This window comes from Photobacterium kishitanii (genome assembly GCF_000613045.3).
GTDB lineage: Bacteria > Pseudomonadota > Gammaproteobacteria > Enterobacterales > Vibrionaceae > Photobacterium > Photobacterium kishitanii.
Genome location: NZ_LN794352.1, coordinates 3198299 through 3255969, shown reverse-complemented (window position 1 = coordinate 3255969; position 57671 = coordinate 3198299). Strand labels below are relative to the sequence as shown.

At 41.7% G+C, this 57671-nt stretch carries 52 protein-coding genes and 1 riboswitch (1 of these 53 cut by a window edge); of the genes, 35 read left to right on the top strand and 17 right to left on the bottom strand.

What is annotated here, in order from left to right:
* Window positions 1–1712: the 3' portion of a DNA helicase II gene (uvrD, locus tag PPBDW_RS15045; protein ID WP_036788434.1), read on the top strand. It extends 460 nt beyond the left edge of the window; only the last 1712 of its 2172 coding nucleotides appear in the window; the start codon falls outside the window, past its left edge; the stop codon is at window positions 1710–1712.
* An 83-nt stretch (window positions 1713–1795) separates the two neighbouring features.
* Here uvrD and ggt read toward each other — a convergent pair whose 3' ends face one another.
* On the bottom strand, window positions 1796–3520 hold the full coding sequence (ggt, locus tag PPBDW_RS15040; RefSeq protein WP_054262116.1) for a gamma-glutamyltransferase: 1725 nt from the start codon (window positions 3518–3520) through the stop codon (window positions 1796–1798).
* Window positions 3521–4150: 630 nt separating this feature from the next.
* Here ggt and recQ point away from each other — a divergent pair.
* The 4 genes from recQ (at window position 4151) to PPBDW_RS15020 (ending at window position 7649) form a co-directional block, all read left to right on the top strand.
* A complete protein-coding gene (recQ, locus tag PPBDW_RS15035; protein ID WP_036788511.1) occupies window positions 4151–5995 on the top strand; it encodes an ATP-dependent DNA helicase RecQ in 1845 nt (614 codons plus the stop codon).
* Window positions 5996–6004: 9 nt separating this feature from the next.
* Window positions 6005–6307, top strand: a complete 303-nt coding sequence (locus PPBDW_RS15030) for a DUF3630 family protein (protein ID WP_036788430.1) — start codon at window positions 6005–6007, stop codon at window positions 6305–6307.
* A 109-nt stretch (window positions 6308–6416) separates the two neighbouring features.
* Window positions 6417–7133, top strand: coding sequence for a 7-cyano-7-deazaguanine/7-aminomethyl-7-deazaguanine transporter (locus tag PPBDW_RS15025; protein WP_054262084.1), 717 nt, complete (start codon window positions 6417–6419; stop codon window positions 7131–7133).
* 75 nt (window positions 7134–7208) lie between these two features.
* Window positions 7209–7649, top strand: coding sequence for a GNAT family N-acetyltransferase (locus PPBDW_RS15020; protein ID WP_336596014.1), 441 nt, complete (start codon window positions 7209–7211; stop codon window positions 7647–7649).
* Window positions 7650–7915: 266 nt separating this feature from the next.
* On the opposite strand, the gene elbB is transcribed toward PPBDW_RS15020, so the two are convergent.
* Window positions 7916–8566, bottom strand: coding sequence for an isoprenoid biosynthesis glyoxalase ElbB (gene elbB / locus PPBDW_RS15015; RefSeq protein ID WP_036788429.1), 651 nt, complete (start codon window positions 8564–8566; stop codon window positions 7916–7918).
* Between the two features lie 376 nt (window positions 8567–8942).
* On the opposite strand from elbB, the gene polA reads away from it, so the two are divergent.
* Window positions 8943–11714: a DNA polymerase I gene (polA, locus tag PPBDW_RS15010; RefSeq protein WP_036788428.1), complete on the top strand. Its 2772-nt coding sequence runs from the start codon at window positions 8943–8945 to the stop codon at window positions 11712–11714.
* A 178-nt stretch (window positions 11715–11892) separates the two neighbouring features.
* Window positions 11893–11940, top strand: a complete 48-nt coding sequence (gene spfP, locus PPBDW_RS22965; protein WP_438616993.1) for a small protein SpfP — start codon at window positions 11893–11895, stop codon at window positions 11938–11940.
* 704 nt (window positions 11941–12644) lie between these two features.
* On the opposite strand, the gene yihA is transcribed toward spfP, so the two are convergent.
* Window positions 12645–13313, bottom strand: a complete 669-nt coding sequence (gene yihA / locus PPBDW_RS15005) for a ribosome biogenesis GTP-binding protein YihA/YsxC (protein WP_036788427.1) — start codon at window positions 13311–13313, stop codon at window positions 12645–12647.
* A 155-nt stretch (window positions 13314–13468) separates the two neighbouring features.
* Between yihA and PPBDW_RS15000 the strand changes: the two genes are divergently transcribed.
* The 5 genes from PPBDW_RS15000 (at window position 13469) to hemN (ending at window position 18180) form a co-directional block, all read left to right on the top strand.
* A complete protein-coding gene (locus PPBDW_RS15000) occupies window positions 13469–14086 on the top strand; it encodes a c-type cytochrome (protein WP_036788426.1) in 618 nt (205 codons plus the stop codon).
* Between the two features lie 900 nt (window positions 14087–14986).
* Window positions 14987–15628, top strand: a complete 642-nt coding sequence (locus tag PPBDW_RS14995) for a methyltransferase domain-containing protein (RefSeq protein ID WP_036788425.1) — start codon at window positions 14987–14989, stop codon at window positions 15626–15628.
* A complete protein-coding gene (yihI, locus tag PPBDW_RS14990; protein WP_036788424.1) occupies window positions 15628–16176 on the top strand; it encodes a Der GTPase-activating protein YihI in 549 nt (182 codons plus the stop codon). Before PPBDW_RS14995 ends, yihI begins: the two co-directional genes overlap by 1 nt.
* A gap of 3 nt (window positions 16177–16179) precedes the next feature.
* Entirely contained in the window at window positions 16180–16659 is a 480-nt protein-coding gene (locus tag PPBDW_RS14985; RefSeq protein WP_036788422.1) for a DUF2489 domain-containing protein, read from the top strand.
* 147 nt (window positions 16660–16806) lie between these two features.
* Window positions 16807–18180 (top strand): oxygen-independent coproporphyrinogen III oxidase, encoded by a 1374-nt coding sequence (gene hemN / locus PPBDW_RS14980; protein ID WP_036788417.1) that lies wholly within the window; start codon window positions 16807–16809, stop codon window positions 18178–18180.
* Window positions 18181–18273: 93 nt separating this feature from the next.
* On the opposite strand, the gene add is transcribed toward hemN, so the two are convergent.
* The 5 genes from add to glnA form a co-directional block, all read right to left on the bottom strand.
* Window positions 18274–19278: an adenosine deaminase gene (gene add, locus PPBDW_RS14975; RefSeq protein ID WP_036788415.1), complete on the bottom strand. Its 1005-nt coding sequence runs from the start codon at window positions 19276–19278 to the stop codon at window positions 18274–18276.
* A 118-nt stretch (window positions 19279–19396) separates the two neighbouring features.
* Window positions 19397–20809 (bottom strand): nitrogen regulation protein NR(I), encoded by a 1413-nt coding sequence (gene glnG, locus PPBDW_RS14970; protein WP_036788413.1) that lies wholly within the window; start codon window positions 20807–20809, stop codon window positions 19397–19399.
* A 24-nt stretch (window positions 20810–20833) separates the two neighbouring features.
* Window positions 20834–21886 carry a nitrogen regulation protein NR(II) gene (glnL, locus tag PPBDW_RS14965; RefSeq protein ID WP_413771902.1) on the bottom strand — a complete coding sequence of 351 codons (1053 nt, stop codon included), beginning with the start codon at window positions 21884–21886 and terminating at the stop codon, window positions 20834–20836.
* A gap of 141 nt (window positions 21887–22027) precedes the next feature.
* On the bottom strand, window positions 22028–22597 hold the full coding sequence (locus PPBDW_RS14960) for a DUF4124 domain-containing protein (RefSeq protein WP_036788410.1): 570 nt from the start codon (window positions 22595–22597) through the stop codon (window positions 22028–22030).
* Between the two features lie 133 nt (window positions 22598–22730).
* Window positions 22731–24140, bottom strand: coding sequence for a glutamate--ammonia ligase (gene glnA, locus PPBDW_RS14955; RefSeq protein WP_036788408.1), 1410 nt, complete (start codon window positions 24138–24140; stop codon window positions 22731–22733).
* Between the two features lie 601 nt (window positions 24141–24741).
* Here glnA and typA point away from each other — a divergent pair.
* Window positions 24742–26568: a translational GTPase TypA gene (gene typA, locus PPBDW_RS14950; protein ID WP_036788406.1), complete on the top strand. Its 1827-nt coding sequence runs from the start codon at window positions 24742–24744 to the stop codon at window positions 26566–26568.
* A gap of 105 nt (window positions 26569–26673) precedes the next feature.
* Here the strand turns inward: typA and PPBDW_RS14945 are convergent, their stop codons facing one another.
* A complete protein-coding gene (locus PPBDW_RS14945) occupies window positions 26674–27312 on the bottom strand; it encodes a DUF2959 domain-containing protein (RefSeq protein ID WP_036788404.1) in 639 nt (212 codons plus the stop codon).
* A gap of 148 nt (window positions 27313–27460) precedes the next feature.
* Here PPBDW_RS14945 and PPBDW_RS14940 point away from each other — a divergent pair, with 148 nt between their 5' ends.
* From PPBDW_RS14940 to PPBDW_RS14930, 3 genes are read left to right on the top strand one after another with little or no spacing between them, the layout of a single operon-like run.
* Entirely contained in the window at window positions 27461–28393 is a 933-nt protein-coding gene (locus tag PPBDW_RS14940) for a virulence factor BrkB family protein (RefSeq protein WP_045043609.1), read from the top strand.
* A complete protein-coding gene (dtd, locus tag PPBDW_RS14935; protein ID WP_036788402.1) occupies window positions 28390–28827 on the top strand; it encodes a D-aminoacyl-tRNA deacylase in 438 nt (145 codons plus the stop codon). The genes PPBDW_RS14940 and dtd overlap by 4 nt, the downstream gene beginning before the upstream one ends.
* 60 nt (window positions 28828–28887) lie before the next feature.
* The gene (locus PPBDW_RS14930; protein WP_036788400.1) at window positions 28888–29817 is read left to right on the top strand and encodes a bifunctional GNAT family N-acetyltransferase/hotdog fold thioesterase; all 930 of its coding nucleotides are present in this window, start codon (window positions 28888–28890) and stop codon (window positions 29815–29817) included.
* On the opposite strand, the gene PPBDW_RS14925 is transcribed toward PPBDW_RS14930, so the two are convergent.
* From PPBDW_RS14925 to hslR, 4 genes are all read right to left on the bottom strand, one after another.
* Entirely contained in the window at window positions 29724–31739 is a 2016-nt protein-coding gene (locus tag PPBDW_RS14925) for an AsmA family protein (RefSeq protein WP_054262083.1), read from the bottom strand. The genes PPBDW_RS14930 and PPBDW_RS14925 overlap by 94 nt on opposite strands.
* A gap of 164 nt (window positions 31740–31903) precedes the next feature.
* A complete protein-coding gene (gene pckA, locus PPBDW_RS14920) occupies window positions 31904–33535 on the bottom strand; it encodes a phosphoenolpyruvate carboxykinase (ATP) (RefSeq protein WP_036788398.1) in 1632 nt (543 codons plus the stop codon).
* A 332-nt stretch (window positions 33536–33867) separates the two neighbouring features.
* Window positions 33868–34746 carry an Hsp33 family molecular chaperone HslO gene (gene hslO, locus PPBDW_RS14915; protein WP_036788396.1) on the bottom strand — a complete coding sequence of 293 codons (879 nt, stop codon included), beginning with the start codon at window positions 34744–34746 and terminating at the stop codon, window positions 33868–33870.
* Between the two features lie 152 nt (window positions 34747–34898).
* Window positions 34899–35309: a ribosome-associated heat shock protein Hsp15 gene (hslR, locus tag PPBDW_RS14910; RefSeq protein WP_036788393.1), complete on the bottom strand. Its 411-nt coding sequence runs from the start codon at window positions 35307–35309 to the stop codon at window positions 34899–34901.
* Between the two features lie 284 nt (window positions 35310–35593).
* Between hslR and gspC the strand changes: the two genes are divergently transcribed.
* From gspC to cysQ, 14 genes are all read left to right on the top strand, one after another.
* Window positions 35594–36478 (top strand): type II secretion system protein GspC, encoded by an 885-nt coding sequence (gene gspC / locus PPBDW_RS14905; RefSeq protein WP_036788391.1) that lies wholly within the window; start codon window positions 35594–35596, stop codon window positions 36476–36478.
* Window positions 36479–36527: 49 nt separating this feature from the next.
* Window positions 36528–38546, top strand: coding sequence for a type II secretion system secretin GspD (gene gspD, locus PPBDW_RS14900; RefSeq protein WP_036788389.1), 2019 nt, complete (start codon window positions 36528–36530; stop codon window positions 38544–38546).
* Window positions 38546–40048 (top strand): type II secretion system ATPase GspE, encoded by a 1503-nt coding sequence (gene gspE / locus PPBDW_RS14895; protein WP_036788388.1) that lies wholly within the window; start codon window positions 38546–38548, stop codon window positions 40046–40048. Before gspD ends, gspE begins: the two co-directional genes overlap by 1 nt.
* On the top strand, window positions 40048–41274 hold the full coding sequence (gene gspF, locus PPBDW_RS14890) for a type II secretion system inner membrane protein GspF (RefSeq protein WP_036788387.1): 1227 nt from the start codon (window positions 40048–40050) through the stop codon (window positions 41272–41274). The genes gspE and gspF overlap by 1 nt, the downstream gene beginning before the upstream one ends.
* A 22-nt stretch (window positions 41275–41296) precedes the next feature.
* Window positions 41297–41737, top strand: a complete 441-nt coding sequence (gene gspG / locus PPBDW_RS14885) for a type II secretion system major pseudopilin GspG (RefSeq protein ID WP_036788385.1) — start codon at window positions 41297–41299, stop codon at window positions 41735–41737.
* A 12-nt stretch (window positions 41738–41749) separates the two neighbouring features.
* Window positions 41750–42361, top strand: a complete 612-nt coding sequence (gene gspH / locus PPBDW_RS14880; protein WP_054262115.1) for a type II secretion system minor pseudopilin GspH — start codon at window positions 41750–41752, stop codon at window positions 42359–42361.
* Window positions 42358–42717, top strand: a complete 360-nt coding sequence (gspI, locus tag PPBDW_RS14875; RefSeq protein ID WP_036788383.1) for a type II secretion system minor pseudopilin GspI — start codon at window positions 42358–42360, stop codon at window positions 42715–42717. Before gspH ends, gspI begins: the two co-directional genes overlap by 4 nt.
* Window positions 42704–43351, top strand: a complete 648-nt coding sequence (gspJ, locus tag PPBDW_RS14870; RefSeq protein ID WP_036788381.1) for a type II secretion system minor pseudopilin GspJ — start codon at window positions 42704–42706, stop codon at window positions 43349–43351. The genes gspI and gspJ overlap by 14 nt, the downstream gene beginning before the upstream one ends.
* Window positions 43348–44382, top strand: coding sequence for a type II secretion system minor pseudopilin GspK (gspK, locus tag PPBDW_RS14865; RefSeq protein ID WP_036788379.1), 1035 nt, complete (start codon window positions 43348–43350; stop codon window positions 44380–44382). The genes gspJ and gspK overlap by 4 nt, the downstream gene beginning before the upstream one ends.
* Window positions 44351–45670, top strand: a complete 1320-nt coding sequence (gspL, locus tag PPBDW_RS14860; RefSeq protein WP_240002697.1) for a type II secretion system protein GspL — start codon at window positions 44351–44353, stop codon at window positions 45668–45670. Before gspK ends, gspL begins: the two co-directional genes overlap by 32 nt.
* Complete coding sequence (locus tag PPBDW_RS14855; protein ID WP_036788375.1) at window positions 45670–46152, top strand: type II secretion system protein M; 483 nt, start codon at window positions 45670–45672, stop codon at window positions 46150–46152. Before gspL ends, PPBDW_RS14855 begins: the two co-directional genes overlap by 1 nt.
* Window positions 46153–46154: 2 nt before the next feature.
* Window positions 46155–46913: a type II secretion system protein N gene (locus PPBDW_RS14850; protein ID WP_036788372.1), complete on the top strand. Its 759-nt coding sequence runs from the start codon at window positions 46155–46157 to the stop codon at window positions 46911–46913.
* 141 nt (window positions 46914–47054) lie between these two features.
* Window positions 47055–47612 carry an ADP compounds hydrolase NudE gene (gene nudE / locus PPBDW_RS14845; RefSeq protein WP_036788370.1) on the top strand — a complete coding sequence of 186 codons (558 nt, stop codon included), beginning with the start codon at window positions 47055–47057 and terminating at the stop codon, window positions 47610–47612.
* Window positions 47613–47615: 3 nt separating this feature from the next.
* Window positions 47616–48455, top strand: a complete 840-nt coding sequence (gene cysQ / locus PPBDW_RS14840; protein ID WP_036788367.1) for a 3'(2'),5'-bisphosphate nucleotidase CysQ — start codon at window positions 47616–47618, stop codon at window positions 48453–48455.
* A 72-nt stretch (window positions 48456–48527) separates the two neighbouring features.
* Here cysQ and sthA read toward each other — a convergent pair whose 3' ends face one another.
* On the bottom strand, window positions 48528–49943 hold the full coding sequence (gene sthA / locus PPBDW_RS14835) for a Si-specific NAD(P)(+) transhydrogenase (protein WP_036788364.1): 1416 nt from the start codon (window positions 49941–49943) through the stop codon (window positions 48528–48530).
* A gap of 319 nt (window positions 49944–50262) precedes the next feature.
* Here sthA and fabR point away from each other — a divergent pair, with 319 nt between their 5' ends.
* Together fabR and PPBDW_RS14825 are read left to right on the top strand one after the other, a co-directional pair.
* Complete coding sequence (gene fabR, locus PPBDW_RS14830; protein ID WP_036788361.1) at window positions 50263–50895, top strand: HTH-type transcriptional repressor FabR; 633 nt, start codon at window positions 50263–50265, stop codon at window positions 50893–50895.
* A 27-nt stretch (window positions 50896–50922) separates the two neighbouring features.
* Complete coding sequence (locus tag PPBDW_RS14825; protein WP_036788358.1) at window positions 50923–51294, top strand: YijD family membrane protein; 372 nt, start codon at window positions 50923–50925, stop codon at window positions 51292–51294.
* A gap of 76 nt (window positions 51295–51370) precedes the next feature.
* On the opposite strand, the gene trmA is transcribed toward PPBDW_RS14825, so the two are convergent.
* Window positions 51371–52477, bottom strand: a complete 1107-nt coding sequence (gene trmA / locus PPBDW_RS14820) for a tRNA (uridine(54)-C5)-methyltransferase TrmA (protein ID WP_036788355.1) — start codon at window positions 52475–52477, stop codon at window positions 51371–51373.
* 147 nt (window positions 52478–52624) lie between these two features.
* A riboswitch (cobalamin riboswitch) is annotated at window positions 52625–52860 on the top strand.
* Window positions 52861–52891: 31 nt separating this feature from the next.
* Here trmA and btuB point away from each other — a divergent pair.
* From btuB to murI, 3 genes are read left to right on the top strand one after another with little or no spacing between them, the layout of a single operon-like run.
* Entirely contained in the window at window positions 52892–54721 is a 1830-nt protein-coding gene (gene btuB, locus PPBDW_RS14815; protein WP_036788353.1) for a TonB-dependent vitamin B12 receptor, read from the top strand.
* A gap of 58 nt (window positions 54722–54779) precedes the next feature.
* On the top strand, window positions 54780–55478 hold the full coding sequence (locus PPBDW_RS14810) for a Dph6-related ATP pyrophosphatase (protein ID WP_054262082.1): 699 nt from the start codon (window positions 54780–54782) through the stop codon (window positions 55476–55478).
* Window positions 55479–55509: 31 nt separating this feature from the next.
* Window positions 55510–56307 carry a glutamate racemase gene (gene murI, locus PPBDW_RS14805; RefSeq protein ID WP_036788350.1) on the top strand — a complete coding sequence of 266 codons (798 nt, stop codon included), beginning with the start codon at window positions 55510–55512 and terminating at the stop codon, window positions 56305–56307.
* Here murI and PPBDW_RS14800 read toward each other — a convergent pair.
* Window positions 56276–56737, bottom strand: coding sequence for an RNA recognition motif domain-containing protein (locus PPBDW_RS14800; RefSeq protein ID WP_036788342.1), 462 nt, complete (start codon window positions 56735–56737; stop codon window positions 56276–56278). The genes murI and PPBDW_RS14800 overlap by 32 nt on opposite strands.
* 610 nt (window positions 56738–57347) lie before the next feature.
* Window positions 57348–57671: hypothetical protein (locus PPBDW_RS14795; protein WP_207860793.1), on the bottom strand; the 324-nt coding region annotated here is incomplete at its 5' end.

The following is a 57671-nucleotide window of genomic DNA, read 5'->3' as shown; positions in this document are numbered from 1 at the left end:
TACGCCCACAGCATGTTGAAACCTATAATGATCCGGTTGAGCAAACTTGGTTGCGAATTTATACCGCTTACCAAGAAGCTTGTGATCGTGCTGGCATGGTCGATTTTGCCGAGCTATTACTGCGTTCGTTTGAATTATTGCGTGATAACAAGCATATTCGCGAGCATTATCAAGCACGCTTTAAACACATTTTGGTGGATGAGTTCCAAGATACCAACAATATTCAATTTGCGTGGCTACGATTAATGGCTGGACCTGATTGCCATGTGATGATTGTCGGTGATGACGACCAATCTATTTACGGTTGGCGTGGCGCTCAAGTTGAAAATATTCAACGTTTTCTTAATGATTTCAGTAACGCATCGTCAATCTTTTTGGAGCAAAACTATCGCTCTACTGCCAATATTCTTAATGCTGCCAATGAGCTTATTGCTAATAATACTGCTCGTATGGGTAAGAATTTATGGACAGAAGATGGCGATGGCGAGCCGATCTCACTGTATTCGGCGTTTAATGAACTTGATGAAGCGCGGTTTGCGGTCGGTAAAATTAAAGAGTGGCGTGAGCAAGGTGGTAGCCTTAGTGATACCGCATTTTTATACCGTAGTAATGCTCAGTCGCGAGTATTAGAAGAAGCATTAATTCAAGCTGGCATGCCATATCGTATTTATGGCGGCATGCGTTTCTTTGAGCGTCAAGAAATTAAAGATGCGTTGTCTTACCTGCGTTTGATTAGCAATCGTAATGATGATGCCTCGTTTGAGCGAGTGGTAAATACTCCGACTCGTGGTTTGGGCGATCGTACCCTCGAAACCATTCGTATAACCGCTCGTGATCGCGGTTTAACGATGTGGCAATCAAGCTTGGCGTTATTAGACGAAAAAGTGCTGGCTGGACGAGCTGCCAATGCTCTACAACGCTTTATTGAGTTGATTAATGCACTTGAAGATGACACCGCTGAACTTGCGATGTATCAACAAACCGATGATGTTATTCGTCATTCAGGTTTGCGGGCAATGTATGAGCAGGAAAAAGGCGAAAAAGCGCAAGCGCGGATTGAAAACTTAGAAGAATTGGTGACAGCAACGCGTCAGTTTGAAATTCCTGAAGAAGCGGCTGAAATGAGCCAATTGTCAGCATTTTTAGCTCATGCCGCATTAGAAGCGGGTGATGGTCAAGCTGACGCCTTTGAAGATGCGGTGCAGTTGATGACAATGCACAGTGCCAAAGGCTTAGAATTTCCGATTGTGTTTATGGTTGGTGTCGAAGAAGGGATGTTCCCAAGCTCGCGTACCATAGAAGAAGCCGATCGGTTAGAAGAAGAGCGTCGGTTATGTTATGTCGGCATGACGCGGGCAATGAAGAAGCTGTATATCACTTATGCTGAAATGCGACGTTTATACGGCAAGGATAATTTCCATAAACCATCACGTTTCATTCGTGAAATTCCTGAGCAATATGTTGAAGAAGTACGCATGAAGGCACAGGTTTCACGTCCTGTGAGTAGTGGTCGTTTTAGCCAAACCCAAGTTAATAATAACTTTAACGAGACCGGTTTTAGTTTGGGGCAGCGAGTGCAACACCCTAAATTTGGTGAAGGAACAATTATCAACTTTGAAGGCAGCGGCGCCCAAAGTCGAGTCCAAGTGGCCTTTAATGGTGAAGGTATTAAGTGGTTAGTAACCCAATACGCTAAGTTAACCGCACTATAATCACCATTGCAGTAATAAGCCCAGTGATTGTTGATTTTTTATAATTAATGCTCGCTGGGCTTTTTTATGGTTTTTAGAGGCTGCTATTGGGCGATCACTTTACCTTCGCGGCGGGGATCAGCAGCACCGGTTAATTGCTTGGGGGCAATCGTGATCGCTTGAATGCCAGAGTTAAGATCTTTTACTGCAGTTTTATAGCCTAATTGTTCAAACTTAGGTGCCCATGCTGTCGCAGCAGTGTGTTGTTCTAACTCAAAGGTACCAAAACGGTTATTAATGTTAGGCAGATTAATTGCTTGCTGTAAATCCATTCCCCAATCAATGTAAGCGACTAAGGTTTTTGCAATATAGCCGATAATTTGACTGCCACCGGGGGAGCCAATGGCTAATACCGGGTGGTTATTGTGCATTACAATTGTCGGTGCCATTGATGAACGGGGACGTTTACCCGGCTCAATACGATTGGCGATGGGTACACCATCAATTTGGCTACGGAATGAAAAATCGGTTAATTCGTTATTCAGTAAGAACCCACCAACCATTAATCGTGAACCAAAACTGTTTTCAATGGTAGAGGTCATAGAGACCACGTTACCTTGGCGATCAACAATCGCAAAATGGGTGGTTGATGGCAATTCGATAGCTTCATCGGTGGTTTGAATACTGGCATGATCCCATGGCGGCAATCCTGGCTCGACGGTGGTTAATCTTTTATTGGTAGCTAATAATTGCGCCCGTTGTTGAATGTAGTCAGGATCGAGTAAACCTTTGGTTGGCATCGGCACATAGTCACTGTCAGCCATATAACGGCCACGATCAGCAAATGCTAAGCGTGAGGCATCGCCAATCAAGCGCCAGCTATTAACATCATTAGCACCCATTTTCGCTAACGGATAATGGTTGAGCATTCCCATAATTTGCCCAAGAGTTAATGCACCAGAGCTTGGTGGTCCCATACCACAAATTTGATATTGGCGATAAGGCGCACATATCGGCTCGCGCTGTTTTACTTTATAACTGGCCAAATCAATATTACTGAGCACACCCGGATTACCAACTGCGTTTTGAACGGTATTAACAATCTCTCGTGCAATATCTCCTTGATAAAATGCCTTTTGACCATAATCAGCAATTTTTCGTAAAGTATCAGCATAAGCTTGATTGATTAATCGTTGCCCGGCCTGAATTGGTTGACCCTGAGCGTTAAAAAAATAGTCTTTGGTTAGTGGCCATCGTTGTAAATGCGTGGCATCTTTAGCGACTAATGCCGCTAAGCGAGGGCTAACAATAAACCCTGCTTTGGCTAATTTTATGGCAGGTTGAAATAGTTGCTTCCACTCTAATTGACCATATTGCTGGTGGCTATTCCACAATAATTTAATCGTGCCAGGGGTACCAACCGAGCGCCCGCCGACAACAGCATCATAAAATGCTAATGGTTGGCCATTTTTATTTTGAAAGAGACGTGGAGTGACCGCAAAAGGTGCCGTTTCTCGACCATCAAAGGTGGTCATTCGCTGATTATCATTATCCCAATAGACTAAAAATCCTCCGCCACCAATGCCTGATGATTGCGGTTCAACTAAGCCTAATACTAATTGGGTTGCCACCATAGCGTCGATTGCGTTACCACCTTGACGCAACATTGCTGCGCCAGCTTCACTGGCATAATGATTGGCAGTGGCAATCATCCATTGTTTGCCGTCCACTAATTGCGATTGCTGTGGCGTGACACTGGCTTCAGGAATGATAGTGTCACTAATTTGTTGGGCTGTAACGGTGAAAATAGGGGCTGCACAACTACACATTGCTAGTAAACGTAATAGTGATGGCGCGATTTTAAGCATAACAGATCCTTGTAATCAGCAACGCAACAGTAGAGAGGCGCTAGGTGGTATTTTAATGTGATTAATGATGGCAGAAAAATCCCCGTATATCTCATTATTTTTAAATATTGTTGACTGTAATATTTGTTGGATATTTGATTTTTAATCCGTTTGAGTCATTTCAAGCTGGTAAGTTGTTAAATGTTATTAATAACTTCAAAATTTAGTCGCGAAAAAGCGGCTTTAAATTATATAGTGTTGAATAATTAACCATCTGATAACAGTGGTGATAGTTGGTGTTTTTTGTTTTATTCCCTTATTAATTATTTGGTTATTATTACTTGAGGGTTGTTGTGATAATCGTAACCATAAACACCAGTCATTAATTTTAGATAAATCAGGCTGTAGCGAAAGATTGATGCTGAAGTTGTTATTGGTGGCGATTAGTTTTAAGAAAATATGCCGCCACTATCATTGTAACTGAGGCAATGACTTGGTTTTATTTGATAATTATTAATGCCATCACTTAATCGCTTTGTTATTGGGGGCTTGCTCGCATCTACCCTAGATTTAGGTATAGAATGGCAGCTCTGTTTAGCGAAGAGTCTTACTATGTCAACCGTTGCCCCTCAGCCTGTGTCGTCATTATTATTATCCAGCCAAGAAATATTGCAGGATGTATTTGGCTATCAACAATTTAGGCAAGGCCAACAAGCAGTGATTGATGCGATCACTGCCGGTAATGACTGTTTGGTTATCATGCCAACCGGTGGCGGTAAATCTTTGTGTTATCAAATTCCTGCTTTAATGCTGCCGGGATTAACCGTGGTGATTTCACCACTGATTTCGCTAATGAAAGATCAAGTAGACCAGCTTAATGCCAACGGTGTCAGTGCCGGATGTATTCATTCAGCGATGGCACGTGAAGAAATCCAAGCCACTTTTGATGCGATGCAAAATGGAGAATTACAGTTAGTTTATGCCTCACCTGAACGGGTGTTAATGCGCGATTTTATTGAACGTTTGCAGCAACTTGATGTAGCGATGGTGGCTGTTGATGAAGCGCATTGTGTTTCACAGTGGGGGCATGACTTTCGACCTGAATATGCGGCATTAGGCCTGCTTAAACAACAATTTTCACCTCTGCCTGTGATGGCATTAACCGCCACAGCCGATGATGCCACACGGCATGACATTATTAGTCGATTGGGATTAACCGATCCTCATTGTTATTTGGGCAGCTTTGATCGGCCGAATATTCGTTACACGTTATGGGAAAAACATAAACCGTTAACGCAATTAAACCGTTACTTGGCGACGATGCGGGGTCAGTGCGGGATCATTTATTGTAATAGCCGTAAGAAAGTTGAGCAGATCAGCGAAAAACTGTGTGAAAGTGGTATTCGTGCCGCGGCATATCATGCTGGAATGGAACACCAACAGCGAGTGGCGGTTCAAGATGCTTTTCAACGTGATGATATTCATGTGGTTGTTGCAACGGTAGCATTTGGAATGGGGATCAATAAGCCTAATGTGCGGTTTGTGGTCCATTTTGATATTCCGCGTAATATTGAATCCTATTATCAAGAAACAGGACGGGCAGGACGGGATAGCTTACCAGCAGAAGCATTATTACTTTATGATCCGGCAGATTTAGCCTGGTTACGCCGTTGTGTCGATGAAAAACCGCATGATGCGCAACGTGATGTTGAGCTACATAAATTAAATGCGATGGGGGCATTTGCTCAAGCACAAAGTTGTCGCCGCCAAGTACTGCTACATTATTTTGGTGAAGATCAATGTCAAGCATGTGGAAATTGCGATGTATGTCTTGATCCGCCGCAGCAGTTTGATGCGGTGGAAGCGGCTCAAAAAGCATTGTCATGTGTATATCGCGTTAACCAGAATTTTGGCATTACCTATGTGGTTGATGTCTTGCGCGGCATGCAAAATCAACGTATTCGTGAATATGGACATGATAAATTAACCACTTATGGTATTGGGCGTGAATACAGCCATGAATATTGGGTAAGTATTTTACGGCAATTGATCCATCGTGGATTTTTAACCCAAAATATTAGCCGTAACTCAGTATTACAACTAACAGAGCAAGCGCGGCCGTTATTAAGGGCTCAAATGCCGTTATCATTGGCTGTACCTCGACTTGATACGGCGGCTCGTAGCAGTAAAGTTGATCGAATGGCCAATCGTCAATATGACAAAAAATTATTTGCCAAGTTACGCAAATTACGCAAAGCGATTGCTGATGAAGAAGATTTGCCACCCTATGTGGTATTCAATGATGCTAGCCTGATGGAAATGGCGGAACGGTTACCAAGCTCAAAAGGGGACTTTTTAGCGATAAATGGTGTCGGTCAGCGTAAGTTAGAAAAGTTTGGGGTGGTATTTTTGCAATTGATTGGCGATCACTTAATGGCAATTGATGAACATAACTAACGGAAGTTAATGATGGATTATGATTTTAGCCACACGGAAATAAACCTTGAGCAAGGCACTTTAGTGGTTACGCCGGCCCAGTTTGAGTTTGATAATTTTACTACGATCGCAATGGCACTGTTACAGCGTTTAGATGCGACCTTGATTGATAAAGAGCCAAGTGCTGATCTCCACCAATGGTTAATCGACTTTGATGGTTGTCAGCTATTACTCAAAGCTGAACATTACAGTACATCGATGTGGTTTGAATTGTTGGTATTGAGTGAGATTGATGATCTGATTTTTATACAGCAGTTATTGTCACGCCACTAGGCAAATTAATCCGGTGCTGTATAATCGCCGCCCTGGTGTTGCAGGCGGTAGCTACCATCTGCAATGGAAATGTTTGGGTTCCCTCCCCCCAATGACAAAAAGGTCTTACATGACTGCTTTATCTAACGCAACAATATCTAATACAACAACGACTGCTTTTACCTCTGCTCAACAACACAAGGCTTTATCGTATTTGGTGGCTTTTCATTTATTAGTGATCGCTTCAAGTAATTATTTAGTCCAACTGCCGTTTACTATTTTTGGTTATCACACCACTTGGGGCGCATTTACCTTTCCGTTTATTTTCCTTGCGACTGATTTAACTGTCCGTATTTTTGGTGCCGGCATGGCACGAAAAATTATTTGGCGGGTAATGGCGCCGGCATTAATTGTGTCTTATGTGTTGTCAGTGCTGTTTTTTAAAGGACAATATCAAGGTTTCGCTCATATTACTGAGTTCAATTTGTTTGTCGCTCGGATTGCGATTGCCAGTTTTATGGCATACCTGTTGGGACAAATATTGGATGTGTCGGTATTTAATCGTCTCCGTCAAATGAAACAGTGGTGGATCGCGCCCACAGCATCGACCATTATTGGTAATGCGCTTGATACGACCGCATTTTTTAGTATTGCGTTTTATCACAGCCCTGATGCATTTATGGCACAAAATTGGACTGAAATTGCGTTAGTGGATTACAGTTTTAAATTAATTATTAGTTTAGGTTTGTTTGTGCCTTTATATGGGGTACTACTTAATTACTTAATTAATAAGCTAACCACGTTAAAGCCGCAGCCGTTTAGCGATACTGTGACTGTAAGTAAATAAACCATTATGGTTTTAGGATTGAAAAAAAATCGGCTGCGGCCGATTTTTTTTAAGTTAATCAAAGGACGCTGAATAATGACTGCAATAGTGGTACGTATTGGAACGATAGCTGAAGCTGTTACTGTATTAGCTAGCATCAGTGAGTTAGATAGTGGCATTAATGCCAAGATGATTCGATTACGATTAGCGCATCAGCCGGCGTTGATTTTGGTGGCTGAATATCAACAGCAATTAGTTGGAGTTAAGGTTGGTTATGCATTATCTGAACAGGTATTTTATAGCTGGCTTGGTGGAGTGCTAGCTTGCGGTCGTGGATTGGGCATTGCGCAAAAATTATTAGAAGCACAAGAAGCATGGGTGATGGCACAATCTTCATATACGACGATTAACGTCAAGTCGCGTAACTGTTTTCCTGCCATGGTGAGATTATTGTTTAGAAATGGCTATGCTATTGAAAATATAGAAAAGAAAGGCCAGTTGCGTGATTATAGGTTGGGTTTTACCAAGCAGATTTAATTGAATTTAATAACTAAATGCAACTTATTCTCAATTAGGTGTTGCAACTTAGTTGAGAATGGTTATTATTAACATGCTTTTAAGCGCTAGAGAAACCGCTTTTTCTGGTACTTGATAGCACGACATTGCTCACATTGCTTCCAGTGTACTTCAGCTTGGTAATGGCGATTAGTGTAGGGCTAAAAACCAATTACTACTTTTGCTACGCGGCGCATAACACAGTGCGCCGCTTTTTCTTTTTAAGCGTTTAATAATCATTATTATGCTTATGCCAATTTTATTAATTCTCGTACCAGTTTATTGATTCCCATTGCAGCTTCACTGATGTTAGTTGCTAGCATGTAAGCTGGTGTAGTTAATAGACGTCGCTTTTGATCGAGAACAAAATCATCGACAGGGCATTGTACATGCTCGCCCCCCATGGCATTAAATGCGGCAGCAGTATCAGGATCATCACCGATCGTTGCTTTAGCGCCAGGGCCATAGATCTGTGGGATCAAGGTTGGGGCTATACATAAATAGGCTGCAGGTTTATTTGCTTGAGCAAATGCTTGGCAGGCTTGTTTAACATCTTCATTGAGCTGGCATGCACTGCCGTGAAGAGCAAAATCAGATAAATTATTGGTGACGCCAAACCCTCCTGGTACCAACAGCGCATCATAATCATTAATATTTAAAGAGACGACATCGGTAATATTACCGCGGGCAATTCGAGCCGATTCAACTAAAACGTTACGAACTTCATGAGTTACCTCACCATTGAGATGGTTAATCACCAGATGTTGATCAATATTGGGTGCAAAGCAATGCCAACTTGCTCCTTGTTGTTCAATGGCTAATAAGGCTAATACCGCTTCATGAATTTCGGTTCCATCAAACACTCCTGAACCGCTTAAAATTACTGCAATTTTCTTCATAATGGCATCCTAACTAATCAAATATAGTTATATTGTTGTTATTATCAGCTTGGTTACGATTATCTAGCTAAGGTTGTCCACAATCAATGATCAATATGGGATCAAGGATCTAAATCAAGCTGTCTTATTAAGTATATGAAAGTAAATACAATCATGGGTAATTTTTATTTTTATATAAAAAACGATCAACGGGTGTAAATTAAATACTAACAAAGTTATCCACAGAAAATGGATGAATAACACAAAACAGCAGTTAACAGTTGCGGTTTGGCATGGCATTCTAGTAAACATTGCATTTTTTCTGTGGTGTAGGGATAAATTTGGTCGATAATAGACCTAACCTGAATTACTTTTGCTTGGATATAAGAATAACCTTATGGCTACGATTCCTGAAAATCCATTGATCCTTATTGATGGATCCTCTTATCTTTATCGCGCTTATCATGCTGCGCCTAATTTCACTAATTCCGATGGCGAGCCGACAGGTGCAATTTACGGTGTAGTAAACATGCTACGCAGTATGCTACGCCAGTTTTCGACCGATCGTATTGCGGTTATCTTTGATGCCAAAGGTAAAACATTCCGTGATGACATGTATCCTGAATATAAAGCTAATCGTCCCCCGATGCCGGAGGATCTTCGAGGACAGATTGAGCCATTACATGCAGTGATCAAAGCGATGGGGTTACCATTGATCTCGATCTCTGGCGTTGAAGCTGATGATGTGATCGGCACGCTGGCGACGCAGGCATCTAAACAAGGGATGCCTGTGTTGATCAGTACGGGTGATAAAGATATGGCACAGCTGGTAGATCAAAATGTTACCTTGATCAATACCATGACTGATGTGGTGATGGATCCTGCTGGTGTTGTGGATAAGTTTGGTATTGGGCCAGAGTTGATTATCGACTATTTAGCTTTAATGGGAGATAAGGTTGATAATATTCCAGGTGTTCCTGGGGTGGGTGAAAAAACAGCGAAAGCACTATTAACAGGTATTGGTAGTTTAGATTCTTTGTACGCTAATCTTGATGATATTGCGCCATTGGGATTTCGTGGTTCAAAAACGATGGCGAAAAAGTTGCTTGATAATAAAGAAGCGGCTTATATGTCTTATAAATTGGCAACGATTAAGCTTGATGTTGAACTAGAACTGGCGCCAGAACAGTTGTGTAAAGGTGTGCCTGATACTGATGCACTGACTGAATTGTTTGGTAAATTACAGTTCCGTCGCTGGCTAACTGAAATGTTAGATGGCAGTGATGGCCGCATTGTCGCGGATGAGAGTGCTGCAACTGCGACCACTGAGCCTAAAATCATCGCTCCAACCATTGATCGTAGTGGTTACGAAACCGTATTGGATGAGGCAAGCTTTAATCGTTGGTTAACTCAATTAAAAAATGCCGATGTATTTGCATTTGATACCGAGACTGATGGTCTTGATTATATGACCGCTAACTTAATTGGAGTGTCATTTGCAGTTGAAGAAGGCAAGGCTGCTTATGTTCCGGTTGCTCATGATTATCTCGATGCGCCAGCACAACTCGATCGTGATTGGGTATTAGCGCAATTAAAGCCATTATTAGAAGATAAAAATTTAGCGAAAGTTGGCCAAAATTTAAAATTCGATGCCAGTATTATCGCGCGATATGACATTGATATGCAGGGTATTAAATTTGATACCATGCTTGAATCTTATGTTTATAACAGCGTAGTTGGTCGTCATGATATGGACAGCCTAGCACTGCGTTACCTTGAGCATAAAAATATTAGTTTTGAAGATATTGCCGGAAAAGGTAAGAAGCAATTAACCTTTAACCAAATCGATCTTGAACAAGCAGGACCGTATGCTGCAGAAGACGCTGATATTACCTTGCGCTTGCATAATGCGTTGTATCCAAAAGTTGCAGCAGATGAAAAGCTGAAAAAAGTTTTTGAAACTATCGAAATGCCGTTAGTGCCAGTGTTATCTCGTATGGAGCGCACTGGCGTTTACATTGATAGTATGCTGCTTGGATCGCAATCAATAGAATTAGCGCAACGATTAGATGAGATTGAAAAACTGGCTTATGAATTAGCAGGGCAAGAGTTTAATTTAAGCTCACCGAAACAATTACAAGCGATTCTGTTTGAAAAAATGGGATTACCTGTAATTAAAAAAACCCCATCAGGTACACCGTCAACCAATGAAGAAGTATTGCAAGAGTTGGCGTTAGATTATCCATTACCAAAATTATTATTAGAATACCGTGGCTTAGCTAAGCTTAAGTCTACTTACTCTGATAAATTACCGAAAATGGTTAATGCGGTAACTGGCCGAGTACACACTTCTTATCATCAAACAGGCACCGTTACTGGACGCTTATCATCCAGTGAGCCTAACCTGCAAAATATTCCAGTACGTAACCCTGAAGGCCGTCGTATTCGCCAAGCATTCGTTGCGAAGCCGGGTTATAAAATTCTGGCAGTCGATTATTCTCAAATTGAATTACGCATTATGGCGCATCTTTCTGGTGATCCCGCGTTGTTGGATGCATTCCGTCATGGTAAAGATATCCATGCGGCAACTGCGGCTGAAATTCTAGGATTAGCGATTGATGATGTGAGCACCGAGCAACGTCGACGCGCTAAAGCGATTAACTTTGGGTTAATTTACGGCATGAGTGCGTTTGGTTTAGCCAAGCAACTCGATATGGGACGTAATGAAGCTCAAGATTATATGAATGTGTATTTTGAGCGCTATCCTGGTGTTTTAGAGTATATGGAAAGCACGCGTAATAGTGCGGCAGAACAGGGGTATGTTGAAACCTTGTTCGGTCGTCGTTTGTATCTGCCTGATATTAAAGCGCGTAATGGTTTACGTCGTAAAGCAGCAGAGCGAGCGGCAATTAATGCTCCAATGCAAGGAACTGCGGCTGATATTATTAAATTAGCCATGATTGCAGTCGATGAATGGGTGCAACAACAGCCACAAGGTCAAGTGAGCTTGTTAATGCAAGTACACGATGAATTAGTATTTGAAGTGGAGGAATCTGCATTAGACACTGTGACGGTAAAAGTTCGTCAATTAATGGAGCAAGCAGCAACGTTAGCTGTACCATTAATTGCAGAGGCTGGTTACGGTGATAATTGGGATCAAGCCCACTAATTAATATTGTTATTGATGAATTAAATAATAGTTGATCGTGAGATCAACTATTTTTTTTGTTAAAAATAAGAACGGTTATGTAAAAATTACTTACAAAAGTATGAAAAAAAACTACGACAAAGACTTCCAAAAACTGAGTGATTGATATACAGTTACTAACGTAGGGTACAGAGGTAAGATGTTCTATCTTTCAGACCTTTTGTTTCACGTTATTGGATTTGGCTGATTCAGCTGCCCCGGTCTATTTATTGGACCGGGGCGTTTTTTATTGTACCAAAGCAAAATTTATCCTCGCTATATGCGCTGCCTAAGCTTACTTTTTTATGGCTATTTAGTCGTTATCAATACTCTTATTGTGTTTGTTTATTATTCGAAACCAATAAAGTTGGCGATTTTTTGTCACTATTATCAATTGCTTTATCTTTATTCGTCATTTTTCTTCGTTAGTGTTTATTTGTTTGCGTATTTTTTAGAGTAAATACTTTAAATTTTGAATTGGCAGGCTATAATAGAAACAGCTTCTTGTTCATATTTTATTTTGTTGGTTAGTTATAATGACTAGCGGGCGAACAAAGACATGAAATAGCCATTCTCGGTATTGAGAATGGCTTTTTTTTTGGTTTTTTTTTGAACAAATGATGGTGTAATTTAATTCCATAAATGTTTAAAGTTGTTAAGAATTAGTAAACTTGTTTTTCAACTAAAATAATGTGCTGTAATCAATATGATTAACAACTTTAAATCGGGGAGGGGGGTGGAGTGCATCTCAAAACGACTAAATAAGGCTATCTAGCACAGTAACAGCGGTTGCATTAGTTAATGAAATAATCAATTCTCGAATGATTATAATAACAACCTCTAAATTCTCTCTGCATTTACCCCACCAATGATGGTGGGGGATTTTTAGTGTTGTTTAGCAGTGTCAGGATTTTATTCTGCAGGAGGGAGATTAAAAACCTCACTGTCATCAGCTGCCAATACACGTTGACGTTCAAGCTCTGGTGCATACCACTCATCCAGTTTGCGGCGAACTTGATCAACGCCAATCCCTTTCAATGATGAGAAAGCTTCAACTTGAACACTCCCGCCAAATTCTTTCGACATTTCACGGATTTTTAGTACTTGTGCTTTCCGCGCACCACTCTTTAATTTGTCAGCTTTAGTTAATAACACTAAAACAGGTAAGCTACTTTCAATTGCCCAGTTGATCATTTGTTGATCAAGATCTTTCATTGGATGGCGGATATCCATTAATACCACTAAGCCCTGTAAACATTCACGGCGCTGAAGGTATTCACCTAATGCTTTTTGCCATTTTAATTTTAGCTCGAGTGGTACTTGGGCAAAACCGTAGCCAGGTAAGTCAATTAAGTTACAGCCATTAATGACTTCAAACATGTTGATTAATTGAGTACGGCCAGGAGTTTTAGAAGTACGAGCCAAACCTTTTTGATCGGTTAGGCGATTTAGTGCACTTGATTTACCGGCATTGGAGCGACCAGCAAATGCGATCTCAACGCCGACATCTTGTGGCAAGTGACGAATATCCGGTGCACTTGTAATAAAACTGGTATTTCTATAGTTGAGAGGTTGATTCACTGTTAACTCCGTCAAGCCCTCACATTGTAAATGAGCGCTTTTTTGTGAAATTGTCTAAGATATATTAAACCGTGTTTGGTTTATGGTCGTATTGTATACCATGTCACTAAGCATTACTTGTGGTACGGAAGCCCTATAATTATAAATGGAATTTTATGAAAAAATTAGTCTTAATATTCACACTCGTTGCGAGTTATTCGGCCTGGGCACAAGGCGATATCAATGCTGGTAAATTAAAGGCTGCTACTTGTGTTGCTTGTCATGGTAATGATGGCAATGCGGTTATTGCACAGTATCCTAAATTGGCAGGTCAACATGCTGATTATTTAACGAAACAGCTTGTTGATTATAAACTTGCCGTAACGAGTGGTGGTGCTCAAGGTCGAAGTAATGCTGTTATGGCAGGAATGACAGCAGCATTATCAGTTACCGATATGAAGGATCTCGGGGCGTATTTCTCCTCATTGCCGATCTCTGCAAATACGACCCCTGAAGCTGTAATTGCGATTGCTGAGCCATTATATCGTTTTGGTGATCCCGAGCGGGGGATTGCTGGTTGTATTAGTTGTCATGGACCACGTGGTAACGGCACCAGTCTCGCTGGTTTTCCTAAAATTTCAGGTCAGAATGCGGAATATACTGCGTTGCAGCTGCAAGAATTTCGAGCAGGGACTCGTAATAATGATCTCAACAGTATGATGCGATCCATTGCCGCTAAGCTAACTGATAATGAAATTAATGCACTCTCTGCTTATGTTGGTGGCTTACATTAAGGGTGGAATTGTTAGCATTATCACTAAGGTTGCTTAGTATTACTATTTTTTAATATTTTAATAACGGCGAATAAGCCAGTGATGTTGTAAGAGATCGACCATTGATTAGCGCTGTAATGATGATTTTATTTGTAGCTGATTATTTTTTTATTTTATAGAACATAGACTTGGTTAGTCGCTATTATTACGCATTCAAAAGTGTGATCTTGATACATTGTTTTAATGATGGCTTAAGGTAAATTACTCCTGTCGACAAGGAATGCGACATTGGATAGGAAGCGCTAGGATAGCTTAGGCAGTGAAGCCAAAAGGATACACAGGAAGTCTGGTCAGGAGACTAGGGTAGACGCAGGAAGCGTAAGGATAGTCAGGGTCGACACTCATGGAAAGAGGGTAGCTATAGTAATATAGCTCAGATACATCAGGATGATGTATCGCATAAGGATGGTGGTATAGTTATTGGAGCGTAACATTGCGATAGGAATCGCCAACTTAGGATAAGTTGCTAAACCATGGAATGGTAATTAGGATGCAAAAATTCACTCGGATAGTGACGAACAATATTGGCATGGATAGCAATCATAAAAAATGGATATTTGTTAAACCGGGACGTTGCTTACTAGTTACGGAAAGACTAGACAGAATTATAAGCTCATAGCTTACCCCATATAGCGATAGGTGCAGACCTATCGCTTTTTTTTCGTCTAAATTTCGATTTTTACTACGATTATCATTATGATTTAGCAGTGATATTATGCTTATCAATCCGATCAAATAGCCGAATAAATTGAACAATTTGTCAGCAGAACTACATCTTAACCGTAATTGGGTATAGAATAGCCCGCTCGATTTTACACCGCTGCTGCTGTTCGTAAACATTCAGTCGTTGTGGAGAAGACAATGGATAGATGTCCACTTTGTGGTAGCAACGATAATACTTGGTTAGTGGCAGATACTAATCGTGATTATTTTCGCTGTTTACAATGTGCATTAATTTATGCCGATCCGACAACTCATTTAACGTCGTCTCAAGAAAAATTAGTCTATGACCAACATCGGAATAATCCGAATGATATCGGCTACCGACAATTTTTAGGGCGATTAGCCACTCCATTGGCGACACGATTATCATCACCACCTTTATCTGGGTTGGATTTTGGTAGTGGCCCTGGGCCGACCTTGTCAGTGATGTTGGCAGAAATGGGGTATACTATGACGATCTACGATCCCTATTTTGCGGCACAATCCGTAGTATTAGAGGGTCAGTATGATTTTGTTACTTGCACAGAAGCAATCGAGCATTTTTATCAGCCTGCGAAGGAATGGGGGCTGTTGCTACGTTTAGTCAAACCCGGCGGTTGGCTTGGGATCATGACTAAACTAGTAACCGACACTGATGCTTTTGAGCATTGGTACTATAAGAACGACCCAACCCATGTCAGCTTTTTTAGCCATGATACGTTTTGCTTTTTAGCTCAACGTGATGGTCTTGAAGTTGAGTTTGTTGGAAATGATGTGATTTTGCTGAGGAAACCCCAGTAATGACCCGTAAGAAAAGAGCACGTACCGTAGGTTCTGAAGGCCCTGCTGTATACCGTGAAAAATCAAATAGTAAAGTTGATATTGAGACTCGTGAACGCCAAAAAGCGAAGAAGCGTAAAGGTCTAAAATCAGGTAGTCGTCATTCTGCTGTTGAAGATAATAAGCAGCGTAACGGCGGTCAGAAAAAAGATCCACGTTTAGGCAGTAAAAAATTAGTACCGCTAATTGTTGAGCCTAAAAAACCACAAACTAAGCAACAGCGCCGTTTATCAGCAGAGCAAGAACTTGCACTTCTTGAAAATGATGCCCAATTAATGGTGCTATTAGATCGCATTGATGCGGGTGAAAAACTAGGTGCAGGCCTACAAAAACAAGTTGATATGAAGTTAGACCGTATTGAACGTCTAATGAAGCAACTGGGTTTATTAGATGATGTTGAAGAAGCATCAGCACCTGTTAAACAAAGTGCTAAGTCTAAACCTCGTTCAGATGATGATTTATTAGCGCAATTTGAAAACATGGATTTTGATAATTTCGATAAGGAGTAACCGTTGCAGGGAATAACTCTTCTGTTTGTTATTGGTGGCGTAATTGTGGCTGGATTAGCACTATACGCTGGATTGTTATTAGCTAAACTTTATAAGCAGCAACAACGGCATAAGCTGTTTTTAGCCCGTGCTGCAGAGCAACAGGCTGAAGCAATTAAAGCTAGAAATGACAATATATTAGAAAGTGTCTTTATTATCGCAATGGCATGTAAGCAAGATCAATGTGATATCTCTGAAGGCGCGATTCGGTTATATAAATTAATGGAAGTGTTGCAAGCTGATAAAAAAGTTGATTTTGCAGCAACGTACCCGGCATTAACTGACTTGTATCATGTGGTTAAAGATATGCCACGTGGAGATGCACGTCAGCTAATTGAAAAACAAAGCCGAATGCGGTTCGATCTTGAACGTATGAAAGCTGAGTCTCGTCTACAGGCTGAGATTAAACTTGAATTGGATGCTATCCTGTCAACCAAGGTTTAACCTATCATCGTAATTATTAACACCGCCATTTATTGGCGGTGTTTATTTTTATCCAGAGTGTAAATTGAACAGCAAGGATAGGTTTTACTTTTAGTAAAACGGTGACACACTCTATTTATTACATACTCACCACATTGGAACAATGTCATGTCAAATGAGCAGATTATTTGGGATCAGGCCCTGATTGAAAAATATAATTATTCAGGCCCTCGTTATACTTCTTACCCGACCGCACTAGAATTTAATCAAGCATTTACTTCTGCTGAATTTGAGATGGCATGTCAGCAATATCCTGATCGTAAGTTATCGCTTTATATTCATATCCCATTTTGTCATAAGCTTTGTTATTACTGTGGTTGTAATAAAATCATTACTCGCCACCAACATAAAGCTGATCAATATTTAGATGTGCTTGAGCAAGAGATTAAGCAACGCGCGACCTTGCTTGGTGATCGTCAAGTGAGTCAGTTGCACTGGGGCGGTGGCACACCAACATTCTTAACCGCAGCACAAATTAGTCGTTTAATGACTGCTTTACGTAATGCGTTTAACTTTGATACCGATGCTGAAATTAGTATTGAGGTTGATCCGCGAGAAATTGAACTTGATATTCTTGATCACTTGCGTAGTGAAGGTTTTAACCGATTAAGTATTGGGGTACAAGATTTTAATAAAGATGTGCAGAAGTTAGTTAACCGTGAGCAAGATGAAGCGTTTATTTTTGCGATGGTGCAGCGGGCGCGTGAGTTAGGTTACCGCTCAACTAACCTTGACTTAATTTATGGGTTACCATTACAAACTAAAGCATTGTTTGCGGAAACACTACAGCAAGTGTTGACCATGAAGCCGGGACGATTATCAGTATTTAACTATGCCCACATGCCGACCTTGTTTGCTGCTCAGCGTAAAATTCATGAAGATCAATTACCGTCTGCCACTGAAAAATTAGCGATTCTGCAAGATACCATTGCGACGTTAACAGAGGCAGGGTACCAATTTATTGGTATGGATCACTTTGCGTTGCCGGATGATGAATTAGCCGTTGCCCAGCGAGCTGGTATTCTACACCGTAATTTCCAAGGCTATACGACTCAAGGCGATTGTGACTTACTCGGCATGGGCGTATCAGCTATTTCAATGATTGGCGATTGCTATGCGCAAAACCAAAAAGAATTGAAGTTGTATTATAGCCAAATGTCCGCACAACAGACGGCATTGTGGAAAGGTGTCACTTTAGATGCAGATGACTTACTACGTCGTGAAGTGATTAAAGCGCTAATTTGTAATTTCCAATTAGATAAGCGTGCTATTGAAACTGAATTTAATATTGATTTTGATAGCTACTTTAGCGAAGACTTACAGTTATTAACGACATTTATTAATGATGAATTAGTGACGGTGGATAAAAACATTATCCATGTTGAGCTTAAAGGTCGATTATTGATTCGTAATATTTGTATGTGTTTTGATAAATATCTGCGAGATCGTGCTCGTCAGCAACAGTTCTCCCGCGTTATCTAATCTTCACGAAAACGGTTATAAAAAACGCCTCGGTTTCACGTGAAACCGAGGCGTTTTATTTTGTGTCTTGCTGGTGGCTATAATGAACTGCAATTAGCCACGCTTGTTGGCAATATCACGTAATGCCTGCTTTTCTGCCGCAGATAAGAATGCTAGCTCAAGCCCGTTGATTTGCGCTTGACGAATTTGAGCGTTACTTAGGCCAGCCTTTGGCGCAGCGACTTCATATTCGTAAGGCAGTTCAATCCCTTCAACTGCTGGATCATCTGTATTCAAACAGGCGAGGATACCATGCTCAAGGAATGCTTTAACTGGGTGCTGGGCAATGTTAGCAACGGTACTGGTTTGAATATTTGAAGTAATACAAGATTCAATACCAATGCGGTGCTCTGCCAAGTAATCCATCAGTTTAGGATCATTAACTGCTTTTACACCGTGACCAATACGTACTGCACCAAGCTCATTAATCGCCTGCCACATGCTTTCTGGTCCTGCCGCTTCTCCCGCATGAACTGTGATCTGTAATCCTGCATCGCGGACTTGTTTAAAGTGCGATATAAATTGAGTGCCAGGTTGGCCCAATTCATCACCAGCAAGATCAATTGCAACCAATTGGTCTTTATGGCTTAGCAGTGCGTCTAGTTCTTGTTGGCAAGCTTGAGTGCCAAAAGTACGACTTAGAATGCCGATTAGATTGGCTTTAACGCCAAAATCACGACAGCCAGCAGCAACGCCATCAGCTACGGCTGCGACTACACCAGCAACGGGTAAGTTGTGTTTCATCGCCATGTAGTACGGTGAAAAGCGCAGTTCAGCATAATCAATTTGCGCGTTAAGTGCGTCTTCAACGTTTTCATAAGCAACGCGACGACACGCATCTAAATCACCTAATACTGCTACACCCCAATCTAATTTACTCAGAAAAGCCACTAGGCTAGGCTCAGCTTCAACAATTTGTACATGTGGACGTAATGCTTCAATCTCTGTTGCAGGCAAGGCAATATTAAAGTGCTGACCTAATTCTAAGATCGTTTGTGGACGAATATTACCATCAAGGTGGCGGTGGATATCCGTTAGTGGAAGATCTTTGTTAATCATGATTATTATACTTCCCGAAGTTAAAGATGAACGCAGTATACGCAATCACTAAATGACATTCATCACTGTTACAGATAAATGTGCGCTGGTGCAAATTGTAGCTTTGATGCTATTTGACTTAATCATGGATTTGTAATTCTTTGAGCTTACGCGTCAGGGTATTACGCCCCCAACCAAGTAATTTTGCTGCTTCTTGTTTATGACCATGAGTATGAAGCAATGCGGTTTCAAGAAGAATTTTTTCAAACTGCGGTAGCGCCTCAGCTAATAATTCTGTTTCACCTTGTTGTAGCGCTTGTTGGGCCCATTGCTGTAAGCCCTGATGCCAATGTTGAGGTTGGGTAGAGGTATGAGTGGCAGTGGTGATATCTGTGATTTCTGGCGGTAAATCCGATGGCAATATTTCATTACCGCTCGCCATTACCGTTAACCAACGACAGATATTTTCCAATTGACGCACATTACCTGGCCACGGCAATTGAGTTAGTTTTTCTGCCGTTTGTGGATGTAAAGATTTCACTTCCACACTTAATTCATCAGCCGCACGCTGTAAAAAGTGGTGTGCCAGTTGGGGAATATCTTGGCGGCGATCTTTTAGCGATGGTAAATGGACTCGAATAACATTGAGGCGATGGAATAAGTCTTCACGGAAATCTCCTGCAGCCACAAGCCGTTCAAGATGCTGGTGAGTAGCCGCAATAATACGCACATCGACATTTACTGGCGCATGACCACCGACGCGATAAAATTGACCATCTGCTAATACCCGTAACAATCGCGTTTGGATATCTAATGGCATATCACCAATTTCATCGAGAAATAAGGTGCCACCATTAGCTTGTTCAAATCGCCCCTGACGGACACTATTCGCCCCCGTAAAAGCGCCTTTTTCATGACCAAATAATTCTGACTCAATTAAATCTTTGGGAATTGCCGCCATATTGAGTGCAATAAAAGCGTTATTACTGCGAGGACTATGGCGATGGAGTGCATGGGCGACTAACTCTTTACCTGTACCAGATTCACCATTGATTAATACTGAAATTGATGAGCGAGATAAGCGGCCAATGGCTCGAAACACTTCTTGCATAGCTGGTGCTTCACCAATGATTTCTGGTGCATGTTTAGCCTCAGCGACGGGTTGTTGGTGGCGTTTTTGTTCTTGGCTATGACTGAGTGCGCGTTCAACTAACGTTACCGCTTCATCAATATCAAACGGCTTGGGAAGATACTCAAATGCGCCACGTTGATAGGCATTAACCGCTGCATCGAGATCTGAATGGGCGGTCATAATAATAACTGGTAAGGTAGCGTAATCTTGCTGCAGCTCTTTGAGAAGCGTGAAACCATCGGTGCCGGGCATTTTAATGTCAGACACTAATACATCAGGCACACTGCGCTCTAATGCTGCTAACACGCTATCGGCGTCAGCAAAGGTTTCACATTTCATTCCGGCATTGGTTAAGGTGCGTTCTAATACCCAGCGAATAGAGCTGTCATCATCAACAACCCAGATTAATCCTTTACTCATAGTAAGCTCCTATGGCGGTCAGTGTCATGACTTTATTGGTAAATGAATGGTGAAATTAGTGTGTCCCGGCCAGCTGAAAACCTCGATCTTTCCTTGGTGTTGATCAATTAAATTGCGTGCAATCGATAGACCTAAACCAGTGCCGCCTTCACGACCGGTGACCATTGGATAAAATAAGGTGTCTTGAATGTCTGCCGGAATACCAGGACCATTATCGATGATTTCAATGGTGGCAGTAACACGATGACGAACCCCTTGAATTAAGCTTTGATGTGCAGTGCGGGTTTTTAATTTAATCGTGCCACCACCTTGGCTTTTTAATGCTAATGCTGCGTTACTGACAATATTGAGTAATGCCTGTTCCAGTTGTTCAGCATCCATATTTATTTCGGGCAAGCTAGGATCGTAATCACGTTCAATGTTAATCGTACTGTCAGTATCAATGTTGACTAATTGGCGCACTTTCTCTAACACTAAATGAATATTATCGGTCTTGCGGATCCCTGGTCGTTGTGGCCCGAGTAAGCGGTCAACTAAATTACGTAGTCGATCAGCTTGCTCAATGATCATTTGGGTATATTCGTGGTAACTGCTATCTGGCAGCGTTTTCTCTAATAATTGTGCCGCACCGCGTAGCCCACCGAGTGGATTTTTTATTTCATGGGCTAGACCGCGGACTAACTCTTTGGCCGCTTGTTGTTGTGCATGTTGGTTTAGCTCTTGGCTAATACGGCGTTGCTGATCTATTGGTTTTAATTCTAATAAGATCAACAGTTGTTTTTGCCATGAAATTGGACTGGCATTAACCCCAAGTAGATGCCGTTGACCATCAATGACAAAGGTGACGTCACTGTCAGCTAAACCTTGACCACTATGAAGGGTTGCCTTGACATGATTAAGATCCAGCGAGCTGTACTGGAGTAATTGTGGTAGTTGTGTACCGAGTAATCGCCGTTTACTCGAATATAATAATTGCTCTGCTGCAGGATTGACGTACCGAATCACTAAGGCTTCATCGAGTAATACAATCGCAGTGACTAAATTGTCGAGAATTATGGGTATAAAGCTGGTATTCACAATCATCATCCTTATTCGATAGCCAAGTAAAAGACGATCGGTGCAAGCGCACATTCGTCGCTGTTAACTAACGCACCAATTTGGTGCATTAAAGTGTACTCGGTTTAACAGCGAACAGGCAGGGTTTATTGTAAATAGACGTTAACGGGGTTGAACTGGGCTGTTCTTAGGACGTATCTGCGATACGCGGTGTAAATAAACCGTAATACTTTCAGATGAAGCAAGGAGCTTGCCATTGTTGAGTAATTGGATTTGAATTTGATGACTGCCGCGATCAATATTGGTCAATTGCCAAGTTAAGCGAGTTTGAGGCGGGCTATTAGTTTGACCATCAATGACTAATTGAGCTTGTAAGTTTTTATTAAGTTTACGGTTACTGACGGCACGAACACTAATATTACCGTCGTTGCTACGAATAGTTTGCTGGTGTAATGGTGCTAATAAACGGATAGTTGCTATCGGCAACAGTGCTCCTGTCTCTGCGGTAATGGTGATGCGTTCAATATTGTCAGTTTGGTTAAGCTCTACTACAGTGGATTGAAAATGTGGTTGTAGTTCGGTAATTGAAAGCTCAACCGCACTGGCTTGTGGGACTTCTGCGATATCGCTAAAGTGCACCACCCCATTGTCATCTGTCCACGAGTAGATGGTTGTTGCAATGGCCGTAGTGGCTACAAGTAGTAGGATTGGTGCTAGATAGAAGAGCCTCATCCATTAACTCCCTGCCCAGATTTTGATGGTTAATAAGCTGCTATTGTTACTGCTTTTGTGGGAGTCGCAAGATCAAAAAGACCTGCGTGTGAAGCAGGCCTAAATCTTAGTTGTTAAGTCATTAAGTGATTACTTAAACTGAGTAGTAAAGTTCAAACTCTAATGGGTGTACTGCCATATTGATTTTCTCTACATCTTGCGATTTTAGCGTGATGTAAGAATCAATAAAGTCGTCAGAGAATACGCCACCAGAGGTTAAGAATTCACGATCTTCGTCAAGCGCTTGTAGTGCACCTTGTAGTGACTCTGCTACTTTTGGAATCTCAGCGGCTTCTTCTGCTGGTAAGTCGTATAGATCTTTATCCATCGCTTCACCTGGGTGGATCTTGTTCGCGATACCATCAAGGCCTGCCATTAACATTGCTGCAAATGCTAGGTATGGGTTCGCTGCTGGATCACCAAAGCGTACTTCGATGCGACGTGCTTTTGGACTTGGAACAACTGGAATACGGATTGATGCTGAACGGTTACGTGCTGAGTAAGCCAGCATAACTGGTGCTTCGTAGCCAGGGACTAGACGCTTGTATGAGTTCGTTGCTGGGTTAGCAAAAGCGTTGATTGCACGTGCGTGCTTGATGATACCACCGATGTAGAACAGTGCCATTTCAGATAGGCCGCCGTATTTATCACCTGCAAAGAGGTTTACACCGTCTTTTGCGAGTGACATGTGAACGTGCATACCTGAGCCGTTATCACCAACGAGTGGTTTAGGCATGAAGGTTGCTGTTTTACCAAACGCGTGAGCAACGTTATGAACAACATACTTATAAATCTGAATTTCATCAGCTTTATTGGTTAGAGTATTAAAACGAGTTGCGATTTCATTTTGACCTGCAGTTGCTACCTCATGGTGGTGCGCTTCAACAACAAGGCCCATTTCTTCCATGATTAAACACATTGCAGAACGAATGTCTTGTGATGAATCAACTGGTGCTACTGGGAAATAACCACCTTTAACGCCTGGTCGGTGGCCTTTGTTACCACCTTCGATAGTGGCACCGCTGTTCCATGCGGCTTCAATGTCATCAATCTTGAAGAATGAACCCGACATATCAGTATTGAATTTAACATCATCAAATAAGAAGAACTCTGGCTCTGGACCAACTAATACGTTGTCAGCAAAACCTGCTGAACGCATGAATTCTTCTGCGCGTTTAGCGATTGAGCGTGGGTCGCGATCGTAGCCTTGCATTGTTGCTGGCTCAAGAATATCACAACGAATGTTTAGAGTTGCGTCTTCAGTAAATGGGTCAAGTACCGCACTTGCTGCATCAGGCATCATCACCATGTCTGATTCATTAATGCCTTTCCAGCCTGCAACTGAAGAACCATCAAACATTTTACCTTCTTCGAAAAAATCAGCATCGATTTGATGAGATGGAATAGTAATGTGCTGCTCTTTACCTTTGGTATCGGTAAAACGTAGATCAATAAACTTAACTTCATTTTCCTGGATCAACGCTAGTACGTTTTCAACTGACATCTTGAGTAACCTCCGGTGTTATTTAGGGCGATGGTCGCAAACTTTTGCTCATATTATGGTGAGCGAATCTAAAAAGTCTTAAAGCGAAAACCATGCCAACTTTTTAAAGCCCCTAAAAATGCGCTTTTTTGGCGTTTTTGGAACTTTTTCCTGTCCTGTTTTGCACTATTATGGTGACACATTGCACCAACTTGGTGCGCAAGTGTGAAGTATTAAAAGTGAGACAATAGCCTCCAGTACATTCACCCATTTTATAGTTACTCTACTATGGTGATGAGGGCAAATATTGTCAATCCACGAGGTGATAATTAGGTCTTTTTATTGCTAAATAATGGTCGCTAAGCGGTAACCGAAAAGCGATATAGATCGCAGTTTTAGTTAGTTTTGGACTGATTTATCGTACGAATGAAGGCCCTGAAAAAAATAAAAATAGCCAAAAAAGTGAGTAAAAATGCGGCTCTAGCGCGAATTGGTAAAAAAGCTGGTGATATAAATCACATATTTCGTGGGTTTTGGAGTAAAATCTGTTAAATTATGAGCCGTTTTTTTAATCAAGTAGCCTCTATTAAGACGCTGCATGTTCTGAGTGAATGTGAAACTAATGTCTAATCAACTGATCGATAACTTAAGAAATATCGCAATTATTGCTCACGTTGACCACGGTAAAACTACCCTGGTTGATAAACTTCTACAGCAATCTGGCACGTTAGAGGGTCGCGGCGAAGCCGAAGAACGTGTGATGGATTCTAACGATATCGAAAAAGAGCGTGGCATTACCATTCTTGCTAAGAACACAGCAATTAATTGGAATGACTACCGCATCAATATCGTAGATACCCCTGGACACGCAGACTTCGGTGGTGAAGTTGAGCGTATCATGTCTATGGTTGACTCAGTATTACTTATCGTTGACGCGGTTGATGGCCCAATGCCTCAAACACGTTTCGTAACGCAAAAAGCGTTTGCATACGGTCTTAAGCCAATCGTTGTAATTAACAAGATTGACCGTCCAGGTGCACGTCCTGAGTGGGTAATGGATCAAATCTTTGACCTATTCGACAACCTTGGCGCAACTGACGAGCAACTAGACTTCACAACAGTTTACGCATCAGCGCTAAACGGTTGGGCAACAATGGAAGAAGGCGTAACTGGCGAAGATATGGAACCATTGTTCCAAGCTATCGTTGATAACGTTGCTGCTCCATGTGTTGACGTTGATGGCCCACTACAGATGCAAGTATCTCAACTAGATTACAGCTCTTACGTTGGTGTTATCGGTGTTGCGCGTATTGCTCGTGGTACTGTTGCTGCAAACCAGCAAGTAACTATTATCAGTGCTGACGGTAGCAAGCGTAACGGTAAAGTAGGTACAGTTCTTGGTTACCTAGGTCTTGAGCGTCATGAAGTTGCTGAAGCGAAAGCGGGTGACATCATCGCAATCACAGGTCTTGGCGAGCTTAAGATTTCTGACACTATTTGTGATGTAAACACTGTTGAAGCATTGCCTGCATTGTCTGTTGATGAACCAACTGTAACAATGACTTTCCAAGTAAACACTTCTCCATTTGCTGGTAAAGAAGGTAAGTTTGTTACTTCACGTAACATTCTTGAGCGTCTACAAAAAGAATTAGTACACAACGTAGCATTGCGCGTTGAAGAGACTGATAGCCCAGACCGTTTCCGTGTTTCAGGCCGTGGTGAACTTCACCTATCTATCCTGATTGAAAACATGCGTCGTGAAGGTTACGAGCTAGCAGTATCTCGCCCAGAAGTTATCATCAAAGAAGAAGATGGTAAGCTAATGGAACCGTTTGAAGTTGTAACTATCGATGTGGTTGAAGAGCATCAAGGTAGTGTAATGGAGAAAATCGGTATCCGTAAGGGTGAGCTAAAAGATATGGCACCAGATGGTAAAGGCCGTGTTCGCATGGACTTCATGATGCCTTCTCGTGGTCTTATCGGTTTCCAAACAGAATTCCTAACAATGACTTCTGGTTCTGGTCTTATCTACCATACGTTTGATCACTACGGTCCTCACAAGGGCGGTACTATCGGTCAACGTGCTAACGGCGTATTGATCTCTAACGGTACTGGTAAAGCGGTAACATACTCGCTATTCAACCTACAAGAGCGTGGCCGTCTGTTCTCTGAGCACGGTGATGAAGTATATGAAGGTCAGATCATCGGTATTCATAACCGTGCAAACGATCTAACTATCAACTGTCTACGTGGTAAGCAGCTAACAAACGTTCGTGCATCTGGTACTGATGAAGCACAAACGCTTTCTCCTGCTATCAAGTACACACTTGAGCAAGCGCTAGAATTCATCGATGATGACGAGCTAGTAGAAGTAACACCAGAAAGCATTCGTATCCGTAAGAAACTTCTTACTGAAAACGATCGTAAGCGCGCAGGTCGTGGTAAGTAATTACCCCTGACTGAAGCTTACTAATACAATCCCTCGCTTGGTAACAAGCGGGGGATTGTTGTATCTGGGACATGAAAAGTTACGAGTAAAAAAAAGAAGGCAAGATTATTTTTTCAAATGACCAATAAAGCGATTCGATTCTGCAATGGCATGGTTCATATCTCGAATGGCACCAGATATTTCAGTTTGTAATGAATTAAATTGCCCTTGAAGCGAGCCGATAGCCGCTGCATTAAGGTTATGCTTCAGATAGAGGGTGTTATCACGTAAAGTATCTAAAACAGGCTCCATTTTCTTCTCAGCGCGTTTCATGGCTGCTAACATCTTATTGTAAGATGCTTTTGTGGTCTGTAATTTACGTTGGCTATCGCGCTTAAGGGTAGCACTTTTATATAATGACAATTCTTGTTGCCATTCATCAAACATTGCATTCGCTACATCTTCAATCGCTGCAATGCGATCATTAACGTTATTGACTGCCGCTTCACTACGTTGATATTGACTATCAATATCTTGGTAAGCAGACTCAAGCTCCCCACCATCGAATTGGTTAAGTGCTTTTAGTCCTTCAAGAGCACTCGTAAATTGTTTTTGGGCATTTTGTTGTGCTTGGTTGGCATCTTCAACTCGATCGACCATGATATCGCGCTTATAGACTCCGACTTTTTCCATCGCTGAGTAGTAGGCAGTTTGACAGCCAGAAAGTAGGCTAACACTTAAAAAAATTGCAATAAAATAAGGCATGTTTTGCTCCTTGGTGAGACATGCAAAATAACAAATAAATGGCATTACCGTGCCGTGCTAAAGTAACGATTTCGATGGATAAACATCAACTACAGCATCTAACGTTAGCATGACTGTTTTCCATAACTTATAGGTAGAACACTCTATTATGGCTGACAAAAAACAACCTGTGAAATTTGTGTTGTGGCAACGGTTGCCGCGAATAATGGAATATTTCGGTTATTTAATCCAGCGTGCTAACCATGACCGATTAACGGTAACTGCAGGATCAATGGCTTATGTAACTTTGTTGTCTTTAGTGCCGCTGTTAACGGTGGTCGTTTCGGCGTTATCTGCAGTCCCCGCTTTTGCAGGTGTCGGCGCTCAAGTGCAGCAGTTTGTGATCACTAACTTTGTTCCTGCTGCAGGGGCAGTAGTGACAACTTATCTTAATGAATTTATTGCGAATGCTGGCAAAATGACCGTGGTTGGAATTGGGGCATTATTTGTAGTAGCAATGATGCTTATTTCTTCGATTGATAAAGCTCTTAACTATATTTGGCGAGTAAAGAAAAAGCGCCGTTGGGTAATATCATTAGCTGTGTATTGGATGATCCTCACTTTAGGGCCTATTTTATTGGGCTCAAGTATTGCATTGAGTTCATACCTTGGTTCATTGGCATTACTCGACCATCAAACATTGCATGGGGTGGTTCAGCAGTCATTACAATGGCTACCTTCAATGATGTCAGGATTGGCTTTTTTATTGCTTTATGCATTAGTACCTAATTGTAAGGTAACGTTTAAACATGCGTTGATAGGCGCGTTGTGTAGTAGTGTTTTATTTGAATTAAGTAAAAAAGGCTTTGTGATTTATTTAGCTCATTTTCATTCATATCAAATGATATATGGTGCATTGTCAGTGATCCCTATTTTATTTGTATGGGTGTATTTGTGCTGGTGTATTGTGTTGCTAGGGGCAGAGATCACCGCCAGTTTAGGCGAACGCGGTTTTTGGGATGTGAGTCCACCTCGATCACAACTAATAACAACGGTGACTAACAGTGACCATGATTTAACTAATAATAAGGAACAACAATGATTGCACTAATTCAACGGGTGAGTGAAGCCAGTGTTACCGTCGAAGGGAAAATAACCGGTGCTATTGGCAGTGGTTTATTGGTGCTATTAGGGGTTGAAAAAGGCGACGATGAAGCCAAAGCACAAAAACTACGGGATAAAGTGTTGGGCTATCGTATCTTCAGTGATGCAGACGATAAAATGAACCTTAATGTGCAACAGGCACAGGGCAGTGTATTAGTGGTATCGCAATTTACTTTAGCTGCTGATACTAAAAAAGGCATGCGTCCCGGGTTTTCTGCAGGAGCAGCCCCTATGGAAGCGGAACGCTTGTACCAATATTTTGTCGAACAGTGTAGGGCACAACCGATAGTAACTGAAACTGGAGTGTTTGGTGCCGATATGAAAGTTGCATTGGTTAATGATGGCCCTGTGACTTTTTGGTTACAGGTTTAGTTATTCTCGTTGCAGATTAAGCGTGTGAATATTGTAGACGATTGAGAAGAGAGGGAATGAATGTTTCGATTAGTCACTCCGCAAACTGAATCACAGCTGGCGCGCTATTATCATTTTCGCTGGCAAATGTTGCGTCAACCGTGGCAAATGCCGCTGGGTTCAGAACGTGATGCTTATGATGATGTCAGCGCCCATCGAATGTTAGTGGATAGTCATGATAACGTAGTCGCAATTGGACGCTTATATGTTACGCCGGATAACGAAGGTCAAGTGCGTTATATGGCCGTTGATGCCGCGGTACGTCACCATGGTTTAGGTGGCATGATTTTGATGGCATTGGAATCATTGGCGCGTTATGACGGTGCTAAGCGGTTAGTGTGTAATGCGCGTGAAGCGGCTATTCCATTTTATATTAAAAATGGTTTTGAAAGTCGTGGTGAATTGAGTGATGCACATGGGCCGATGCGTCATCAACAAATGGTTAAGCAATTGCCACCGTTAACTGACGTTGCTCGCCAGCCGCAATGGTGTCAGGAACTACAAACGTTGTGGCAAAACCAAATTCCAATCAGTGACAAAATGGGGATCAAAATTAATCAGTACACTGGCTATCGATTTGAAGTCAGTGCCTTGTTTAATGCTAACCTTAATCCCAATGAGTTTATGTTTGCCGGTAGTATTTTTACTATGGCGACACTTGCTGGTTGGGGCTTTATTTGGTTGCTGCTTAAAGAACGCGGTTTGGAGGGCAATATTATTTTGGTTGATAGCCATATTCGTTATTCAGCCCCTGTTACCGAACGACCAATCGCAGTAACAACCCTTGAGCATCTACGCGGTGATTTTGATCGTATAACTCAAGGGCGCAAAGGACGGGTAACGGTTGATGTTAATGTTCAGTGTGGCAAAGCGGTAGCATCAACGTTTACTGGTACATATTTAGTCTTACCGGTACATGATGAGCCAACGGTCACGGTAGATACACCTTGATCCCACTGTCGAGTTAGATGTTGACAGCCAGCGGCCAATTCAAGTTTAAGTTGTTGTTGTTTGATATCCGTTAAGTTCCAGTGACTGTTAATATTCAGGGTGAGATCTTTAGCGGTGACTTGCAATGGTTGCAATTTGATGGCGCCATCCTGTGCTGTTAATGTTAGCGATGTCGCCGTTAGTGGTAGCTGTGATGCTGTCTCCGTCGGGTTGAAGGCTGAAATATGTGGCTGCTGCCAGTGGCTGAATAATTGCTGCGGGGTAATGTTATTCAGCGCTAATTGACGAAAATCAGCTTGAGCGGTGCCATTTAAGTGGCCATTGAAATCACTCCGATTGCCTGCTTGACCATTGAGCTTTATTTGCGTGTCTATTGCCCCTGTTAGTGACAATGGTAGTGATAGCCACTGGGATAGGATTTGTGCAGGTATTGTGTCGCCGATCATGGTTAATTGCCATGGTCGTTGTGGATCATCAAGTGCAATTCGAGCTCGCGCTTTTAACATTCCATGATTAAACGGCAGAACTAATTTATCCAATTGCCACTGCCCTGCGTTACTGTGCATGGTGGCAATGGCTTGGTTGATAACCACTTGGTTGATACTGCCAAAGCCTAAGTTTGCTTCAACCTGACCTTGCCATAATCCCCACTGATTATTTTGTTTAAGTACTGCGTCTTGAGCGTCAATATCAATCCCTGCGAGTTGAAATGGCACCGTTGATGTAGGTGAAGTGATCTGACTATTATTAATATTGAGTTTTTTGAATATTACATCGGTGTATTTATGCTGCCATTGTTGCCACGTTTGTAGCCAATTTTTGCCTAAAAACCATTTAATACCACTGGCTTTTAAGTCACTAATAAATAATTGCTGTGGATCAATCCAACCGTCCACCCGCACAAAACCCTCCATAATATGGGCTGACATACCATGACTAATAATTTGCTGGGGCATAAATTCTAATTCAGCTAATGGTTGTTCAAAATTAATCTGATGCCATTGTGCATGGCTAGCACTAAACGATAAATGGCTATTTTGTTGTTGCCAATAGTTTTGCGGCCATTGCCAGTTTTCTAACGATAAATTGATACCATCAGCACCCCATTGCGGTAATTCAATACTGCTATTAATGATATCTAACCGTTTAATATTTATGGTTTTGAATGGTACTGTTCGTTGGGTAAATTGCTGTTGCCAATCCGTGAGAAGTTGCTGATCTTGCAAGTGAAATTTATTTAGTGTCAGTTGGTCGATTGTCAAACGACGACTGTCATTATTAAACAGTGCTTGGGCGGTTATCGTCGCCTGCTGCCAATGAGCTGAGATGCCATTTAAGTGCCATTGTTGAGCTTGTTTATTGGCATTGATGAGCAGTTGTTGTAATGCTAATTGATGCCATTTAATGCTCGCGGCACTCATTTGTAAGCTGCCATTAAAACTCTGCCACCATGGGGTGTTATCAGTAGGTGTTTGCCAATTATCCATTTGGATTAAACCATGTTTAATCGCAAATTGTGGCGTATTTATATTGGTGTTATTGAGCACTAATCGTTTGATGGTTAATGGTGGTAACGTGGCTAATAATGGCATATTAGCTGAAGTGATATTATTAATTTTCACGCCATTAAAAACCAGTTTGTCGTTAGTTATACTTTGTTTTGATAGCCATAATTGAATGCTGTCAGCATGAACGAGTACTTGCTCATGCTGCGTAATTTCAGCATGTTCAAAGCGTATTTTGTAAGGAGTACGAATATCGTAATCAATTTTTTTCGCAAAAATTTGATAAGGTGATACCTGCGCGAGGATAAAATTGAAGATATGCTCATTATAACGAGTGTGTAATAACCCAATTAAGGTTGTCAGACTAATCACGACTATTAAGACAAGAGTCAGCACGAATTTGCTAAGTAGCCGCATAAAATTTCCTCGTAAGCAGAAGGTGTTATATCAATATAATGGCTTATTGAGGGTGAGATAAAAATAACTTTTTAGCAAGGGGTTTGATAAGGGCTTTGAGGTCGATAAAAAACAGCCTCTACTTAATAAGAGGCTGCGAGCGGATAATCCAATGAGGAGTAAGATTAACCGAGTTGTGGGCCTGCAGCGACTAGCTGTTGGCCTTCTTGCGTATCAGTGTACTTATCAAAGTTAGTAATAAAGCGATCAGCCAAGTCTTCAGCCTTGCTCTGCCACTGGAGTGGATCGGTATACGTATCACGTGGATCTAGAATCGTCGAATTAACACCTGGTAATGATGTTGGTACTGTTAGATTAAAGATTGGGATTTGTTTGGTATTGGCATTATCAATTGAGCCATCAAGAATCGCATCAATAATTGCGCGAGTGTCTTGAATTGAAATACGCTTACCTGTGCCATTCCAGCCCGTATTAACTAAGTAAGCTTCAGCGCCTGCAGCTTCCATACGTTTAACTAATACTTCTGCATATTGAGTTGGGTGTAGCGTTAGGAACGCGTTACCAAAACATGCTGAGAAAGTGGGTGTTGGCTCAGTAATACCGCGCTCAGTACCGGCTAGTTTAGCGGTAAATCCAGATAGGAAATGGTATTTAGTTTGTTCTGGGGTTAATTTGGATACTGGAGGTAATACTCCAAAAGCATCAGCAGATAAGAAGATCACTTTATTTGCATGACCACCTTTTGATACTGGCTTAACAATGTTTTCGATATGGTAAATAGGGTAAGAAACACGAGTATTTTCAGTTTTTGAGTTATCGTCAAAATTAATGGCCCCGTCATTACGTACTGTCACATTCTCTAGTAGGGCATCACGGCGAATGGCATTGTAGATATCTGGTTCAGCTTCTTTGGATAGATTGATGGTTTTTGCGTAGCAACCACCCTCAAAGTTAAATACGCCATTGTCATCCCAACCGTGCTCATCATCACCGATTAGCGCACGCTTAGGATCGGTTGATAGGGTTGTTTTACCGGTACCAGAAAGGCCAAAGAATACCGCAACATCACCTTCTGTGCCCATGTTGGCAGAACAGTGCATTGAGGCAATACCTTGCAGTGGTAAAAAGTAGTTCATCATCGCGAACATACCTTTCTTCATTTCACCCCCGTACCATGTGCCACCAATCAGTTGCATTTTTTCACTAAGATTGAACACGGTGAAATTTTCAGAGTTCATGCCATGTTGTTGCCACTTAGGGTTGGTGCACTTAGAACCATTCATAATCACAAAATCAGGTTCAAAATTTTTAAGTTCAGCTTCAGTTGGACGAATGAACATATTTTTCACAAAGTGTGCTTGCCACGCCACTTCGGTGATAACGCGGATACAAAGGCGAGTATCAGGGTTGGCACCACAATAACCATCAATAACAAAAAGGCGCTTGTTTGACAGTTGGTTAGTAACTAATTGCTTAAGATCCAACCACGCAGTTTGCGTTAGGGCTTTATTGTCATTTTTACCTTGATCTGACCACCACAACGTATCTTTGGTGGTGTTATCACGCACAATAAATTTATCTTGTGGTGAACGACCGGTAAAAATGCCTGTATCGACAGATACCGCACCTAGTTCAGTAACAATCCCGCGCTCGTAACCTTCAAGTTCTGGTTTTGTTTCTTCATTGAAAAGAACGTCGTAGGATGGGTTACGAATAACATCTGTAACATTGGTAATACCGTATTGGGATAAATCCATGTTGTTTGCAACCTTATTATCAACACAAGAAGTGATCATTGGTGCTCCTAGGGTAAGATGTTGTTTAACTGCCAATCATGCTAACAACCCTAAATCGCTAAATCAGGGACGGTCATCAAAAAAGCAACCATCTCAGTGTTAATTTTAGGTAAAAACATCGAAACTGCTAGGTGAATTATTTTGCGAAAATGTTAAAATTATTTTGTTGTGATAGTGGTCAATATTTATACGGTGCGGTTGCAAAAAAAGCACAATTTAAGTTGAAATATAAATCAATATACGCTGTGGCGATGATGGTTAATAAAAATCCAGCCGAAAAAAAGCCGGCATGGTTAGCCGGCTTTTAAGCGAGTATTGTCAACGATAGCGAATTAGTGAATTTGGTCGTTATCTGTCGAATTAGCACTATTATCACGTAGTGCTGCTACATCAATACTATCGAAATCATAACTAGTGCCACAGTAATCACAATGCAGCGATACTTTGCCATCTTCAGCAATGATTTGATCAATTTCTTCTGGCTGTACAGTCATAATGGCAGCAGCACTGCGATCACGTGAACAACCACACTCAAAGCTAACTGCTTGAGGATCAAATAGTTGAACTTGCTCTTGGTGGTAAAGGCGATATAGCACATCTTGTGCTTCTAGCGTAAATAGCTCTTCATCTTTTACGGTTTCAGTTAATGCTTCTAAATGCTCAAAGTCGCCTTCAGTACCGGTACCATCCGGCATGATTTGTAATAGCATACCAGCAGCTTTTACTTGGCCGTCAATTTCACCAGTACGTAACCAAATACGCGTTTTTAGTTGCTCTGAATTTTTAAAGTAACTTTCAAGACACTCAACCAGACTGTCGCCATCAAGACCAACCATACCTTGGTAACGCTCACCTTTAGTTGGAGTGATTGTGATCACCATATGACCTTTACCCATAAGATCATGAATAGTGCCGTCTTTAATGTCGCCTTTCCAACGTGCTACGCCGCGTAACTGTTGATTATGATCGCCATTGATAACAGCGAGGCTTACGGGACCATCGCCTTGTACTTGTACGGTAATTGAACCTTCAAATTTTAAAGTGGCAGTTAATAAGCTGGTTGCTACCAATAATTCACCTAACAATTTTGCCACTGGTGCTGGGTAATTTTTGTCGGCAATAATTTGTTGGTAAGTTTGACTTAATTGTACCAATTCACCACGAACGGCTGCGCCATCGAAAAGGTAACGGTTTAAACTATCGTTTGTCATGAGTATGTATTCTCCAGCTCTAGAGCCAACCTAATAAAGGGTAAAACGTACAGTAATTACTTTATGGTCAACGCCGCAACCAAGGCGGTTAAACCGTTGCGATAAAGCACTCACAGTCAAGATTATAATTTAATAAGTTGGCACTTAGTTATTTATTCAGATGAGTTAATGTTTTTGAATCGCATAATGTCACGTCGCTGCTTCTTATCCGGTCGTTTTTCTGGACTTGGATTATCATAAGCGTTGAGTTTGCGCATTTTTGCTGTTTGTTCACGGGTTGCAATACTTTGGGCTGTTTCTTGATATAGCAGCTGAGCTTCTGGTGCGCCTCGGCGGCAGTCAGAGATTTGTTCAATGATGATGATTTTCTCATCGTTACCCTGACGTAACTTCACCATAGCGCCAAGCTCAATAATTTTGCTTGGTTTAGAACGCTGGCCATTATACTGCACTTTACCGCCGTCAATCATGGTGCGAGCAATTGAACGTGTTTTGTAAAAGCGGGCAGCCCATAACCATTTATCAAGACGAACCTGTTTAATATTCGAGGTGTTTTGACTCATCACGGTGCCTTTATTTGTTGAAACGATAAATTATCACATTCTACTTATAACAGCAGTAAAGTGATTATTTATTATAAATGGTGATATTAGCCGCGGATTTCAATCACTGAGTAAGAATTTATTACAAAAAATCATTAAATTCTTAGATACTATGGTGTTTTGTTGGGATTATTAAATAGTATTTCGGCGATTAACAGGCGATCATAGTCAGTTCAATTTTGATGTGCGATTGCATTGCATTTATTTGTTTAATGGGACTTGGTATTTTAACAATGGATTTCACTATGTTTGCTTCAAAGTGGTTTGCTGCTGCAGCAACCAAACGTCCGTTATCATTACAATCAGTCACGCGTATTTTAACCTGTCTTTTGGTAGTGATATTTGCTTGGGTTGCAGGCCGTTTAGTGTGGTCTATTGTCGAACCTGCCCCCGCTGTTGCTCGTTGGCAGCCGTTGATTGTTAGCGTTAATACCTCACAACAGCAATTACCTGTAAATGAAATTTTAAGCTTGAATTTGTTTGGGCGTTATCAGGCTAATGCAGCCCCTGTGGCGGTAAAACCCGTTAAACAAGATGCGCCGCAAACTCAGTTACGATTAACATTAGTGGGTGTGGTGGCCAGTTCAACGCCATCTAAAGCACTCGCAGTCGTTACTAATAACGGTAAACAAAATACCTATGGTATTAACGAAGTGATTGATAATACTCGCGCAACCTTAATTGCGGTCTATAACGATCGCGTTATCATTCGTAATAATGGTCGTGATGAAACTTTAATGCTTGAGGGATTAAAGTTTACCAAACCATCAGCGGCGCCAGTCTCATCCCAACGTAATACATCCCCAAGTAACAGCAATGCTGCTGAACTGGCTAAAATCAAACAAGAAATTTTATCTGAGCCTCAAACTTTATTTAGTTATATCCGCTTATCTCAGGTGAAAAAAGATGGCCAAATTGAAGGCTATCGTGTCAATCCAGGTAAAAATAGAATTTTATTTGATCAGGTCGGTCTTAAAGCCAATGATCTTGCAGTGAGTATTAACGGTAATAGTCTTACCGATCCTGCAATTATGGCCAAACTTTGGGGTGAGTTATCTTCAGCCTCTGATTTTACACTGACGGTTGAACGTGATGGTCAGTTACATGATATCCACATTGAGCTGCAATAACCTTTAGTGCTTAGCTTGAAATGAATATGCGATAAAGCAGGAGTTTTTTGTGAAAAAATGGATGGGTAAAAGTGCCCTATTGTTAGCGAGTGGCTTGTTTTGTAGTCAAGCAATGGCTGATGAATTAAGTGCCAACTTTAAAGGTACCGACATTCAAGAGTTCATCAACATTGTTGGTCGCACCTTACATAAAACGATCATTATTGATCCCGCAGTACGTGGGCAAGTCAATGTGCGTAGTTATGATTTATTGAATGAAGAGCAGTATTACCGTTTCTTCCTCAATGTGCTTGATGTCTATGGTTATGCTGTTGTGACCATGGAAGATGGTGTCATGAAAGTTATTCGTGATAAAGACGCTAAAACAGCCGCTATTCCTGTTGTTGGCGCTAACGATAAAAATATTCCTGGTGACGCTGTCGTTACGCGAGTGATTGCGGTTAAGAATGTGTCGGTGCGAGAGTTATCGCCGTTATTACGCCAACTTAATGATAATGCTGGCGCTGGTAACGTCGTTCATTATGATCCCGCCAATATCATTATGATCACTGGTCGTGCGGCAGTGGTAAACCGATTAGCAGAGATTATTGAACGAGTTGACCGTGCGGGTAATAAAGATGTGACTGTGGTGTCACTCAATAACGCTTCAGCATCAGAAATGGTACGTATTATTGATTCACTTAATAAAAGTGCCGAAGCAAAATCAACCCCAAGTTTTCTGATCCCCAAAGCGGTTGCTGATGAGCGCACGAACTCAGTATTGATTTCTGGTGATCCTAAAGTGCGTGAACGGTTAAAGAAACTGATTCATCGTTTGGATAAAGAGATGGCTGTTAGCGGTAATAGCCGCGTGTTTTATCTTAAATATGCTAAAGCTGAAGATTTAGTCGATGTCCTCAAAGGGGTATCTGAAAATGTTCAAGCATCGACCAAAGGTAATTCAAGTCAAGGCCAGAGTTCAAGTAAAGACGATGTGATGATTTCGGCACATGCGCCAACGAACTCATTAATTATTTCAGCGCCTGCTGATGTGATGAAACGTTTAGAGTCGATTATTGCTCAGCTCGATATTCGTCGAGCGCAAGTCCATATTGAAGCGATGATTGTTGAAGTTCAAGAAGGTGAAGGGGTCGACTTTGGGGTTCAGTGGGGCTCTCAAGATGGCGGTGTGATCCAGTTTGGTAATAGTAGTGCCCCAATTGGTGGTTTGTTATCTGCTCAAGAGGCGGGTAAAGAGACGACATCGGTACAGCATGGTACTGACTCAAGCGGTAAACCTTATACCACTGAAACCACCGAAAGTGGTGACTTAGCACCAATGGCGACTTTCTTAGGTGGCGTTAAAGGGGCAGCTGCCGCTATTGCCTTGGGTGATTGGACCGCATTAGTTACTGCCGTACAATCCAACCGTAATGTTAACGTGCTTTCAACGCCGAATATTACCGTGCTTGATAACCAAGAAGCTAACTTGTCTGTTGGTCAAGAAGTGCCAGTTACTACCGGTTCGCAAACGGGTTCAAATAACGATAATCCATTTACTACTGTTGAGCGTAAAGATGTTGGTATTCAACTGAAAGTTACCCCGCAAATTAACGAAGGTGACTCAGTACAGATGAAGATCGAGCAAGTGGTATCACAAGTTGCCGATGCTAACGGTGCCGTTGATATTCGGTTTGATAAGCGTGAGCTGACGACATCAGTATTGGTTAAAGATGGCAATATGATTGCGCTGGGTGGTTTGATGCAAGAGAAGACCCTTGAGTCAGAACAAAAAGTGCCAATCTTAGGTGATATTCCAGTATTGGGGGCGTTATTCCGTTCGACGAATAATCAAACAGAAAAAACCAACCTGATGATTTTCATTCGCCCAACCATTTTACGTGATGGTATGAGTGCCGATGGCATGACGCAGCGTAAATATAACTATATTCGTGCCCAACAGTTGTACCAAGCAGATAAAGGAATGCGCTTGATGGATGCTGAAATGCCTGTTATTCCAAAATATGGTGATGATATGGCGTTGCCAGCAGAAGTACGGGCATTTATATCTCAACTGGAGAAACACTAATGGCTGATGAGTCTTCGGCGCTAGAAACCGCAGTGTTATTTCGATTGCCGTTTTCTTTCGCCAAGCGCCATCATGTTGTGATTGAAGCCAATCAGCAAGGATGGCAGTTGTATTATTGCGGTCAGTTATCCGCAATAGTGTTAGCAGAAGTGCGGCGGGTGATCGGCGAAGGTTTTTATCCGGTTGAATTATCAGAGTCGCAATTTGAGCAAAAGCTTACCGAAGCTTATCAGCGTGATTCATCAGAAGCACGTCAGTTAATGGAAGATTTAGGTTCTGATAGCGATGACTTTTTCTCGTTGGCTGAAGAGTTACCTGAAACCGAAGATTTGCTTGAATCTGAAGATGATGCCCCGATCATTAAATTGATTAATGCGATGCTTGCAGAAGCAATCAAAGAAGGTGCGTCTGATATTCATATCGAAACCTTTGAAAAAGTGCTGTCGATTCGATTTCGAGTCGATGGCATGTTGCGTGAAGTCTTACAACCAAGCCGTAAATTAGCACCGTTGTTAGTCTCGCGTATCAAAGTCATGGCTAAATTGGATATTGCTGAAAAACGGATTCCACAAGATGGCCGTATTTCATTACGTATCGGTGGCCGTGCGGTGGATGTGCGGGTTTCAACTATGCCGTCATCACACGGTGAGCGAGTCGTGCTGCGTCTATTAGATAAAAATGCCACTCGTCTCGACTTACATAGTTTAGGCATGACAGCAGCTAACCATGAATCATTCCGTAAGATCATTGATCGTCCCCATGGGATTATTTTGGTGACGGGGCCGACGGGTTCAGGTAAATCAACCACCTTGTATGCGGGCTTGCAAGAGCTTAATAGTGCCGAGCGTAATATTTTAACCGTAGAAGATCCGATTGAATTTGATATCGATGGTATCGGCCAAACGCAAGTAAATAGCAAGGTTGATATGACTTTTGCGCGTGGTTTGCGAGCTATTTTGCGTCAAGATCCTGATGTGGTCATGATTGGTGAGATTCGTGATTTAGAAACGGCCGCGATTGCTGTGCAAGCGTCGTTAACTGGTCATATGGTGTTATCAACCTTGCACACCAATACTGCAGTTGGCGCCATTACTCGTTTACGTGATATGGGTATTGAACCATTCTTGGTGTCATCATCACTATTAGGTGTATTAGCCCAGCGTTTGGTACGGACTTTGTGCGTTGAGTGTCGCCAACCGTATGAAGCGGATACCGAACAGAAAAAACTGTTTATGTTAACCGCAACCGATAGCCTGACGTTGTATCGTCCTTGTGGCTGTGAAAAATGTAATTTTAAAGGTTACCGTGGTCGTACTGGTATTCATGAATTGTTGCAAGTGGATGAGCATGTACAAGAGTTGATTCATGCCGAGGCGGGTGAGCAAGCGATTGAAAAATATGTGCGTCAAACAACGCCAAGTATTCGTGATGATGGCCTCGCCAAAGTAAGCCAAGGGATCACCACACTTGAAGAAGTGTTGCGAGTGACTAAGGAGAGTTAATGGCAGCATTTGAATATAAAGCCTTAGATGCCAAAGGACGCCAGAAGAAAGGTGTTTTAGAAGGTGATACCTCACGCCAAGTTAGGCAGCAGTTACGAGAACAAGGACTGGTGCCCGTTGAGGTTAATCAAACGTCAGGCCAAGGAAAAAAAACAGCGGCCGCACCGAGTAAGTTAACGTTTCGACGTGGTATTAGTACTAATGAATTAGCGCTTATTACTCGCCAGTTAGCAACCTTAGTACAGGCTTCAATGCCACTGGAAGAGTGTATCAAAGCAGTGGCAGAGCAAAACGAAAAGCCACGTTTAAAAAACATTTTACTCGCGGTGCGTTCCCGGGTAGTTGAAGGCTATACCTTGGCTGACAGTATGGCGGAATATCCGCATGTATTTGATCAGTTGTTTCGAGCGATGGTGGCAGCCGGTGAGAAGTCGGGTCATTTAGATTCTATTTTAAACCGTCTCGCTGACTATAGTGAAAACCGTCAGAAAATGCGTAGCAAGCTTCAACAAGCGATGATTTATCCGCTGATGCTAACGTTGGTGGCGGTATCGGTAGTGGCGTTTTTGTTAGCAACGGTTGTACCCAAAATTGTCGATCAATTCGTGCAGATGAATCAAGGTTTACCAGCGATCACTGAAGTGTTATTAGCCGCCAGTAACTTTGTCCAACATTGGGGGTTGCTGGTGGTGATTGCGATTGTCGCCATGATTACGCTCATTAAAACCGCTCTTAAAAAACCGGCGTTTCGAATGAAATGGGATCGGACTATTTTGCGAGTGCCTGTCATTGGTAAGGTGGCACGAGGGTTGAATACCTCTCGTTTTGCGCGAACATTGTCGATTTGTACCTCGAGTGCGATTCCGTTATTAGATGGTATGAAAGTCGCGTCTGATGTGATGACCAATACCTATGTAAATAAGAAGATTCTCGAAGCAGCAGATAGAGTGCGCGAGGGCGCAAGTTTACGTATTTCTTTGGAAAAAACTGCGCTGTTTCCACCGATGATGTTACATATGATTGCCAGTGGTGAGCGCAGTGGTGAGCTTGAGCAAATGCTTACTCGCGCAGCTGATAACCAAGATCGCGATTTTGAGTCATTGGTGAATATGGCGTTAGGGGTGTTTGAACCGTTATTGATTGTGGCGATGGCGGGGGTAGTAATGTTTATTGTAATTGCAACCTTGATGCCGATTATTGAATTAAACAATATGGTCGGGATGTAGATTTTCTTTTGGAGGGTGAATAATGCAACAAAAGCAACGTGGTTTTACACTGTTAGAAGTAATGGTAGTAATTGTAATTCTTGGGGTCTTGGCAAGTTTAGTGGTGCCAAACCTACTAGGTAACAAAGAAAAAGCTGACCAACAAAAAGCAGTTACAGATATTAGTTCGTTAGAGCAATCATTGGAAATGTACAAGCTTGATAATAGCGTGTTCCCAACCACTGACCAAGGATTAGAAGCATTGGTAACGAAACCTTCTTCTTCACCTGAACCACGTAATTATCGTGATGGTGGCTACATTAAGCGTTTACCAAAAGATCCATGGGGTTATGACTACCAATACGTGTCACCAGGTGAGCATGGTGCGATTGATATCTTTAGTCTAGGTGCTGATGGTCAAGAAGGCGGTGACGGTATTAATACTGATATCGGCAACTGGAATCTGTTGAACTACAAAAAATAAAGCTAAGAAATGATGATGAAACGTAATGCAGGCTTTACCTTAATTGAAATTATGTTGGTGTTAGTGCTACTGGCAACCAGTGCTGTTGCTGTGGTATCGACGTTACCCAATAATAAACGTGATGAGATTAAAGAGCAGGCAGTACGTTTTCATCATTTAGCCCAACTTTTGGGTGAGGATGCAATGTTAAATGGGGTCGATTATGGTATTCGTATCGAACCGCATCAATATTACTTTTTAACTCTCACCCAAGATGGCTGGCAACCGCTCAAAGGGGCTAAGTTTTTCACCAATGTTAAATTGGATGCTGGTATCACGGCCACAGTGGCAATTGGTGGCGTATGGAAAGATAAGGACCGACTTTTTAAATCTGATTCAATATTTAAAAGTGACGACATATTTAAAAAGTCTGATCAGGAAAGTAAGCAATTACCCCCGCAAATTGTAGTGATGGCGAGTGGTGAATACACACCATTTACAGTGAGTTTTGAAATTGATAACCAACATCAATTTTGGCAGGTAGTGGCTGACGAGGTGGGTAATTTAGTGTTATTAGCGCCTGGACAAACATTGGCACAGCAACTAACGGCGCAGGGGTTAGCAACGCAGGATCAGTCGCAATGAAGCGTTCACAAGGATTCACATTATTAGAGGTGCTGGTGGCTTTAGCCATTTTTGCGGTTGCAGCATTAAGTGTTATGCGAGCAGTGAGTCAAAACCTTAATAACTTAGGTTACTTAGAGCAAAAGACGTTAGCATCAATGGTGGCTGATAATGAGTTAGCTCAGCTGCATTTAAGCGGTCAGTATCCAACGTCAGTTAAACGCGGCAAGTCGACTTTAGCAGATCGTGAATGGTATTGGACTGTCACTAGTACCAAAACGCAACAACAACTTTTGCGTCAAATTGAAGTGTCAGTTGCCACTGATCCACAACGAAAACACTCAGTTATTACGGTAAAGACTTATGTCAGCAATTAATCATCGTCGTCAGCAAGGTTTTACGTTATTAGAAGTTCTGGTGGCGATTGCGGTATTTGCGATGTTGAGCCTATCTGCCAACCAGGTATTGAATAATGTCATGCGCAGTGACGCGCAATCAAAAGATCACAATCAACGTTTACAAGCGATACAGCGTACCATGATCATGATGGACAATGATTTTCGACAGATTGTAGCGCGTAAATTTAGAGTGGATGCAGAAAAACCAACCGATAAAATATTGCAGGCGAGTGAGTATTTATTGGATTCAAGCAGTGAGGGGATCACATTCGTACGTGATGGTTGGCAAAACCCGCAAGCAATGTTTCCGCGGGGAGATATTACCCGTGTTGGTTACCGTATTATCGATGATAAATTAGAGCGAATATGGTTTCGTTATCCTGATACCGTTGTTGGCGCTAAGCCGTTAGTGCGAGTGTTGTTAACCGGGGTTACCGATTTAAAATTTGAATTTTATTATGATAAGCAATGGCATAAAAAATGGGATAAACCCAATAGTTTGCCAGCGGGTATCAAAGTTATTATGACCTTGAAAAAACTGGGTGAAATTGAGCGGATTTATTTATTACCCACCTCAGTGTTGAAGACGAATGAACAGGAGTCTGACGCATGATTAAGCAACGTGGGGTGGCATTAATTGTGGTGTTACTGTTAGTGGCTTTAATGAGTTTATTAGCCGTACAAATGACTGAGCGGCTGCAGTTAAATTTTCATCGAGTACAAAACCAAGTTGAACATCAACAAGGCTATTGGTATAGCCTAGGGGTTGAAGCTCTTGCGGCACAGGCACTTAAGCAAAGTCTTAAAGACAGCAAAACCGTTAATTTAACCCAACCATGGGCCGTGGGTGAGCAAAGCTATCCATTAGATGGTGGTGCTGTTATTAGTGGTAATTTAACCGATAAACAAACCTGTTTTAATCTTAATGCCTTTAGAAATGTTAAAGCTAAAACGGACAGTAATCAGAAGCCATTTTTAGTGACTTATTTACAAAATATTCTCACTGAGTCAGGTGTTGATGACTATGAAGCCGAAGTGATTGCTGACTCAAGCTGGGAGTTTGTTGACGATAACACCACGGTGCAATCAGCGTATGGTGCTGAAGACAGTAGTTATGAAAGTTTTCAACCGCCATATGTTACTGCTAATGATTGGCTAGCTGATGGCAGTGAGTTTAGAGCCATTAATGGCGTTTCAGCTAAAATTTATCAACAGCTGAAAGGCTTAATTTGCGCTTTGCCAACAGATGATATGCTGCTTAATGTTAATACCATTACTGAAAAACAAGCAGTGTTGTTGTCGGCATTATTTGCGCCATCGTTATCATTAGAAGATGCGAAAAAAATCATTATTGATCGCGATAAAAATCATACCGTATGGGACTCTGTTGCTGATTTTATGAAGCTTATTCCACAGCCTCCAACAGAAAACCCTGCTTCAGGTGCGGATAAAACTGCAACAGAAATGGAGAAATATTTAACTGTTACCAGCCATTATTTTTCGTTAGACGCTGAAATAAAAGTAGACCGTGCCCGAGTACGAACCGTGGCATTATTTAAACGTGATGATAAGAACAAGGTGACGGTAGTTCGTCGCCAATATGGAGGAATCCGTGAGCGAATTTCTGACGATAAGGCTAAGTAGCCGGCCGGGAATGCCGGTGCAATGGCTGGTCTGGTCGCCACTGCAAAATGAAGTGATTGCATCTGGCCAATTGGCGGATATAAACCAGTTAAGTGAACTAACGGAATATGCCGTAACTCGCCCGGTTTATGGCTTAGTACCAACCAGTGAGATGCTATTAACTCAAGTAGCGATTCCTGCCGGTAGTAGCCGTCAGTTAACGGCGGTATTACCGTATCTGCTTGAAGAAGAGCTGGCTCAAGATGTCGATAGCTTACATGTGCAATTACTTAAACGTGATAATGATATTGCCACGGTAGCTATTATTGAGCACCAGAAAATAGCGTTGTGGTTAGCGGCATTTGCAGACTGCGGTATTGAGCTTAAAAAACTGATTCCAGATTGTTTATGTTTACCATTATTTAGTGATGGTTACAGTGCGGCTGAAATTGATGGGCAGTGGTTGATTCGTCAATCAGAAGCTATGGGTGTCTGTGCCGACGCAAGTTGGTTAGCCGCTTGGGTTACAGCCCAAAAAGCACCAATTGTGATTGATCGTGTGGATGATACCGCTGATGACGATGGTGATGAGATTGAATCAGACGTTGAAGCTGACCGCCTAGCTGAAGAAGTTGAATCGATTGTTGCTGCCACAGAAAGTTTAGCCCAAGTGACGATTCACCATTATACGCCAGCGCCAGTTAATATTCCTGGGCATTGGCAGCCTCAAGCGCCTGAGTTAGTCATGCAATTGTTAGCAATAGGTGCTGCAGAATCAAAGGCAACTTTGTTATCTGGGCCTTATAAGCCACAAGCCGCATGGCGTAAGCATTTACAGCCGTGGCGTAAAGTGGCCATTGCAGCGGCAGTGGTATTAGTTGCTCTTATTGGTGAGCAAGTACTAACTACACAGCGTTTAGAGCAACAAGCGAATGCTTATCGAGCTGAAAGTGAACGTATTTTTCGTCAGGTTCTGCCACAGTTTAAACGTATTCCTTCGCAGAGTTATTTGAAAAATCAAATGAATGCCGCATTGAAAAGTTTAGGTGGTCATGGCGAACAAAATGGCATGCTAATGTGGTTGAGTGAATTAAAACCAGCATTAACACAAGTGCCAACGATTAAGATCGTTAACCTTAAATATGATCAAACGCGGGGTGAATTACGCCTTCAAGCAACGGCGGCGGGATTTCAAGATTTTGAACAGTTACGCAGTGCGTTGAGTGCACAGTTTGAGGTCGATCAAGGTCAATTAACTAAAGCAGATAATTTAGTCAGTGGTGCAGTAGTACTGAGGAGAAAAGCCTAATGGCAGAGCTCAAGGCATGGTGGAAAGCTCTCAGTCAGCGGGAACAACATTTGCTTCTCGGGGCTGGCAGTGCATTGGCTATTGCGATTCTTTATTGGGGAGCATGGCAACCGTTGAATCAACGTGCGGCAGAGGCCCAGAATAAGATTAATCAACAACGCCAACTATTGACGTGGGTTGAACATAAAGCTAATCAAATTTCGGCACTTAAACGTGCAGGGGGAACAGTGAATGTTAGTGATGAAGGGCTTAACCAAGTTATTAACGAAACTACGACCCGTTTCAAAATTGATTTGATTCGCATGCAACCGCGTAATGATGCCTTACAAGTTTGGGTGCAGCCATTACCGTTTGATACGTTGGTGAATTGGTTAGTGTATTTGCAGCAGAGCTACGGTATTAACACCCAGTTTATTGATCTCTCAAAAACCGATAAAAACGGTATGGTTGAAGTTAACCGTTTGCAGTTAGGGCGAGGATAACCGTGAAATTTAAGTTAGCCGTTGGTGCCAGTTTTGGTGCGGTATTTATTGCGAGTTTAGTGGCCCATATTCCAGCAAGTTGGGTATGGCAGCATGCACCTAAAATAAATGGCTTAGCCTTAGAAGGTATTACGGGAACGCCGTGGCAAGGAACGGCTGTCAATGTTCGTTGGCAGAATCAACCCTTTGGTCGTTTACACTGGGATATGCGATTAGGACGTTTATTGCATGGTGAGCTTGCGTTTGATGTCCGCTTTGGTCAAGGTAGCGAGTGGCAGCTACAAGGGCAAGGATTGGTTGGTTATAGTAGTGCTGGTCCATTTGCTGAAAAACTATTGTTATCTATGCCTGCAGCTCAAGCAGTATCGCAAGCCCAATTGCCAGTACCGATAACGGTGAAGGGTAATTTGGAATTAACAGTTAGAGATTACCACTATGCGGCACCATATTGTAAAACACTTGATGCGACCTTAGCCTGGGTACAAGGGGCTGCTGAAACGCCAATGGGGACCATTAAACCGGGACCTGTTTTTGCGGACTTAAATTGTGCTAACGGTGCTGTGGTTGCGAAGATTAAGCAAGCATCGGATGATGTGAGTAGTGATTGGCAAGCGAACCTCGCTACTAATCAACAGTATAAATTGCAAGGATGGTTTAAACCGGGAGCGCAATTCCCTGCTGAGTTGGCGAAACAACTAAAATGGTTAGGTGAGCCAAATACTAAAGGCCAATATAAGCTTAACTATTCGGGGCGATTGTAGCGTTAGTTAACATTTTAATCATAAAACTATTAATAACGGCAGTCGATTTAGACTGCCGCTTTATTTCTAATGATTATTAGTTTTTAATTAGAGTAAGCTTTTTTTATTCTGGTAACGCTTTCTATTAAACAGGACCTAACAATGGCGATAAGCAAAGATAAACCACAAATCTTAGCAGCCGAGGTTGTTGCACAATCACGACTTTTTAAAATTGAATCATTGGATTTACGTTTTTCTAATGGTGTCGAGCGTACTTATGAACGTATGCAGCCAAGTGGCCGTCATGCGGTATTGATTGTACCTGTCACTGCTGATGGTGATTTATTATTGATTCGTGAGTATTCTGTTGGTACTGAGCGCTATGAATTAGGCTTTCCCAAAGGGCTAATTGATGCCGGTGAAACTGCATTTGAAGCGGCAAACCGTGAATTAAAAGAAGAAATTGGGTTTGGTGCCCAGCGGTTACAACCATTAAAAGAAGTGATTCTCGCACCGTCGTATTTTTCGAGCCGTATGACCTTGTTTGTTGGTCAAGATTTATATCCAGAGCGTTTAGAAGGTGATGAGCCGGAACAGTTAGAGATTGTACGGTGGCCGTTAGCTCAAGCAGAAGAATTACTTAATCATCTTGATTTTGCTGAAGCGCGTAGTATTAGTGCGCTGTTTTTAGCGTTGAAGTATTTAGCTCGCGAGGAATAACCTATGACACTAAACCTTAACCATCTAATTCCCAATGTTATTGATATTGCTCAAGCCTCTGGTCGCTTGATATTAGATATTTACCAAAAAGGCCAGTTTGAGCAGCACATTAAATCAGACAATACTCCTGTCACCAGTGCTGATTTAGCTGCCAATCAATTAGTTGTTGAGCAGTTATCACTGTTAACGCCAGATATTCCTGTTTTATCTGAAGAAGACGCCAATATTTCGTTAACTGAGCGTAGTCAGTGGCCATGCTATTGGTTGATTGATCCTCTTGATGGTACTCAAGAGTTTATTGCTGGCAGTGGTGATTTTGCGACTATTATTGCATTGATTGAAAATAATAAGCCAGTCATCGGGGTCGTGTATGCGCCAGTTTCTGGTGTTACTTATTATGCTGCTCAAGGACAAGGGGCACATAAAATAACTGCCGATGGTGAAACTTGCGTTATTTCAACCAATAAGCACCACTCTCCATTACGTGCGTTGACGATTGCGATTAGCCGTCGCCAGAACATTAATACCACTAAAGCGCGATTTGATAGTCAATATCAATATGACTTAATTGAACTTGGCTCTGCGTCTCTTAAGGCATGTTTAGTTGCTGAAGGTGGCGCGGATTGTTATTTACGGTTAGGGCCAACGGGAGAGTGGGATACTGCGGCAACGCAATGTATTGTTGAAGAAGCGGGCGGGCGAATTTTTAATACTCATATTACGCCGTTGTCGTATAACTTACGCCAGACTTTAGAAAATCCAAATTTTATTGTGTTAGGCGATGAACAATTACCGTGGACATCAATTTTAACCGCCGATGATCGCTTAATGACTGCCGAATAACGTTTTAATGAATAACTAAAAACGATAACGGAGCCATAGTCGCTCCGTTTTTGATGTGGGTATCTTCAGGCGTTAGAATAAACGATTAAGGCCGTTTAGTGCCGCGACGCGAAATGCTTCCGCCATTGTTGGGTAATTAAAGGTCGTGTTAGCAAAATACTCAATCGTATTACCTTCCCCTTTTTGTTCCATAATAGCTTGGCCGATGTGAATAATTTCAGCGGCACGTTCACCAAAGCAGTGAATACCGAGAATTTGTTTAGTTTCACGATGAAATAATATTTTAAGGCTGCCGACTTCTGTTCCTGCAATTTGAGCTCTAGCTAAATGTTTGAACTGCGATCGACCTACTTCATAAGGTATTTTTGCCGCGGTTAATTGCTGCTCGGTTTGGCCGACAGAACTGATCTCAGGCAAGGTATAAATGCCTGTGGGAATATTGGCGATTAATTGTCCTTGTGCTTTACCTGTACTGATAGCTTGGGCGACAAAGCGTCCTTGATCATAAGCGGCACTAGCAAGGCTCGGGTAGCCAATCACATCCCCAACCGCATAGATATGTTCAACTACCGTTTGATAGTTACTATTCACTTGTAATTGCCCTCGTGAATCGGCGTCTAACCCGACATGCTCCAATCCCAGTTTATCGGTATTACCAGTACGGCCATTGGCATACAGTAAACAATCAGCCCGCATTTTCTTGCCTGACTTTAAGTGCAGAATAACCCCATCATCAGTACCTTCAATAGTTTCAAAAACTTCATCATTACGGATCATGGTGCCAGTATTACTCAGGTGATAAGACAGTGAATCCGACATTTCATTATCAAGAAACTCTAATAACCGTTGGCGAGTGTTGATGAGATCGACCTTTACGCCTAAGCCGCGAAAAATAGACGCATATTCACAGCCAATCACCCCCGCGCCGTAAATCAGAATATGGCGCGGATCATGGGCTAATTGTAAGATTGAATCGCTGTCATAAACACGGCTATGATTAAAATCAACCTCTGCGGGTTGGTATGGACGAGAACCCGTGGCAATGATAAACCGCTCAGCACTAAAATGGTCAATACTGCCATCACTACTGGTAACGCTAACGGTATGGTGATCAACGAATTTGGCCTCACCATGAATAATTTGGCAGTGATTACGATCATAAAACCCTTGGCGCATGCGAGTTTGTTTACTGACCACTTCTGCTGCATGGTGGAGGATCTGACTAAAAGTACGGTGCAGGGTTGAAGTATCATTGCAATAAAGTGGGTTTTGATTGAATTCGATAATCCTACTTACCGCATGGCGTAATGATTTAGATGGGATAGTCCCCCAATGCGTACAGCCGCCACCGACACTATTTTCACGTTCAATGATCGCGACCTTAAAGCCGGCTTTGGTGAGCCCCATAGCAGCACCTTCACCACCTGGACCGCTACCAATAATAATGACATCAAAATTATTTTTCGGGGTGGGTTGGTTATTAGACATCGGCTCATTCCTTGATCGTGTTATCGCTGAGTAAATTATCACTATGGTAACTGTTTGGCTGATAAGGATGAATGGCTGCATGGTCAGAGCTCGAACTCGATCACGAAGTTTTTATTATTAATCAAACGTTATAGATCCTGATCGGTTATTAAACAGGCGCCACACTTTATGATATAAAATGCAAAATGATATGAATCTGGCTTTGCGTCAGTCGCGCTCTACCTTTACTATGGGAGTGTATTGCGTCGTTGCAATGACGCGGATGTTACTGTGTAAACAGAGTATCATTGTAATAAAATCACAGAGAAGCAGATAATTCATGGGGATTAGGGCTCAGCAAAAAGAAAAAACTCGGCGTTCATTAATTGATGCCGCTTTTAGCCAATTAAGTGCCGAGCGAAGTTTTTCTAATTTAAGTCTACGCGAAGTTGCGCGTGAAGCAGGTATTGCTCCAACGTCATTTTATCGTCATTTTAAAGATATGGATGAGTTAGGGTTAACCATGGTTGATGAGGGAGGATTAATTCTTCGTCAGTTAATGCGTCAAGCTCGACAACGTATTGCTACAGAAGGCAGCGTGATCCGTACCTCGGTAGAGACTTTTATGGAATTTATCGAAAGTAGTCCTAACGTATTCCGCTTACTGCTTCGTGAGCGCTCTGGTACATCAACAGCTTTTCGAGCTGCGGTTGTACGAGAAATACAACATTTTGTGGCTGAACTAGCTGAGTATCTTGAAGCTAAAACTGGGGTAACTCATGAGGAAGCATATACTCAAGCCGAAGCGTCAGTGACATTGGTCTTTAGTTCGGGTGCAGAGGCACTTGATCTTGATTGTCATGCTCGCGCTGAGCATGCAGAAAGACTGATTATGCAACTTAGAATGATTGCAAAAGGTGCCTATTGGTACCGTAAAGAGCGTGAGCGTCGAGAGCTCAGGCAGAAACTATAATCTTATTTTGATTTTGGTGAAGTATATATGGAAAAGCAACAAATTAAAGCAGAGCGTAAAACACTGATTTTATCTGCACTGGCAGGTTTATGTGGTTACGGCACTCTAGCTGTATTGTTCTCAAGCTATGTAACATTCTCTATTTTCCCTGTCTTGGCCTTTGCCATGGCATTGTACTGCTTATATCAAGAATATATGCGTAAACCTATGGCAGAGGGCGTTCCGGCGCTTGCTAGCGCATGTTTCTTCGTCGGTGTCTTTGGTTATGCGGCATTACTGCGTGCTGAACACCCTGATATGGGTTCAAATTTCATTCCATTAATGATTACACTGGCATTGCTATTTTGGGTGTCATACAAAATGGGTGTAATGGATAAGAAAGAGAAAAAAGCAGCTTAAGTTATATTAGCTTGTGATTAAAATGAAAAAGGCGCTGATAGCGCCTTTTTTGTATTCAGCTAATTGGTATTTAAGGTTATTTGCGTTCTAGCAATACCCCTGCTTCCATATGGTGGGTGTAAGGAAACTGATCAAATAACGCAAATCGAGTAATATTGTGGGTCTCAGTTAAGATTGCTAGATTATCGCGTAACGTCTCAGGGTTACATGAGATGTACATGATATTATCGTAGCCTTGCACCATACGACAGGTACCGTCATCCATGCCTGAACGTGGTGGATCGACAAAAATAGTATTGCAATTATAACTTTGTAGATCGACATTTTGATCTTTTAGGCGGCGGAACTCACGTTTACCTGCCATTGCATCAGTAAAATCTTCCGCTGACATACGAATGATTTGTACGTTTTCAATGTTATTTACCGCGATATTGTATTGAGCCGAATCAACTGAAGGTTTTGCTAGTTCAGTTGCTAATACGCGTTCAAAGTTCGGTGCCAGCGCTAATGAGAAGTTACCATTGCCACAATACAGCTCCAGTAAATCCCCCGCGCTATCTTGAGTACAATCAACGGCCCATTCCAACATTTTCTGGGCAACTTCACCATTAGGTTGAGTAAAGCTATTTTCAACTTGTTTGTACGTTAGTGTCTTATCGTGAACTTTTAGCTGCTCAATGACATAGTCCTGATCTAACACGATTTTCATTTTACGTGCACGACCAATCAGATTTAACTTAAATCCTTCGTCGTTTAAGCGTTGCTTTAGTTTTTTCGCCGCGACAGTCCATTCGTCATCTAACTGGCGGTGGTAAAGCATTGAAACCAGAATTTCACCGCTTAAGGTCGATAAAAAATCGACTTGAAATAATTTGTGACGAAGGGCTTTTATCGGCTTAATTGCCTCAAGCAGCATTGGCATTAAATCGTTAATTAAACGGCTTGCCGCAGGGAACAGATCAACACGGTATTTCTCACGGGTGTGTTGATTGAACATGATGTAATACAGCTCTTCGCCTTCGTGCCAAACACGAAACTCTGCACGCATACGGTAATGCTCTGCAGGAGAGGCAAACACCTCCAATTCAGGCGTTTCAAAATCGCTAAGTAGATCTTGAATACGCGCTGCTTTTTCATCCAACTGTGGCTGGTAGTCAGCGGTATTAAGGACGGTGGATGTCATAGTGTATGCCTCGACTGCTCAAAATAAGACCGCAGATTTTATTGTATTGCGCACTGATGTCCAGTGTTGGGGCAAATTAAAATCTTCGAGTCCCTAAATTTTTATAACTAATAACAAACAAAACTAGACATAAAAGCGATACATCACTAGCATTCGCGCTGTGCTGGTTAAGCCTTGGAAGGCTCGGGAATACGGTGAGAATCCGTAACTGACGCGCAGCGGTAATAGAGAACGAACGCACATGGATGTAATCCAAACACTGTTGATACTCCCTACGAATAATCAAGCCATGATTTAGTATAGTGACAATGGGAAGTTGTTGCCTAGGCGACCAGATGGTCATGCTCTTAAGTCCGAATACCAACCAGCAGGCAAGCAATATTGCTTGATATTAACGCGACTTAGGAAATTGTAATGAAAAAATCCCTTTTAGCAGCGACGATAGCGTCGTTGTGTCTCCCTTCTTTTGCTTCATCTGCTGCTGATACAACGTCTGACGATGTGATGGTGGTAACTGCTAACCGTTTTGAGCAGCCAATTACATCTGTGCTTGCGCCTTTTAATGTAGTTACTCGTCAAGATATTGATAATGTTCAGGCTAAAACATTAACTGAAGTGTTGAGCTTATTACCAGGGGTGCAGATCACTCAAAATGGTGGTCGAGGTCAAAGCTCAAGTATTTTTGTGCGCGGCGCTAACTCAGATCAAGTTTTAGTTTTGGTCGATGGTATTCGCATGGCTCGTTCAGTTGCGGGTAATGTTGATTTTAATCAAATTCCATTAACTCAAGTTGAGCGGATTGAATTTACCCGTGGCGCGCGGGCTGCGATTTATGGCTCAGAAGCAATCGGTGGTGTGATTAATATCATCACTCTTACTGGTACTGACACGCCATCAAAAACGAAGTTAGATTTAGGCATTGGGAGTCATAACTACCAAGAGGCTAATGCTTCAGGTGCTTATAAGATTGGTGATAAAACGGTATTACAATTAGCTGCCGGTTATGAAAATGACAAAGGCTATAATGTCCACCCTCAGCCAGGGTTGAATGATGGCGATAAACATGGCTTTGATAGCCGTAATGCTTCGTTAGCATTGCATCACCAATTTAGTGATCAGGTTTCAGGTTATGTTGCAACCCGTTGGTATAAAAACCATTATCAATATGATGGCTCAAGTATCTATTCGGGACATCAATACGTAAGAGCAGAAACGGAATTTAATGATTATTCGGCAGGTTTAAAATATGCTCAGGATAGTTATAAGTCATCGGTGATTTTTGATTACCAAAAGCAAGATAATCTTGATCGTATTGATAAAACGAATGTTATAAATCGTCAGGATCAATATCACCAGCGTAATGTTCAATGGCATAACCAATATCAATTATTATCTACATTATCAGTAAGTGGTGGTATTGATTGGCGTCAAGAGCAATGGAATGATTTAACCGGTTTTGCTGGTAATAAAGAGCGTGATAATACTGGTTATTACGCAATTGGGTTATGGGATTACTCGCCTGTTAGTATCGAAACCAGTGTCCGTCTTGATGATAATCAGCAGTATGGTACCCATTCGACTTATAATATTGCTGGTGGTTGGTATTTAAATGACAATATTCAACTACGTGGCTCATATGGCACTGCATTTAAAGCGCCAAACCTTTATCAACTTTATGTGAAAAGTGCTTGGTCAACAGGTAATCCTAATTTAAACCCGGAAACATCAAAAAATATTGATGTTTCCTTACATGCTGATTACGACATTGGTAGTTTGGCAGTAACTGCATATCAAATGCGTATTGATGATTTGATTAATTATACTGGCGGTGCTCCTTCTTATGAAAATGTTGCCGGTGAAAGTAAAATCAAAGGTGTTGAAGTCGAAGCTGACTTTGATACTGGTATTATTAGCCATCAGCTAAACTTCGATTTTAAAGATCCTCGAGACAGCAAAGGCCAACAGCTGATACGTCGTGAAAAGTTTTCATTTAAATGGGTTGGTACCGCGAGTTATGGCGATCTTGATACTGCTGTGACTTATCAGTACCACGGTAAGCGTCCAGATTTTGATGCGGAATTACCAGCTTATGATACATGGGATCTTGCATTAACATATTGGCTGCAGCCTAAGCTTGCGCTAAAAGGGCGAGTGGCTAATCTGTTGAATGAAGATTATGAAACAGCAGCTGGTTATGTCATGCCTGGCCGAACGTTCTACACCAGTATTAATTACCAGTTCTAATGTTTGATTATTTATAGATAAAGACCGCCATCGAGCGGTCTTTTTTATGGTGATGTAGATGAAAACAAAAGTAATGATCAGCTGGTCATCAGGTAAAGATTCAGCGTTAACCTTATGGCGGCTATTAAATGATCCTGACTATGATGTGGTTGGACTGTTCACCACCCATGTAAATAATGATGTTCCCTTTCAAGCGACTCCAATTGCGGTTGTCAAACAACAAGTTCAGCTGATTGGTTTACCATTAGTGCTTATTGAATTGCCAGAAGTCTTTCCTGAGAACGGTGTTTATCGACAGACGATTATTGATGGACTAAAAAATTGTGGGTTACAGTTTAATGCTGTCGCTTTTGGTGATTTGTTTTGTAATGGCATTAGCGATTACCGACGTCAATATATTGAACCTGCTGGCTGGGAATGTGTTTTTCCATTGCTAGGACAACCCAGTGCTCAATTAGCCAATGAAATTATTGAATGTGGTATTAAAACCAAATTGATCACCATCGATAGTACTCAGTTGACGATTGATTTTTGTGGGCGTTGGTTTAATCATCAGTTATTAAGTGAATTACCAACCACGGTAGATCTTTGTGGTGAAAATGGTGAGTTTCATACTTTAGTTGTTGATGCCCCTTTTTATCAACATCCTTTGAACTTAACTTGGCTAACGCACGAAATAGAGTCTCGATTTTGTTATCAACGCTATACATTGGTAGAGACAGAATCTTTGCCTGATGCTGATATCGCAGTATCATAATGGCTCGATGTCGTAATCAAGGTAAGTGGTAGTGAAAAAAGTTGTCATTTTTGATTCTGGGGTGGGCGGTTTATCTGTTTATCAAGAGATCCATGCTTTACTACCTCAAGTACAGTTCATCTATGCTTTCGATAATGCGGCTTTTCCCTACGGTGAATTAGACGACGTAACATTAATTAAGCGCACCAATCATATTGTGGCGTTATTATCTAATCAATATCAGGCTGATTTAGTCGTCATAGCATGTAATACCGCGAGTACAATTGTCTTGCCTTCGTTACGCCAGCAATTAGCAATACCTGTGGTGGGGGTTGTTCCTGCGATAAAACCTGCCGCTTTAGTCAGCCAAACTAAATCAATTGGTTTACTTGCAACACCGGCGACGGTTAATCGAGCTTATACTCATCAATTAGTGCAGCAATTTGCTAATGGGTGTGAGGTTAAAATGATAGGTTCAACGCGATTGGTTGAGATGGCAGAACAAAAACTACGTGGTAAGCCTATTGATATGGATGAATTGGCACGAATATTAGAACCTTGGCAAGGCACAATTGATAGTATTGTATTAGGTTGTACCCATTTCCCGTTGATAAAAAAAGAAATTCAGGCGGTACTAAAGCATTCTGTCAATGTGGTTGATTCAGGTAAAGCGATTGCTAGACGAGTAGCATTATTATTAGAGTTGCCAACAGACGTTTTTAGCTCAACGAGTACGATAAAGAATGTCACATACAGCAGCGCCGCAACATATGATGCTGCGGCGCTGAATAAAAGTTTAAATGAAATGCAGTTAGATGCTATTCAAGATCTAAACTATCCGCATTTTTAGGCTCATTGGCTTCACGTACTTTTAGTGTACGTTGACCGTATTCATGGTTATTAAGTTGATCAATAGCATGCTCTGCATCTTGACTACTCATAACCACAAAGCCAAAGCCTCTGCGTTTACCAGTACGTTTGTCTTTCATTAAACGTACAGCGAAAACATCGCCATGCTCAGCAAAAAGGTTTTTTACGTCACTCTCATTTGCACGATAAGGAAGGTTACCAACATAAAGGGTTTTGCTGCTCTGAGAAGGATCTGATTCATCGAGGATGGTATGTTTACTTTCTTGCATAAATCGTAACGCCAGTCCAGTTAGCATTGCACCTAGCGCAAAGCTTATGGCTGGTGGAGTACTACTGAACATACTAAAGATTAAGGCGCCAATGATAGCGATAGCAATCACGGTTATTGTGGTTTGGTTATTTGATTTCATATTTAAAGTACATCTCAAAAGGGAAAGAGAAGAATGCATTAAGTTGGTGTTTTAACATCAAGCTTACAATGATGCCAATTTTAATGACCTGTAATTAATAATAATTGAGCTTAAATTTACTCGCATGTGCTTATTACAGTCATATTGTTCACATTAGATGAAATAATCGGCAATTACATTCTTTTTTTTTAAAAAGGCTTGTCAGAGTGATCAAAGTCTCTATAATGCGGCTCCATCGAAAGGGAATACGGTTCAACAGCCGATCAAGTTCAAACTTTTGATGTTTAGCTTCCAGTTGATGATTAACTTGTAATTCGATGAATATCAAGGTGATTGTTTTTAAGAAGCGTTCTTCTTTAGCTGTTATGGCGAAAAGAGAGTCAACAAGATGTTTTAGAAAGTAAAATTTCTTCTTGACTTTGAGTTAAGTTTGCGTATTATACGCATCCCTGACCAGCACGTAGTGTTGAGTCAACGTTCTTTAACAATTTGACCATGCAATCTGTGTGGGCACTCACTGAATAGTTAAGTCGAAAGATTTATCAATAAACTGAGTGACCAAAACAAAATGACGCAAGTTATTTTGGCACAGTTATTTAATTATCATTTTTTAAATGATAAAAAGCTTTAATTTACATTCTTTATTTATAAAGAAAAGGTATTTAAAGTCAGTATTTATTGAGCCGTTTCGAAAGAAACAACAAAACTTTAATTGAAGAGTTTGATCATGGCTCAGATTGAACGCTGGCGGCAGGCCTAACACATGCAAGTCGAGCGGTAACAGAAAAGAAGCTTGCTTCTTTTGCTGACGAGCGGCGGACGGGTGAGTAATGCCTGGGAATATACCCTGATGTGGGGGATAACTATTGGAAACGATAGCTAATACCGCATAATCTCTTCGGAGCAAAGAGGGGGACCTTCGGGCCTCTCGCGT

Bases quoted from the DNA above. Each gene is read 5' to 3' on its own strand.
- ggt (WP_054262116.1), bottom strand. From the start codon at position 3,520: ATGTGTAGTTGTGCAGCCCCTATTTTCACCGTTACAGCCCAACAAATT.
- recQ (WP_036788511.1), top strand. From the start codon at position 4,151: ATGTCAACCGTTGCCCCTCAGCCTGTGTCGTCATTATTATTATCCAGC.
- PPBDW_RS15030 (WP_036788430.1), top strand. From the start codon at position 6,005: ATGATGGATTATGATTTTAGCCACACGGAAATAAACCTTGAGCAAGGC.
- PPBDW_RS15025 (WP_054262084.1), top strand. From the start codon at position 6,417: ATGACTGCTTTATCTAACGCAACAATATCTAATACAACAACGACTGCT.
- PPBDW_RS15020 (WP_336596014.1), top strand. From the start codon at position 7,209: ATGACTGCAATAGTGGTACGTATTGGAACGATAGCTGAAGCTGTTACT.
- elbB (WP_036788429.1), bottom strand. From the start codon at position 8,566: ATGAAGAAAATTGCAGTAATTTTAAGCGGTTCAGGAGTGTTTGATGGA.
- polA (WP_036788428.1), top strand. From the start codon at position 8,943: ATGGCTACGATTCCTGAAAATCCATTGATCCTTATTGATGGATCCTCT.
- PPBDW_RS15000 (WP_036788426.1), top strand. From the start codon at position 13,469: ATGAAAAAATTAGTCTTAATATTCACACTCGTTGCGAGTTATTCGGCC.
- PPBDW_RS14995 (WP_036788425.1), top strand. From the start codon at position 14,987: ATGGATAGATGTCCACTTTGTGGTAGCAACGATAATACTTGGTTAGTG.
- yihI (WP_036788424.1), top strand. From the start codon at position 15,628: ATGACCCGTAAGAAAAGAGCACGTACCGTAGGTTCTGAAGGCCCTGCT.
- hemN (WP_036788417.1), top strand. From the start codon at position 16,807: ATGTCAAATGAGCAGATTATTTGGGATCAGGCCCTGATTGAAAAATAT.
- add (WP_036788415.1), bottom strand. From the start codon at position 19,278: ATGATTAACAAAGATCTTCCACTAACGGATATCCACCGCCACCTTGAT.
- glnG (WP_036788413.1), bottom strand. From the start codon at position 20,809: ATGAGTAAAGGATTAATCTGGGTTGTTGATGATGACAGCTCTATTCGC.
- PPBDW_RS14960 (WP_036788410.1), bottom strand. From the start codon at position 22,597: ATGAGGCTCTTCTATCTAGCACCAATCCTACTACTTGTAGCCACTACG.
- glnA (WP_036788408.1), bottom strand. From the start codon at position 24,140: ATGTCAGTTGAAAACGTACTAGCGTTGATCCAGGAAAATGAAGTTAAG.
- typA (WP_036788406.1), top strand. From the start codon at position 24,742: ATGTCTAATCAACTGATCGATAACTTAAGAAATATCGCAATTATTGCT.
- PPBDW_RS14945 (WP_036788404.1), bottom strand. From the start codon at position 27,312: ATGCCTTATTTTATTGCAATTTTTTTAAGTGTTAGCCTACTTTCTGGC.
- PPBDW_RS14940 (WP_045043609.1), top strand. From the start codon at position 27,461: ATGGCTGACAAAAAACAACCTGTGAAATTTGTGTTGTGGCAACGGTTG.
- dtd (WP_036788402.1), top strand. From the start codon at position 28,390: ATGATTGCACTAATTCAACGGGTGAGTGAAGCCAGTGTTACCGTCGAA.
- PPBDW_RS14930 (WP_036788400.1), top strand. From the start codon at position 28,888: ATGTTTCGATTAGTCACTCCGCAAACTGAATCACAGCTGGCGCGCTAT.
- PPBDW_RS14925 (WP_054262083.1), bottom strand. From the start codon at position 31,739: ATGCGGCTACTTAGCAAATTCGTGCTGACTCTTGTCTTAATAGTCGTG.
- pckA (WP_036788398.1), bottom strand. From the start codon at position 33,535: ATGATCACTTCTTGTGTTGATAATAAGGTTGCAAACAACATGGATTTA.
- hslO (WP_036788396.1), bottom strand. From the start codon at position 34,746: ATGACAAACGATAGTTTAAACCGTTACCTTTTCGATGGCGCAGCCGTT.
- hslR (WP_036788393.1), bottom strand. From the start codon at position 35,309: ATGAGTCAAAACACCTCGAATATTAAACAGGTTCGTCTTGATAAATGG.
- gspC (WP_036788391.1), top strand. From the start codon at position 35,594: ATGTTTGCTTCAAAGTGGTTTGCTGCTGCAGCAACCAAACGTCCGTTA.
- gspE (WP_036788388.1), top strand. From the start codon at position 38,546: ATGGCTGATGAGTCTTCGGCGCTAGAAACCGCAGTGTTATTTCGATTG.
- gspF (WP_036788387.1), top strand. From the start codon at position 40,048: ATGGCAGCATTTGAATATAAAGCCTTAGATGCCAAAGGACGCCAGAAG.
- gspG (WP_036788385.1), top strand. From the start codon at position 41,297: ATGCAACAAAAGCAACGTGGTTTTACACTGTTAGAAGTAATGGTAGTA.
- gspH (WP_054262115.1), top strand. From the start codon at position 41,750: ATGATGAAACGTAATGCAGGCTTTACCTTAATTGAAATTATGTTGGTG.
- gspI (WP_036788383.1), top strand. From the start codon at position 42,358: ATGAAGCGTTCACAAGGATTCACATTATTAGAGGTGCTGGTGGCTTTA.
- gspJ (WP_036788381.1), top strand. From the start codon at position 42,704: ATGTCAGCAATTAATCATCGTCGTCAGCAAGGTTTTACGTTATTAGAA.
- gspK (WP_036788379.1), top strand. From the start codon at position 43,348: ATGATTAAGCAACGTGGGGTGGCATTAATTGTGGTGTTACTGTTAGTG.
- PPBDW_RS14855 (WP_036788375.1), top strand. From the start codon at position 45,670: ATGGCAGAGCTCAAGGCATGGTGGAAAGCTCTCAGTCAGCGGGAACAA.
- nudE (WP_036788370.1), top strand. From the start codon at position 47,055: ATGGCGATAAGCAAAGATAAACCACAAATCTTAGCAGCCGAGGTTGTT.
- cysQ (WP_036788367.1), top strand. From the start codon at position 47,616: ATGACACTAAACCTTAACCATCTAATTCCCAATGTTATTGATATTGCT.
- sthA (WP_036788364.1), bottom strand. From the start codon at position 49,943: ATGTCTAATAACCAACCCACCCCGAAAAATAATTTTGATGTCATTATT.
- fabR (WP_036788361.1), top strand. From the start codon at position 50,263: ATGGGGATTAGGGCTCAGCAAAAAGAAAAAACTCGGCGTTCATTAATT.
- PPBDW_RS14825 (WP_036788358.1), top strand. From the start codon at position 50,923: ATGGAAAAGCAACAAATTAAAGCAGAGCGTAAAACACTGATTTTATCT.
- trmA (WP_036788355.1), bottom strand. From the start codon at position 52,477: ATGACATCCACCGTCCTTAATACCGCTGACTACCAGCCACAGTTGGAT.
- btuB (WP_036788353.1), top strand. From the start codon at position 52,892: ATGAAAAAATCCCTTTTAGCAGCGACGATAGCGTCGTTGTGTCTCCCT.
- PPBDW_RS14810 (WP_054262082.1), top strand. From the start codon at position 54,780: ATGAAAACAAAAGTAATGATCAGCTGGTCATCAGGTAAAGATTCAGCG.
- PPBDW_RS14800 (WP_036788342.1), bottom strand. From the start codon at position 56,737: ATGAAATCAAATAACCAAACCACAATAACCGTGATTGCTATCGCTATC.